The sequence below is a fragment of the Rhizobium sullae genome (assembly GCF_025200715.1).
In the GTDB taxonomy this organism is placed as follows: domain Bacteria; phylum Pseudomonadota; class Alphaproteobacteria; order Rhizobiales; family Rhizobiaceae; genus Rhizobium; species Rhizobium sullae.
This window is the reverse complement of the sequence record NZ_CP104143.1, coordinates 111,803-167,552: the sequence shown is the minus strand read 5'-3', so window position 1 is coordinate 167,552 and position 55,750 is coordinate 111,803. Positions and strand designations below refer to the sequence as shown.

57 protein-coding genes, 2 tRNA genes and 1 riboswitch (1 of these 60 only partly in view) are annotated in these 55,750 nt (G+C 60.3%); of the genes, 33 read left to right on the top strand and 26 right to left on the bottom strand.

The genetic code is table 11. The features are described from left to right. Positions 1–134 precede the first annotated feature (134 nt). The 3 genes from N2599_RS00835 to N2599_RS00825 are packed head-to-tail and all read left to right on the top strand — an operon-like array spanning position 135 to position 2,279. Positions 135–401 (top strand): DUF6460 domain-containing protein, encoded by a 267-nt coding sequence (locus N2599_RS00835; protein ID WP_027513304.1) that lies wholly within the window; start codon positions 135–137, stop codon positions 399–401. A 2-nt stretch (positions 402–403) separates the two neighbouring features. Then, a complete protein-coding gene (locus tag N2599_RS00830; protein ID WP_027513303.1) occupies positions 404–901 on the top strand; it encodes a CAP domain-containing protein in 498 nt (165 codons plus the stop codon). A 31-nt stretch (positions 902–932) separates the two neighbouring features. After that, positions 933–2,279, top strand: a complete 1,347-nt coding sequence (locus N2599_RS00825; protein ID WP_027513302.1) for an MATE family efflux transporter — start codon at positions 933–935, stop codon at positions 2,277–2,279. On the opposite strand, the gene N2599_RS00820 is transcribed toward N2599_RS00825, so the two are convergent. Beyond that, positions 2,255–3,343 (bottom strand): quinone-dependent dihydroorotate dehydrogenase, encoded by a 1,089-nt coding sequence (locus N2599_RS00820; RefSeq protein WP_027513301.1) that lies wholly within the window; start codon positions 3,341–3,343, stop codon positions 2,255–2,257. The two genes, N2599_RS00825 and N2599_RS00820, sit on opposite strands and share 25 nt — an antisense overlap. Further along, a complete protein-coding gene (locus tag N2599_RS00815) occupies positions 3,340–3,693 on the bottom strand; it encodes a DUF952 domain-containing protein (protein WP_027513300.1) in 354 nt (117 codons plus the stop codon). Before N2599_RS00815 ends, N2599_RS00820 begins: the two co-directional genes overlap by 4 nt. A gap of 119 nt (positions 3,694–3,812) precedes the next feature. Here N2599_RS00815 and N2599_RS00810 point away from each other — a divergent pair, with 119 nt between their 5' ends. The 5 genes from N2599_RS00810 (at position 3,813) to N2599_RS00790 (ending at position 6,953) form a co-directional block, all read left to right on the top strand. After that, the gene (locus N2599_RS00810; protein WP_027513299.1) at positions 3,813–4,214 is read left to right on the top strand and encodes a hypothetical protein; all 402 of its coding nucleotides are present in this window, start codon (positions 3,813–3,815) and stop codon (positions 4,212–4,214) included. Positions 4,215–4,304: 90 nt separating this feature from the next. Beyond that, positions 4,305–4,952: a response regulator gene (locus N2599_RS00805; RefSeq protein WP_027513298.1), complete on the top strand. Its 648-nt coding sequence runs from the start codon at positions 4,305–4,307 to the stop codon at positions 4,950–4,952. A gap of 104 nt (positions 4,953–5,056) precedes the next feature. Beyond that, positions 5,057–5,722, top strand: coding sequence for a LexA family transcriptional regulator (locus tag N2599_RS00800; RefSeq protein WP_027513297.1), 666 nt, complete (start codon positions 5,057–5,059; stop codon positions 5,720–5,722). An 11-nt stretch (positions 5,723–5,733) separates the two neighbouring features. Continuing rightward, complete coding sequence (locus N2599_RS00795; protein ID WP_027513296.1) at positions 5,734–6,474, top strand: thermonuclease family protein; 741 nt, start codon at positions 5,734–5,736, stop codon at positions 6,472–6,474. 62 nt (positions 6,475–6,536) lie between these two features. Further along, positions 6,537–6,953, top strand: a complete 417-nt coding sequence (locus tag N2599_RS00790) for a tellurite resistance TerB family protein (protein ID WP_027513295.1) — start codon at positions 6,537–6,539, stop codon at positions 6,951–6,953. Here N2599_RS00790 and N2599_RS00785 read toward each other — a convergent pair. After that, positions 6,947–7,819 (bottom strand): transporter substrate-binding domain-containing protein, encoded by an 873-nt coding sequence (locus tag N2599_RS00785; RefSeq protein WP_027513294.1) that lies wholly within the window; start codon positions 7,817–7,819, stop codon positions 6,947–6,949. The two genes, N2599_RS00790 and N2599_RS00785, sit on opposite strands and share 7 nt — an antisense overlap. A gap of 295 nt (positions 7,820–8,114) precedes the next feature. Between N2599_RS00785 and N2599_RS00780 the strand changes: the two genes are divergently transcribed. Then, positions 8,115–9,176 (top strand): IS110 family RNA-guided transposase, encoded by a 1,062-nt coding sequence (locus N2599_RS00780; RefSeq protein WP_260307606.1) that lies wholly within the window; start codon positions 8,115–8,117, stop codon positions 9,174–9,176. Positions 9,177–9,511: 335 nt separating this feature from the next. Further along, entirely contained in the window at positions 9,512–10,699 is a 1,188-nt protein-coding gene (locus N2599_RS00775) for an IS481 family transposase (protein WP_074060682.1), read from the top strand. Positions 10,700–10,744: 45 nt separating this feature from the next. Here the strand turns inward: N2599_RS00775 and N2599_RS00770 are convergent. Next, positions 10,745–10,818 (bottom strand) — tRNA-Gly (locus N2599_RS00770). Positions 10,819–10,863: 45 nt separating this feature from the next. Continuing rightward, complete coding sequence (locus tag N2599_RS00765) at positions 10,864–11,958, bottom strand: 2'-deoxycytidine 5'-triphosphate deaminase (protein WP_037142242.1); 1,095 nt, start codon at positions 11,956–11,958, stop codon at positions 10,864–10,866. Positions 11,959–12,031: 73 nt separating this feature from the next. Beyond that, positions 12,032–12,110, top strand: a riboswitch (SAM riboswitch). Positions 12,111–12,156: 46 nt separating this feature from the next. Here N2599_RS00765 and N2599_RS00760 point away from each other — a divergent pair. Further along, positions 12,157–13,341, top strand: a complete 1,185-nt coding sequence (locus N2599_RS00760) for an O-succinylhomoserine sulfhydrylase (RefSeq protein ID WP_027510699.1) — start codon at positions 12,157–12,159, stop codon at positions 13,339–13,341. Positions 13,342–13,563: 222 nt separating this feature from the next. After that, on the top strand, positions 13,564–13,956 hold the full coding sequence (gene apaG, locus N2599_RS00755) for a Co2+/Mg2+ efflux facilitator ApaG/CorD (protein WP_027510700.1): 393 nt from the start codon (positions 13,564–13,566) through the stop codon (positions 13,954–13,956). On the opposite strand, the gene N2599_RS00750 is transcribed toward apaG, so the two are convergent. The 3 genes from N2599_RS00750 to N2599_RS00740 all read right to left on the bottom strand — a co-directional run bounded on the left by N2599_RS00750 (position 13,957) and on the right by N2599_RS00740 (position 17,203). After that, on the bottom strand, positions 13,957–14,952 hold the full coding sequence (locus N2599_RS00750) for an Hsp33 family molecular chaperone (protein ID WP_027510701.1): 996 nt from the start codon (positions 14,950–14,952) through the stop codon (positions 13,957–13,959). Positions 14,953–15,045: 93 nt separating this feature from the next. Continuing rightward, positions 15,046–15,963, bottom strand: a complete 918-nt coding sequence (gene argF, locus N2599_RS00745) for an ornithine carbamoyltransferase (RefSeq protein WP_027510702.1) — start codon at positions 15,961–15,963, stop codon at positions 15,046–15,048. 40 nt (positions 15,964–16,003) lie between these two features. Next, positions 16,004–17,203, bottom strand: a complete 1,200-nt coding sequence (locus tag N2599_RS00740) for an aspartate aminotransferase family protein (RefSeq protein WP_027510703.1) — start codon at positions 17,201–17,203, stop codon at positions 16,004–16,006. A 420-nt stretch (positions 17,204–17,623) separates the two neighbouring features. Here N2599_RS00740 and N2599_RS00735 point away from each other — a divergent pair, with 420 nt between their 5' ends. After that, the gene (locus N2599_RS00735; protein WP_027510704.1) at positions 17,624–18,157 is read left to right on the top strand and encodes a GcrA family cell cycle regulator; all 534 of its coding nucleotides are present in this window, start codon (positions 17,624–17,626) and stop codon (positions 18,155–18,157) included. A gap of 70 nt (positions 18,158–18,227) precedes the next feature. Here N2599_RS00735 and phoB read toward each other — a convergent pair whose 3' ends face one another. The 7 genes from phoB to phoR form a co-directional block, all read right to left on the bottom strand. Beyond that, positions 18,228–18,911 (bottom strand): phosphate regulon transcriptional regulator PhoB, encoded by a 684-nt coding sequence (gene phoB, locus N2599_RS00730; RefSeq protein ID WP_027510705.1) that lies wholly within the window; start codon positions 18,909–18,911, stop codon positions 18,228–18,230. Positions 18,912–18,945: 34 nt separating this feature from the next. Beyond that, on the bottom strand, positions 18,946–19,659 hold the full coding sequence (gene phoU / locus N2599_RS00725) for a phosphate signaling complex protein PhoU (RefSeq protein ID WP_027510706.1): 714 nt from the start codon (positions 19,657–19,659) through the stop codon (positions 18,946–18,948). A gap of 34 nt (positions 19,660–19,693) precedes the next feature. Beyond that, entirely contained in the window at positions 19,694–20,509 is an 816-nt protein-coding gene (pstB, locus tag N2599_RS00720; protein WP_027510707.1) for a phosphate ABC transporter ATP-binding protein PstB, read from the bottom strand. A 15-nt stretch (positions 20,510–20,524) separates the two neighbouring features. After that, positions 20,525–21,844, bottom strand: a complete 1,320-nt coding sequence (gene pstA / locus N2599_RS00715) for a phosphate ABC transporter permease PstA (protein WP_027510708.1) — start codon at positions 21,842–21,844, stop codon at positions 20,525–20,527. After that, the gene (pstC, locus tag N2599_RS00710; RefSeq protein WP_027510709.1) at positions 21,841–23,322 is read right to left on the bottom strand and encodes a phosphate ABC transporter permease subunit PstC; all 1,482 of its coding nucleotides are present in this window, start codon (positions 23,320–23,322) and stop codon (positions 21,841–21,843) included. Before pstC ends, pstA begins: the two co-directional genes overlap by 4 nt. Positions 23,323–23,482: 160 nt before the next feature. After that, on the bottom strand, positions 23,483–24,517 hold the full coding sequence (locus N2599_RS00705) for a substrate-binding domain-containing protein (protein ID WP_027510710.1): 1,035 nt from the start codon (positions 24,515–24,517) through the stop codon (positions 23,483–23,485). A gap of 191 nt (positions 24,518–24,708) precedes the next feature. Then, a complete protein-coding gene (gene phoR / locus N2599_RS00700; RefSeq protein ID WP_027510711.1) occupies positions 24,709–25,929 on the bottom strand; it encodes a phosphate regulon sensor histidine kinase PhoR in 1,221 nt (406 codons plus the stop codon). Positions 25,930–26,168: 239 nt separating this feature from the next. Between phoR and ppk2 the strand changes: the two genes are divergently transcribed. Further along, entirely contained in the window at positions 26,169–27,050 is an 882-nt protein-coding gene (gene ppk2 / locus N2599_RS00695) for a polyphosphate kinase 2 (protein ID WP_027510712.1), read from the top strand. A 3-nt stretch (positions 27,051–27,053) separates the two neighbouring features. Here ppk2 and N2599_RS00690 read toward each other — a convergent pair whose 3' ends face one another. Next, on the bottom strand, positions 27,054–28,238 hold the full coding sequence (locus N2599_RS00690) for a hypothetical protein (protein ID WP_027510713.1): 1,185 nt from the start codon (positions 28,236–28,238) through the stop codon (positions 27,054–27,056). Between the two features lie 280 nt (positions 28,239–28,518). Between N2599_RS00690 and N2599_RS00685 the strand changes: the two genes are divergently transcribed. Both N2599_RS00685 and N2599_RS00680 read left to right on the top strand, forming a co-directional pair. Next, positions 28,519–29,478: an NAD(P)H-dependent flavin oxidoreductase gene (locus tag N2599_RS00685; protein ID WP_027510714.1), complete on the top strand. Its 960-nt coding sequence runs from the start codon at positions 28,519–28,521 to the stop codon at positions 29,476–29,478. 124 nt (positions 29,479–29,602) lie between these two features. Beyond that, positions 29,603–29,678, top strand: a tRNA-Thr gene (locus N2599_RS00680). Positions 29,679–29,740: 62 nt separating this feature from the next. On the opposite strand, the gene N2599_RS00675 is transcribed toward N2599_RS00680, so the two are convergent. The 6 genes from N2599_RS00675 to N2599_RS00650 all read right to left on the bottom strand — a co-directional run bounded on the left by N2599_RS00675 (position 29,741) and on the right by N2599_RS00650 (position 33,705). After that, positions 29,741–30,619 carry an SDR family NAD(P)-dependent oxidoreductase gene (locus N2599_RS00675; protein WP_027510715.1) on the bottom strand — a complete coding sequence of 293 codons (879 nt, stop codon included), beginning with the start codon at positions 30,617–30,619 and terminating at the stop codon, positions 29,741–29,743. Continuing rightward, entirely contained in the window at positions 30,616–31,404 is a 789-nt protein-coding gene (locus N2599_RS00670) for a hypothetical protein (RefSeq protein ID WP_027510716.1), read from the bottom strand. Before N2599_RS00670 ends, N2599_RS00675 begins: the two co-directional genes overlap by 4 nt. Before the next feature lie 10 nt (positions 31,405–31,414). Then, positions 31,415–32,002: a protein-S-isoprenylcysteine O-methyltransferase gene (locus N2599_RS00665; RefSeq protein WP_027510717.1), complete on the bottom strand. Its 588-nt coding sequence runs from the start codon at positions 32,000–32,002 to the stop codon at positions 31,415–31,417. 74 nt (positions 32,003–32,076) lie between these two features. After that, positions 32,077–32,658, bottom strand: coding sequence for a hypothetical protein (locus tag N2599_RS00660; RefSeq protein WP_027510718.1), 582 nt, complete (start codon positions 32,656–32,658; stop codon positions 32,077–32,079). Positions 32,659–32,810: 152 nt separating this feature from the next. After that, positions 32,811–32,948 (bottom strand): ABC transporter, encoded by a 138-nt coding sequence (locus N2599_RS00655; protein WP_084606495.1) that lies wholly within the window; start codon positions 32,946–32,948, stop codon positions 32,811–32,813. Positions 32,949–33,117: 169 nt separating this feature from the next. Continuing rightward, a complete protein-coding gene (locus N2599_RS00650; protein ID WP_027510719.1) occupies positions 33,118–33,705 on the bottom strand; it encodes a L,D-transpeptidase in 588 nt (195 codons plus the stop codon). Between the two features lie 254 nt (positions 33,706–33,959). Between N2599_RS00650 and N2599_RS00645 the strand changes: the two genes are divergently transcribed. Next, positions 33,960–34,718: an SDR family NAD(P)-dependent oxidoreductase gene (locus N2599_RS00645; RefSeq protein WP_027510720.1), complete on the top strand. Its 759-nt coding sequence runs from the start codon at positions 33,960–33,962 to the stop codon at positions 34,716–34,718. 21 nt (positions 34,719–34,739) lie between these two features. Here the strand turns inward: N2599_RS00645 and N2599_RS00640 are convergent, their stop codons facing one another. Continuing rightward, the gene (locus tag N2599_RS00640) at positions 34,740–35,645 is read right to left on the bottom strand and encodes a GntR family transcriptional regulator (RefSeq protein ID WP_027510721.1); all 906 of its coding nucleotides are present in this window, start codon (positions 35,643–35,645) and stop codon (positions 34,740–34,742) included. A 225-nt stretch (positions 35,646–35,870) separates the two neighbouring features. Here N2599_RS00640 and N2599_RS00635 point away from each other — a divergent pair, with 225 nt between their 5' ends. The 7 genes from N2599_RS00635 (at position 35,871) to N2599_RS00605 (ending at position 43,834) form a co-directional block, all read left to right on the top strand. After that, positions 35,871–37,373: a UxaA family hydrolase gene (locus N2599_RS00635; protein WP_027510722.1), complete on the top strand. Its 1,503-nt coding sequence runs from the start codon at positions 35,871–35,873 to the stop codon at positions 37,371–37,373. 29 nt (positions 37,374–37,402) lie between these two features. Next, entirely contained in the window at positions 37,403–38,422 is a 1,020-nt protein-coding gene (locus tag N2599_RS00630; RefSeq protein ID WP_027510723.1) for an aldo/keto reductase, read from the top strand. 10 nt (positions 38,423–38,432) lie between these two features. After that, positions 38,433–38,879 carry an RbsD/FucU family protein gene (locus N2599_RS00625; RefSeq protein ID WP_027510724.1) on the top strand — a complete coding sequence of 149 codons (447 nt, stop codon included), beginning with the start codon at positions 38,433–38,435 and terminating at the stop codon, positions 38,877–38,879. Positions 38,880–39,088: 209 nt separating this feature from the next. Then, complete coding sequence (locus N2599_RS00620; RefSeq protein ID WP_027510725.1) at positions 39,089–40,075, top strand: ABC transporter substrate-binding protein; 987 nt, start codon at positions 39,089–39,091, stop codon at positions 40,073–40,075. 121 nt (positions 40,076–40,196) lie between these two features. Beyond that, complete coding sequence (locus tag N2599_RS00615) at positions 40,197–41,747, top strand: sugar ABC transporter ATP-binding protein (RefSeq protein ID WP_027510726.1); 1,551 nt, start codon at positions 40,197–40,199, stop codon at positions 41,745–41,747. 28 nt (positions 41,748–41,775) lie between these two features. Beyond that, positions 41,776–42,750, top strand: coding sequence for an ABC transporter permease (locus N2599_RS00610; RefSeq protein WP_027510727.1), 975 nt, complete (start codon positions 41,776–41,778; stop codon positions 42,748–42,750). A gap of 64 nt (positions 42,751–42,814) precedes the next feature. Further along, positions 42,815–43,834 (top strand): zinc-binding alcohol dehydrogenase family protein, encoded by a 1,020-nt coding sequence (locus N2599_RS00605; protein WP_027510728.1) that lies wholly within the window; start codon positions 42,815–42,817, stop codon positions 43,832–43,834. Here N2599_RS00605 and N2599_RS00600 read toward each other — a convergent pair. Continuing rightward, a complete protein-coding gene (locus N2599_RS00600) occupies positions 43,831–44,553 on the bottom strand; it encodes a copper homeostasis protein CutC (RefSeq protein WP_027510729.1) in 723 nt (240 codons plus the stop codon). The two genes, N2599_RS00605 and N2599_RS00600, sit on opposite strands and share 4 nt — an antisense overlap. Positions 44,554–44,584: 31 nt before the next feature. After that, positions 44,585–45,796: a LysR family transcriptional regulator gene (locus N2599_RS00595; protein WP_027510730.1), complete on the bottom strand. Its 1,212-nt coding sequence runs from the start codon at positions 45,794–45,796 to the stop codon at positions 44,585–44,587. Between the two features lie 40 nt (positions 45,797–45,836). On the opposite strand from N2599_RS00595, the gene N2599_RS00590 reads away from it, so the two are divergent. The 7 genes from N2599_RS00590 (at position 45,837) to N2599_RS00560 (ending at position 52,934) form a co-directional block, all read left to right on the top strand. Further along, positions 45,837–46,031, top strand: a complete 195-nt coding sequence (locus tag N2599_RS00590) for a hypothetical protein (protein ID WP_037142249.1) — start codon at positions 45,837–45,839, stop codon at positions 46,029–46,031. A gap of 182 nt (positions 46,032–46,213) precedes the next feature. Further along, positions 46,214–47,122: a glycine betaine ABC transporter substrate-binding protein OsmF gene (osmF, locus tag N2599_RS00585; RefSeq protein WP_027510732.1), complete on the top strand. Its 909-nt coding sequence runs from the start codon at positions 46,214–46,216 to the stop codon at positions 47,120–47,122. A gap of 61 nt (positions 47,123–47,183) precedes the next feature. Then, entirely contained in the window at positions 47,184–48,350 is a 1,167-nt protein-coding gene (locus tag N2599_RS00580) for an ABC transporter permease (RefSeq protein WP_027510733.1), read from the top strand. Next, positions 48,347–49,291: an ABC transporter ATP-binding protein gene (locus N2599_RS00575; protein WP_027510734.1), complete on the top strand. Its 945-nt coding sequence runs from the start codon at positions 48,347–48,349 to the stop codon at positions 49,289–49,291. The genes N2599_RS00580 and N2599_RS00575 overlap by 4 nt, the downstream gene beginning before the upstream one ends. After that, positions 49,288–50,037, top strand: a complete 750-nt coding sequence (locus N2599_RS00570; RefSeq protein WP_027510735.1) for an ABC transporter permease — start codon at positions 49,288–49,290, stop codon at positions 50,035–50,037. The genes N2599_RS00575 and N2599_RS00570 overlap by 4 nt, the downstream gene beginning before the upstream one ends. Positions 50,038–50,084: 47 nt before the next feature. Continuing rightward, positions 50,085–50,480 carry a VOC family protein gene (locus N2599_RS00565; RefSeq protein WP_027510736.1) on the top strand — a complete coding sequence of 132 codons (396 nt, stop codon included), beginning with the start codon at positions 50,085–50,087 and terminating at the stop codon, positions 50,478–50,480. Between the two features lie 9 nt (positions 50,481–50,489). Beyond that, the gene (locus N2599_RS00560; protein WP_027510737.1) at positions 50,490–52,934 is read left to right on the top strand and encodes a glycoside hydrolase family 2 protein; all 2,445 of its coding nucleotides are present in this window, start codon (positions 50,490–50,492) and stop codon (positions 52,932–52,934) included. A gap of 59 nt (positions 52,935–52,993) precedes the next feature. On the opposite strand, the gene N2599_RS00555 is transcribed toward N2599_RS00560, so the two are convergent. Then, the gene (locus N2599_RS00555) at positions 52,994–53,386 is read right to left on the bottom strand and encodes a PRC-barrel domain-containing protein (RefSeq protein WP_027510738.1); all 393 of its coding nucleotides are present in this window, start codon (positions 53,384–53,386) and stop codon (positions 52,994–52,996) included. A 228-nt stretch (positions 53,387–53,614) separates the two neighbouring features. Between N2599_RS00555 and N2599_RS00550 the strand changes: the two genes are divergently transcribed. Together N2599_RS00550 and pgi are read left to right on the top strand one after the other, a co-directional pair. Further along, positions 53,615–55,315, top strand: coding sequence for a long-chain fatty acid--CoA ligase (locus tag N2599_RS00550; RefSeq protein WP_027510739.1), 1,701 nt, complete (start codon positions 53,615–53,617; stop codon positions 55,313–55,315). Between the two features lie 137 nt (positions 55,316–55,452). Then, positions 55,453–55,750 carry the 5' portion of a glucose-6-phosphate isomerase gene (pgi, locus tag N2599_RS00545; RefSeq protein ID WP_027510740.1) on the top strand. It continues 1,328 nt past the right edge of the window, so only the first 298 of its 1,626 coding nucleotides appear in the window; the start codon lies at positions 55,453–55,455; the stop codon falls past the right edge of the window.

Here is a 55,750-nt window from a genome sequence, read left to right as displayed (position 1 = left end):
CGTTGAACGCCTGCGCATTTGGCGGCGGCCACAAAAAAACTCAAGTCCTATTTCAGAGGCGGAACGGCCAGTTCCGGAAAAGGCTTGCGGGCGCCGCGCCGCAACCGTATTTCAGGGCAAACAGGAGATGGCGCATGTCCGATCAGGTAAACAAATTTCTAGGTGACTCGCTCGGCCGCACATTGGTGAAGCTCTTAGTCGTTTCGCTGATCGTCGGTTTCGTGATGACCGTTTTCGGATGGGCACCGCTGGACCTCGTCTACGGCGTCCGGGATTTCATCCGCGAGATCTGGTACCGGGGTTTTGCAGCGCTCGGCCGCGTCGGCGATTATCTGCTGCTTGGCGCAACGGTCGTCATCCCGATCTTCATTATCATCCGTCTTTTCAACTTTCGCCGGTAAACATGACATCCATCGATCTTTCCAGGCGCAATCTGCTGCGCTTTTCAGGCCTTGTCTTCCTGACGGGCGTCGCAGGCTGCACGACCGTGCCCAGAATGTCTTCCACGCCCTCGGACGGAGAGGACGAGACAACGGCGGCGCTGCCGCTCGTCAACCAGCTTCGCGCCAAGAATGGGCTGACGGCGCTTCACGTCGATCCGGCGGCAAGCGCTGCGGCGATCTACCAGGCCAAGCGAATGGCAAGCGCCGGCAAGATGACGCATCTGATGGGCATGGCCGACAGTTTCGGTGCACGCGTGAGGAAAAGCGGCGTGCAGCTTCCGGCCGCAGAGAACATCGCCGCCGGCCAGCAGAGCATCGATGCCGTCGTGACGGCCTGGATCAACTCGCGACATCATCTCGAGAACATGCTGGGACGCTATAACGGGCTCGGCGTCGCCGTTGCGCACAATACGTCTTCCCGGAGCGTGCCCTATTGGGCCATGGTTCTTTCCAGCTGAGGCGATTCTGCCTCTCAAGACCGAGGCAGAAATGGATCACTGCGGGCGCGAAAACCGGCTGGCATTCGATGTGACGCACCGGCTGGTGCTGTCGATCGCCATTCCGATGACGCTCGGCTTCACGACGACGCCGCTGCTCGGCCTCGTCGATACCGGCGTCGTGGGCCATATGGGCGAGCCCGATGCGCTTGCCGGCCTTGCGATCGGGGCGATGCTCTTCGACCTTCTCCTCGGCAGCTTCAACTTCCTGCGCGCTTCGACCACGGGGCTGACGGCACAGGCGCTCGGGCGGCACGATACGCATGAGCAGCAGGGCGTTTTCTGGCGAGCCATGGTTTCCGCGCTCGGTTGCGGCCTTGTTCTTCTCTGTCTCTCGCCGCTGCTGCTTCCGGCAGGGCTGGCACTGATGGGACCCGAAGCGGCCGTCGCACAGGCGACGAATGTCTATTTCTCCATTCGGATCCTTGCCGCCCCTGCGGCTCTCGCGAATTACGCGATCCTCGGTTTCGTGCTCGGGCGCGGGCAAGGCGGCACCGGCCTTTTCCTGCAGGTGCTGATCAATGGTATCAACATCGTGCTCGCGATCTATCTCGGCCTCTGGCTCAACTGGGGAGTCGCTGGCGTCGCCTGGGGCACGATGGTGGGCGAGACGGCCGGTGCGGTGGCCGGCCTCCTCCTCGTTCTCAGAAGCTTCGAAGCCTCCGAACGGCCAAGCCGTGCGGAAATCTTCTCGCGGCACCGGCTGGCGGAGCTCTTTGCGCTCAATCGCGACATCCTGATCCGCACCTTCGTGTTGATCGGCTCCTTTGCGATCATGACGCGGATCGGCGCGAGCTTCGGCGCCGTCACGCTCGCCGCCAATGCCGTGCTGATGAATTTCTTCCTGCTCTCCGGCTATTATCTCGACGGGCTTGCCAATGCCGCCGAGCAGATCACCGGACGGGCGATCGGCGCGGCCCACCGGCCGGCCTTCGACCGCGGGCTGAAACTCACTGCGATCTGGTCCTTCGGGCTGGCGGCGTCCGTTTCCGCCTTCTTCCTTGGCGCCGGTCCCTGGCTGATTTCCGCGCTGACGACCTCGCCGGAGGTGCGGGCAGCGGCAGAAACCTATCTGCCTTGGGCGGCGATCACCGGACTGACGGGCGCACTCGCCTTCCTGATGGACGGCGTCTTCATCGGCGCGACATGGTCTGTCGACATGCGCAACCGTATGCTGATGTCATTTGCCGGCTATCTTGCCGCGCTCGCGGTCTTCGTGCCGCTCTTCGGCAATCACGGGCTCTGGCTGTCGATGAACGCCTTCCTGCTGTTCCGCGGCTTCTTCCTGGCCATGCTGGTGAAGCCGCGGGCCGATCAGACGTTCCGGGCCGCCCAGTGATCGGCGCGGGTGTCGCGCAATTCGCGGATCGACGTGACCTTTTCACGGTCGAGGAGCCTTGAGAGGCCGCGGACGATCTCGCCCGGTAGGCCAGGACCCGCATAGACCATGCAGGAATAAAGCTGCACGAGATCGGCCCCTGCCCTGATCTTTTCGAGCGCGGTTTCCGCCGAAGAAACACCGCCGACACCGATGATCGGGAGTGCAGCGCCGACCCGCTTGCGCATTTTCGCAAGAATCGCGGTCGACTTCTCGAAGAGCGGCTTGCCCGAAAGGCCACCGGCTTCTTTCGCCTGCCGCTGATCCTTCAGACCGTCGCGGGCAAGCGTCGTGTTCGAGACGATCAGGCCGTCCAGCCCATGGGAGAGCACTTCGGCCGCGATATCGTCCATCCCTTCTTCCGTGAGATCGGGCGCAATCTTGAGGAAGACCGGGATTTTCCGGCCAGAGCGCGCGGCCTCCTCGTCGCGGGCGGCAAGCACGGCGGACAGGAGAGCGGCCAGGCTTTCGCGCGCCTGCAGGTCACGCAGGCCAGGCGTATTCGGCGAAGAGATGTTGGCCGTAAAATAGCGCGCAACGGAATAGAAGCGGCGAATGCCGGCCACATAGTCGCCGATGCGGTCTTCGCTGTCCTTGTTGGCGCCGATGTTAACGCCGATGATGCCTTCGCGGCGGATCGCCGACAGGCGCCGGAAGACCGCATCATGGCCCTCGTTGTTGAAGCCGAGGCGGTTGATGACCCCTTCGTCATCCACCAGACGGAAGATGCGCGGGCGCGGATTGCCCGACTGCGGCTTCGGCGTCACCGTGCCGATCTCAGTGAAGCCAAAGCCGAGCTTGAGGAGGGATTCCGGCACTTCGGCATTCTTGTCGTAACCGGCCGCCATACCGAGCGGGTTTTCGAAGGTGAGGCCGGCGACCGTCTGCACCAGCCGCGGATCTGGAGAAATACGGCAGGCGGGAACCAAGCCGGATTTCAGCGCAGCGATCGACATGCCATGCGCCGTTTCGGGATCGAACAGGAAGAGGCCCTTGCGGGCAGCGCTCTTGAACACACCAATCATGACAGGAGTTCCGGGAAGATATGCTGTCCGGCATCATCGAGCGGAAGCGGCTCTTCCCAGATGACGGCCGAAAGGGGCAGTTCGGCATAAAGATGCGGGAAGAGATCGCCGTTTCGGGAGGGTTCGAAGATCAGCTTGTCGCCGAGCTTGCCGCTATCGATGGCGATGAGCAGCAGGCCCGGCTGGCCTGCGAAAAACAGCGCCGCCGTCTGCCGCACCTGTTTTTCCGTCGAGAGATGAATGAAACCGTCTTGCAGGTCGATGCCTGCGCCGCGAAAAACGCCGCTTTGCCTGGCTTCCTGCCAGAGCGCCTCGGTCACGATCTTGTAAACGACGGGTGTCACGCTCATGATGGCCTCATGCAATGGCTGATGCTGTTGGTGAGCGCTTTGCCGGAAAGGAACGGCGATGTCCACGACTCCCCGCCAAAAAACAGGATAGCCGCAACAGAAATCCGGAGGATCATAGCATGAAGACGATAACAATCGGGATTGCCGCAGTTCTTCTTCTGCCGCTGCCGGCGCTCGCGGCCGAGCCGGACCCGGCGCGCTTCCAGCTCGAGCGGAGCGGCGACCATTTCGTCCGTCTCGACAAGCACACGGGTGCGATGTCGCTTTGCGAAGAAAAGGACGGTTCGTTGGTCTGCCGTATGGCGGCCGACGAACGCGCTGCGTATGACGACGAGCTTGACCGGCTTTCCGACCGCGTGACGGCGCTCGAAAACAAGAGCATCGTTAACAAGGCGCTGCCCACCGATGCCGAGATCGACCGCTCGATCAGCATCATGGAGCGGATGATGAAAAGCTTCATGGGCATGGTGAAGCAATTCCAGGAGGACGAAAAGACCGCGCCTCTTCCGCAGAAGACCTGATTTGATGTAGTAATATGAAGAGGACGGCATGTGCGGCGGGTATCCCGCGCACGAGGAGGATGAAATCGGGCTCTTGGGAGGGGGTTTTCGATGCAGGAACAGACGATCATCATTGCGGACGACCACCCGCTTTTCCGGGATGCGCTGCGCCAGGCCGTGACCGGCATGGAGGGGCAGCACACGATCGTCGAAGCCGGCGATTTCACGGCCGCGCGCGCTGCCGCTACCACTCATCCGGATGCGGATATCCTGCTGCTCGATCTTGCCATGCCCGGCGTCAGCGGCTTTTCCGGGCTGATGGCGCTACGCTCCGAATTCGCCAGCCTGCCGATCGTCATCATTTCCGCGACCGATGACGCGACGACGATCCGCCGCGCCCTGGAGCTCGGCGCTTCCGGCTTCATTTCCAAATCGTCCGGCATCGAAGATATCCGCAGCAGCATCCAGGCAGTGCTTGCCGGCGATATCGCAACGCCGGAGAATTATCGCGACGGTGAGGAACAAGACCCGGACGTGGCCGACCTCATTCACCGCCTGCACACGCTGACGCCGCAGCAGAGCCGCGTGCTCACCATGCTCGGCGAAGGCCTGCTCAACAAACAGATCGCCTACGAACTCGGCGTTTCCGAAGCAACGATCAAGGCGCATGTCTCGGCCATCCTCCTGAAGCTCAACGTCGACAGCCGCACGCAGGCCGTCATCCAGCTCGGCAAGATCAACATGGCGATGGTTGCCTGACGCCAATACAGGATTTTATTCCTCATTTCTCTTTACTATGAGAAAGCCTGGCGTTAATCTTCCTGCCGATTGGAGAGCGGCGCCGGGGCGCAGGACCAAGCAAGATGCTGTCACACGAGCAGATTTGGGGAGCGATCGATAGGCTTGCCGAACGGCATGACCTGACACCGTCTGGTCTTGCGCGCCGTGCCGGCCTCGACCCTACCTCCCTCAACAAATCTAAGCGGTTGTCTGCCGATGGCCGGTTGCGCTGGCCTTCGACGGAATCGATCGCCAAGGTGCTCGATGCGACAGGCGCCACCATGGAGCAGTTCATGGGCTTCATGCGGTCCGCAAACAGCTTCTCCGGTCTGCCGGATGGCGCATCCCCCCCGCAGGGAGGCTCCATTCCCCTGCTCGGCTTCGCACAGGCCGGCGCAGGCGGCTTTTTCGATGATGGCGGTTTCCCGGCTGGCCAAGGGTGGGATGTAGTGGAATTTCCCGCCGCACCCTCGCAGAAAGCGGGCGTCTATGCCCTCGAAGTGCAGGGAGACAGCATGATGCCGCTTTATCGCGACGGCGACGTCCTGATCGTGGAGCCGGGCGCACAGGTGCGCCGCAACGACCGCGTCGTCGTCAAGACGCGCGAGGGCGAGGTGATGGCCAAGGTGCTGCTACGCCAGAGCCCACGCTCCATCGAACTGATGTCCCTCAATTCCGAACATCCGAACCGGACGATCGAGTTTTCCGATGTGGATTGGATCGCGCGCATCATCTGGGCCAGCCAATAGGAAAATCTTCCATGCGGCCTGCAGCACTTCTGACAGCTGTTGCGGGAATAACAATCGTCGCCGTGATGCTGGCGGCAGGCAGGGAGCGGTTTGCCGGGCCGGATGTGGCGACGACCGCGATCGAAGATCCCAACACAGCTGCCAAATCCGAGGAGGTACCAAAGCCGCCAATTGCCCTTCCCGATCCAAAGATCAGCATGAACGCGCGGCCGGTCGACCAAGCAAGCCAGTTCTATCCGGCTGAGGCGGAGGGCAAGCCGCTGGAACGGGTAGCCGTGCCCGAACCGGAAACGCCAAAGCCGGAGCCGCAGAAAGCCGCAACATTGCCGAGGCCGGTCGCCGAGAGTGCTGGCATTCTCGCCTTCGGCGACAGGAAACTGCAGCTTGCCGGCATTGTTCCGACACAGGCCGACAAGATTTGCAAAGAGCTGGATGGGAACGAATGGCCTTGCGGAATGCTCGCCAAGACGAATTTCCGGCTCTTTCTGCGGCTGCGCTCAGTCACCTGCGATCTGGAGGACGCCAACTGGACCGGCATCACGACGGCCTCCTGCAAGATCGGCGCGCAAGACCTTTCCGAATGGCTTGTCGAGAACGGCTGGGCGGATGCAGTCGCCGGATCGCCGCTTACCGGAGCGGGCGAAAAGGCGAAGGCGGAGAAGAAAGGCGTCTATGGCGAGGATCCGCGCAAGGGCGCGCCGCTGACCCTGCCGCCCGGACCGCCGCCGGATAATCCTCTCGATCCGATCTAGCGATCCCTTGTAATGGCGGACGGCAGTTCCTAAACTCCTGCCGAAGCAGAGGGAATGACCGAATGAACAAGCCGCTTTCCGCCCACGATGCCCTGATTTACGTGATGGTGATGGCATCCGCCGTCGACAGCACGATGAACGACCGGGAGATGGAGCGCATCGGCCAGCTGATCGGCTTTCTGCCAGTGTTCAAGGATTTCGACGACGACAAGCTGATTTCGATTGCCCGCGACTGCGCAGCACTGCTGGCCGGGCCGGAAGGTCTCGATGTCGTTTTGGAAACGGTGAAGGACACGCTGCCGGCGCGGCTCTACGACACCGCCTATGCCCTTGCCGTCGAAGTCGCTTCCGCCGACCTTTCCGTCAAGGCCGAGGAGCTTCGGCTGCTCAGCATGCTCCGCGACCGGTTGGGTCTCGACAAGCTCACCTGCGCGGCCATCGAACGCAGCGCGATCGCCCGCTTCCGCAACGGTCAATAGAGCCCATAAGGGAAATAACGCAGGTAGATTTCCTGCAGGCGGCCGTTTCTGGAAAGTGCTGCAAGGGCGTGGTCCAACGCTGCCGTCAATACGCTGTCGTTCTGGCGAAGCATGATCGTCATGCCCTCTCCCAGAAACTGCTCCGACAAATAGGGGCCGTCGAAGAGCGCGCAGCATTTGGCGGATGCCTGAGAGGAAACCCAGAAGGACAATTGCAGGGCGTCGGCGAAGGCAGCGTCCACCTTGCCATCCCTCAGGGCCGTCAGCAGTGCCTCCCTATTCTCGAAAAGCACGGCTTTTATTGCCGGAAAGTAGGCGTTAAGCATGGCCTCATGTACGGTCGCCTTGATGACGCCGACCGATCGGCCAGACAGCGCTGCGGCGGTATCCCCTTTTATCTCCGCTTTCGCATTGCGCACGAAACGGGCCGGCAGCATGAGGTAGGGACGGCTGAAGGTAAACTGCTTGCGTAAGTCTGAAGTTACGGCCAACCCCGCGATGACGGCATCGCCCTGGGAGGCAGCAAGCGTCTCCTTCAAATCGGCAAAGGGCAGCGCCTGGATCTCGCATTTTGAAGCCACTTCCAGTTCATTACATATCTCGCGCGCCAAATCGATATTGAAGCCCGACAGCTTGCCATTCTGGTCGGTAAAGTTGAAAGGTGGGAAATCGACAGCAGTCAGGAAGCGCAGGCGGACGAGCGAAGAGAGGTCCGGCTTGGCAAGCCTTTCACGGGCGTCAAAAAGCAAAGGCAGCGACGATGGCGCCTGCTGCGCAGACGTCGTCCCTGCAGAAAATACAACCAAGGACAGCCAAAAAGTTAAAAATCCCTTAAAACTTAGGGACGCAGGGAAAGATTGTCTCACTATCATCCGGCTCGGGTTAGGGTCGGGGCATCGCCGCTTGGCGATGGTGTATCAGAGTCATCCGTATTGGGAAATATGCGCCGGGCCGCACCACCGGCCATAAAAGTGCGCCAGAAGTCGGTCATGCGCCTTCATCAGCGGGAGCAGATCGTAGACGAAAGCACCTGCTTTCGCGATGTGATTGCCGTTCTTCTGAAGCGGGGCATGTGCCCGACCTGTTGGGGTGGACGGCCCCCGAGCGGCATCGAAATGTGCCAGAGTGAGCCGTTAACGATCTCAAACGAAGGAGCCGTCCGTGGATCAGATTATCCGTATTGGCATGGATACGTCAAAGCACGTCTTTCAATTGCATGGTGTAAACGCCGCCGAGCAACCGATCTTGCGCAAGAAGATGCGCCGCAAGGAGATGGTGGATTTCTTTGCGAATTGCCCACCGACCGTGATTGCGATCGAAGCCTGCGGCGCTTCGCATCACTGGGCCCGGTTGCTGACGGGGCTCGGACATGAGGTCAAGCTGATCGCGCCACAACTGGCGAAGCCCTACGTCAAGCGCGGCAAGAATGATGCGGCCGATGCCGAAGCGCTATGCGAGGCGATGAGCCGTCCGACGATGCGGTTCGTTCCGGTGAAGAGTGCGGATCAGCAAGCCGCGCTGATGCTGGTGGGCATGCGCGAGCGCGCTGTCGCCGCACAGACGCAGCTTGCCAATACAATTCGTGGCTATGCAGCTGAGTTCGGGCTGACGGCGGCCAAAGGCATGTCTCATATTCCGCTCCTTCTGGAACGCATCATGATTGATGAAAGCGTTCCGGCTGTGGCGCGTGAGCTGTTTACGTCTCTCGCTGAGGAATTTGCGCAGTTGGGGGATCGCCTGAAAGAGGTGGAGGCAAAACTGATGGCCTGGTATCGCAACAATGAATGTTGTCGCCGTCTTGCAAAGATCCCTGGTGTCGGACCGATCGGCGCGGTCTTGCTGGCGATGAAAGCTCCGGCCCCGGAACAGTTTACATCCGGAAGGCAGTTTGCCGCCTGGATGGGCCTAACGCCCAGAGACCATTCGACTGCGGGCAAAGTCAGGCTCGGTGTCATTACGAGGGCCGGCGATGAGACCTTGCGCAAGACATTGGTCGTGGGTGCGACCTCGCGGCTTCAACAGGTAAGAGCGGGACGTGGAAAGAGCACTTCGCCTTGGCTCATCGAGTTGCTCAAGCGCAAGCCACCCAAGCTCGTGGCTGTCGCGCTGGCCAACAAGATCGCCCGGATCGCCTGGAAGATAATGGTGACCGGCGAGGACTACAAAGGTAATGCTCGCGACCGGCTCTGGCCTGCGCAGCATAGAGAGATCAGTCAGGTCTAGGTTAGCAGGTTACAGATGCTGCCGTGCCGATCTGATGCGTGAACTTGCAAGGAACGAGCAGATGGTGTGATCGATCGATCCGAGACGTGGGACACTCCGTATCTCTCAGTGGCCGTTGAAGGTCGCCGACCTGTTTGGAACTCACGTCGCGGAACCCATCTTGGCCAGCGTTCATGTGCGAGCGCAACAACAGGCCGGACATATGAACGCAAGCGATCTCGATCAAATCATCATAGGAGTTCTTGCAGGGAGGGGGCCGTCCACATATGAGAGATAGGTGACGTTTTGTACCGGAGACATGGGTGACACTTTTCGCTTTTTGGCGGGAGGTGTTGATGCCGTGGAAAGAGACTTCGGTGATGGAGGAACGTCTACGATTTGTCGCCCGGCTATTAGAGGGCGAAGGCATGAGCGATGTGTGCCGTGCATTCGGCATCTCGCGCAAGACCGGCTACAAAATCTTCAATCGCTATAAGGACGACGGCCTGGAGGCACTGACGGATCGGTCTCGACGGCCGGTGCGTTATGCCAACCAGCTGCCTGAGCCGGTCGAGGCGATGATCGTCTCGTGCAAGAAGAGCAAGCCGCATTGGGGTGCCAGGAAGATCAGGGAGCTTTTGGTGAAGCGCCTGGCCGGCGATGTGCGCGTGCCGTCGAAGAGTACGGTGCATGCCGTTCTCGATCGACATGGTCTGGTCGCCCATGCCCGCAAGCGGCAACGACATCGAGCCGAAGGGACAGCCTTGTCACAGGCATTACTGCCGAACGATCTGTGGTGTGCCGACTTCAAGGGCGAGTTCAAGCTCGGCGATGGCCGATACTGTTACCCGCTGACGGTCACCGACCAGGCGTCACGTTATCTTCTCGCCTGCGAAGCCTTTGAATCGACACGAGAACGGGCTGTCTTCGACGCGTTCCGGCGGCTGTTTACCGAATGCGGCCTGCCGACGGCGATCCGCAGCGACAACGGCTTGCCGTTCGCCAGCCCCAACGGGCTCTACAATCTGTCGAAGCTGTCGGTGTGGTGGCTGAGGCTCGGGATCACGCTGGAGCGCATCAGGCCGGGCCGTCCCCAAGAAAACGGCCGGCATGAGCGCATGCACCTGACGCTGAAGAAAGAGGCGACCAGACCACCGGGCAAAAACATCCTCCAGCAGCAGGCCCGCTTCGACGCTTTCGTCAGCGAATTCAATCAGGAGCGGCCGCACGAGGCGCTCAACATGAAGGTGCCGGCAGATCTCTACGTCGCTTCGTCACGCCCCTATCAGGGCCTGCCGGAGATCGACTACCCCTTCCACGATCGCGATGCGCTGGTGACCAATTGCGGCCGCATCTGCATCTACCGCAAGAAGGTCAACATCTCGACCGTGCTGGCAGGACAGAAACTGGGACTCAAGGAAGTCGACGACGGTATTTGGCTCGTCAGCTTCATGCAGTATGATCTGGGATATATCGACCTGGAGCAGAGGACCTTGCAAACCATCGACAACCCGTTCGGCACGAGGTTGTCACCCATGTCTTAGGTACGATCTGTTACCGATGTCTCCGGGTCGGACACATCGGCTAGCTGGAGCGGGTGAAGGGAATCGAACCCTCGTATTCAGCTTGGGAAGCTGCTGCTCTACCATTGAGCTACACCCGCAATGACGGAAGCCTTCCAACAGATGGATGGCGGTGTCAAGGCATCTCAGATGCGGAAATGTTTGGAGAGCTTCAGGCCCTGAGCCTGATAATTCGATCCAAGGCCGGTGCCATAGAGGCTTTCGGGCTTTTCCAGCATGTGCTCGTAAACCAGGCGGCCGACGATCTGGCCGTCCTCGAGGATGAAGGGCACTTCGTGGCTGCGGACCTCGAGGACGGCGCGGCTGCCCATACCGCCGGCGGGCGCGTGACCGAAGCCCGGATCGAAGAAGCCGGCGTAATGCACGCGAAACTCGCCGACGAGCGGATCGAAGGGCGTCATTTCGGCGGCATAGTGCGGCGGAACGTGCACGGCCTCGCGCGAAACGAGGATATAGAACTCATCCGGGTCGAGGATCAGCTCGTTGCTGCCGCGACTGTAAAGCGGCTCCCAGAAATCGAAGATATCGTGCTCGGCCTTCTTGTCGACATCCACGACGGCCGTGTGATGCTTGCCGCGATAGCCGATCAAGCCCTCCTTGTCGCCAGCCAGGTCGATCGAGAGCGCAATGCCGCCGCCGGAAACGTTGGGCTTGGCGCTTGCGACCAGCGTTTCCGCATCATGCAGCGCCTGCAGTTCCGGCTCGCCGAGAATGGAATGCCCGACACGGAAGCGTATCTGCGAAAGGCGCGAGCCGCGGCGTACGACGACGGGGAACGTGCGCGGGCTGATTTCCAGATAGAGCGGGCCGGAATAACCGGCAGGAATCTTGTCGAATTCCTGCGCGTAGTCGGTAATGACGCGGGTGAAGATGTCGAGGCGGCCGGTCGAGCTTTTCGGATTGGCCGAGGCAGACATTTCAGCCGGAAGATCGAGCCGCTCCATCAGAGGCACGATATAGACGCAACCCGTTTCGAGCACGGCACCTTCGGAGAGGTCGATGACATGCAGGCTCAGCCGGTCGAGCTTATCGGCAACGAGATGCGATGGACCCGGCATGAAACTTGCCCTAACGCGGAACGCCTTGGCGCCCAGGCGCAGGTCCAGGCTGGCCGGCTGGATCTGATCGCGGTCCAGTTCCCGCTCCGTCGTGAGGCGGCCGGTTTCAAACAACGCGGCTATTGCGCGATCGGCCAAGATTCCAGTTTCGCGAGCCATCATGCTCCATCCATAATTCGCTTCCGACAAAACCAAACTCAAGGAATTGACGCAAGAAGCTAACAGCAGTATTGCAGCTTTATCCCGTGGTGATTTGGCCGGTCGGCTTGCAGCCACGTTAAAGAAGTGGCTAAAAAGACCGGGTATGAAACCGGTCTGCTTTTGCGGCCGGTTTTTTTGTTGTTTGAAGGTGGTGATGGCATGAGCAAGACTTGGCGCCCGGCAACTCAACTCGTTCACGGCGGAACTCTGCGCTCGCAATATGGCGAGACTTCGGAAGCGATCTTCCTGACGCAGGGTTTCGTCTATGATACGTCGGAAGCGGCTGAAGCCCGCTTCAAGGGCGAGACGGACGGCTTTATCTATGCCCGCTACGGAAGCCCGACCAACGACATGTTCGAAAAGCGGATGTGTGCGCTCGAAGGCGCCGAAGACGCCCGCGCCACCGCTTCTGGCATGGCTGCCGTCACCGCGGCGATCCTCTGCCAATTGAAGGCCGGCGACCATATTGTTGCCGCCCGTGCGCTCTTCGGCTCCTGCCGGTGGGTTGTCGAAACGCTGGCGCCGAAATACGGTATCGAATGCACGCTCATCGACGGCCGCTACCTCGAAAACTGGGAAAAGGCGATCCGTCCGGCGACGAAGGTCTTCTTCCTTGAAAGCCCGACGAACCCGACGCTGGAAGTGATCGATATCGCAGGTGTTGCCAAGCTCGCGAATCAGGTCGGCGCCAAGGTGGTCGTCGACAACGTCTTTGCGACGCCGCTCTTCCAGAAGCCTCTGGAACTCGGCGCCCATATCGTCGTCTATTCCGCGACCAAGCATATCGACGGCCAGGGCCGCTGCCTCGGCGGCGTCGTGCTTTCCGACAAGGAATGGATCGACGAAAACCTGCACGACTACTTCCGCCATACAGGTCCGGCGATGTCGCCATTCAATGCCTGGACGCTTCTGAAGGGGATCGAAACGCTACCACTGCGCGTCAAGCAGCAGACGGCAAGTGCGGCCAGGATCGCCGACTTCCTCGCCGAGCAGAGGCAGGTGGCAAACGTGATCTATCCGGGGCGCAAGGACCATCCCCAGGCCGACATCATCGCCAAGCAGATGTCCGGCGGCTCCACGCTCGTCGCATTCGAGTTGAAGGGCGGGAAGGAAGCCGCCTTCGCGTTGCAAAATGCGCTCGATATCATCAAAATCTCAAACAATCTCGGCGATTCCAAGAGCCTGATCACCCATCCGGCAACCACGACGCACAAGAACCTGACCGACGAAGCGCGCGCGGAACTCGGCATTTCCGCCGGCACGGTTCGCCTTTCGCTCGGCATCGAGGATGCAGAAGACCTGATCGAAGATTTCGCTCAGGCTCTTTCAAAGGTTAGGTCCTGAACTTGCAATAGCGACGGCCGGACCTTGCCGGCCCGGCCGGATGCTCCACCTAATAAATAGCGCAAGAGTCTTGCTTCAATGCGGAAATGAACTTTGATAATTAGGATTAATGTTCGAAACGACGTGTAATCACGCTGTTTGAAGGATGATGCATGTGCCGTTTCTTGACGGATCGAGCGCTGCATAAGATACGGGTAACATATCTTGGCTATGGTGTAAGGCATGTACCGCGCCCTCACACGAGATATCGAAGTCGTCGTCGAGCCCTTTTATCTGGAGGAGCAATCCGATCCGGACGACGATCGCTATGTCTGGGGCTACCGGATCGTTATCAGCAATAAATCGGACCTGACCGTGCGGCTCATCAATCGCTACTGGAACATCACCGATCAGAGCGGCATCGTGGACGAAGTGAGTGGCCCGGGCGTCGTGGGCGAGCAGCCCCGGCTGGAACCCGGCGATACCTACGAATACTCATCCGGCTGTCCGCTCGATACGCCCTCCGGCCTCATGTTCGGCCATTACCAGATGGAAACGGATGACGGCGAGCTTTTCGATGTCGAAATACCCGCCTTCTCGCTGGACTCCCCCGGGCTGCTCAGAGTGCTGAACTGATCACTCGGCAGCCGATGCGACTTCCACGACTTCAAAACGATAGGTCGTGGAGCAGAACTCGCAAGTGACGGCAATCTCGCCGTTCTCCTGACTGGCATCGATCTCTTCCTCAGAAAAGCCCTTCAGCACGTTCTTGATCTTGTCGCGCGAGCAACTGCAGCGATCAATGACTTCCCGGGTACCGAAAACACGCACTCCGCGCTCGTGAAAGAGGCGGAAGAGCAGGCGTTCGATGCCGACCTGCGGATCCGTCAGTTCGTCCGCATCGATGGTGTCGACCAGCGCGCGCGCTTCGGTCCAGGTGTCGTCTTCCTTGTGTGCCAGAGCGGCGTTATCGCCGTCGCCGCCGTGGAGGTCGGGCTGACGCATACGCTCCGGCGCTTCCGGCAAGAATTGGGCAATGAGCCCGCCCGCCCGCCAGCGGTGGCGCGGCTGGCCCGCCTGGTCGCGATCGAACAGTTCGGCAGCCGCTAGGCGGACGCGCGTCGGGATTTGCTCCGACTGCCGGAAATAGGTGCCGGCGATATCTTCGAGCGAGGTGCCGTCAAGCGCCACGATGCCCTGATAGGGCTGGCTGAACTTGCCCTGGTCGATCGTGAAAGCCAGCACGCCCTTGCCGAGAAGCTGTTCCGGCTCGGTTTCGCCGGCAGCGACCGCCTTGTCGAGCAAGGCCTGATCGAAGCGTGCATAGGCGCGCACATTCTGCGGCGTCGAGAAATCGGCAACGAGAAGATCGACAGGGCCGTCGCCTTTTGTCTGCACCGTAAATTTGCCTTCGAACTTGAGGGACGTCCCGAGAAGTACCGTCAGCACGATAACTTCAGCAAGCAGCCGGGCGACGGGTGCAGGATAATGATGGCGCGCGAGGATCGCATCCAGCATAGGCCCGAGTTGGACGGCGCGGCCACGCACATCGAGGCCTTCTACCTGAAATGGGACTACGTGATCATCGCCAGCGAAATCGAACTCGCCGAGAGCACTTGCAATTTCTGCCATGGTCTTACTCCTAGTAGTCCAGGCGGCAGACCAGAGGTCTTTTCGCCCGTGCCGCCACGAGGCCATCAGGCCAGACGTGGCGCCCAGTATGGTTCAGATCGCGCCCAGGCACCATGCAAGAATCGACTTTTGCGCATGAAGACGGTTCTCCGCCTCATCGAAGACCACGGATTGCGGGCCATCGATCACATCATCCGTCACTTCCTCGCCGCGATGGGCGGGCAGGCAATGCATGAACAATGCATCCTTGCCGGCCTTCGCCATCAAAGCCGAATTGACCTGATAGGGCTGGAAGACGTTGTGACCGCGGGCCCGATGTTCCTGATTCATGGAGACCCAGGTATCGGTTACCACACAATCGGCGCCTTCGACCGCACGGTCGGCGTCATGGCCAAGCATGATTTCGGCGCCCTCATTGCGGGCCCAGTTGAGATAGTGATCCTTGGGCTCGGAACCAAGAGGCACAGCCATATTCATGCGATAGCCAAAACGGGCCGCACCTTCGACCAGCGAGTGCAGTACGTTGTTGCCATCGCCGGTCCAGGCAATCGTCTTGCCCCTGATCGGACCGCGATGCTCCTCGAAGGTCATGATATCTGCCATGATCTGGCAGGGATGCGTGTCGTCCGTCAGCGCGTTGATGACCGGCACCGTCGCATGTTCGGCGAGCTCCAGCATGCGGTGGTGCTCCGTCGTGCGGACCATGATCGCATCGACATAGCGCGAGAGCACCTTGGCCGTATCGCCGATCGTCTCGGCGCGGCCAAGCTGCATCTCCGTGCCGGAGAGGAAAAGCGTTTCGCCACCGAGTTGACGCATGCCGACATCGAAGGAAACGCGTGTGCGCGTAGAGGGTTTCTCGAAGATCATCGCCAGCATCTTACCCGCGAGCGGCTTATCGCCTTTGCCCGCCTTGAAGGCCTGCTTGCGGACGATCGCATCATCCATGATGGCTCTGAGATCGGATGCAGTTACCGCCGAGAGATCGAGAAAGTGTTTGGGGGAAGCCATGTCGTTCTTACCTGTATGCGCCTTGAGGGGCGTTATCCGTTCAAGCCGTCTTCCTGGTTTTTGCCGCGCGAATGCTTTCGGCAGCGCGCTCGACGCGGGCAAGGCCCTCGCGGGCTTCCTCCGCCGTGACGACTAGAGGCGGAAGGAGACGGATGACATTATCGCCCGCCGGAATGCCTAGAAGATGAGCAGCACGAATGGCCTGCAACAGTTCGGAAGACGGGACGGCAGCCTTGATGCCGAGCATCAGGCCTTCGCCGCGCACATCTTCGATGATATCCGGATAGCGATCCTTCAGCGAGGCAAGGCCCTGGCGGAAGACGAGTGCCACATCGCGGACATGCTGCAGAAAGCCGTCGGCGAGGATGACGTCGAGCACCGCGCTGCCGACCGCCATGGCAAGCGGATTGCCGCCATAGGTGGAGCCATGCGTGCCGGCCTTCATGCCGGAGGCGGCATCCGCGGTCGCCAGGCAGGCGCCGAGCGGGAAGCCGCCGCCGATACCCTTCGCTACCGCCATGATATCCGGCGTGACACCCGACCATTCGTGAGCAAAGAGTTTGCCGGTACGGCCAACGCCAGTCTGGACCTCATCGAGGATCAGCAGCAGACCCTTCTCATCGCAGATCTGGCGGAGCGCCTTCATGAACTCATTCGTCGCCGGACGGACCCCGCCCTCGCCCTGCACCGGCTCTACGAGGATGCCGGCGGTCGCATCGGTGATCGCTGCGCGGACCGCCTCGATATCGCCGAAGGGAACCTGATCGAAGCCCGGCGCCTTCGGGCCGAAGCCCTCGAGATACTTCTCCTGGCCGCCGGCGGCGATTGTCGCCAGCGTGCGGCCATGAAAGGCGCCTTCGAAGGTGATGATGTGGAAGCGCTCGGGATGACCGTTGGAATACTGATAGCGGCGCGCGGTCTTGATCGCGCATTCCAGCGCCTCGGCGCCGGAATTGGTGAAGAACACCTTGTCGGCGAAGGTGACGTCGGTCAGCCGCTTGGCAAGCGCTTCCTGGCCGGGAATTTCATAGATATTCGACAGGTGCCAAACCTTGTCGGCCTGCGCCTTCAGGGCTTCGACGACATGCGGATTGCCGTGGCCGACGGAAGTCACTGCAACGCCTGCGCCAAAATCCAGATATCGTTCGCCGCCTTCAGTGATCAGCCAAACGCCCTCACCTCGCTCGAACCGCAAAGGGGCGCGAGAATAGGTGTCATATAGCGGCGCGGCTTGAGCCATGGCGCGATCTCCTGTCATCGTTAGGGCAACCAGACTCCGGCTAAAAACCGGGTCCGAAAAATTAAAAATGCCGCCTTTCGGCGGCGAGTGCCACTATTGACGTTTCGCACCGCGATGTCAACAAAACTGCGGGCTTCGTGCGCCATGGGACCACCTCCCCGAACGAGGTCATTTATCAACAGCTAATGTTGCAGAAATGACTCGCTCGGGAAGCAAGTTGGGGAAAACTTGAAATTCGATTCATCCGGATTCCCGCGACTCTTGTCACGGAGTCAGCCTCACACTAGGTTAAAACTCAATTACTAGACTGCATGCGGCGGAACTAGTCACCACAATTGGTCAGGCGTTTCCTGCTTCGGATGTATCCGGAGCAAGGGTGGGGGATTCTGCCTTCACAACGCTAAACGGCGGAGACAGGGCATGAACTGGACAGACGAGCGAGTCGAAAAACTCAAGAAGCTTTGGTCCGAAGGACTGAGCGCGAGCCAGATCGCTGCGCAGCTCGGCGGAGTGAGCAGGAACGCGGTGATCGGCAAGGTCCACAGGCTTAGCCTTCCGGGCCGCGCCAAGGCCGGTGGCACCGCGGCGGCCGCACGAGCGCCGAAGCGCAATACCTCGGCTCCGCGCGCACCGAACTATGCATCGCGGATCGCGACCCGCACCGTCACGCGCCAGCAGGGCGCAACGATGCTCAAGGAAGAGATCGAAATCGATCTCATGGAGGAGGTAAGCTATCGTCCGGCCGCAAACGTGGTTGTGCCGATCTCCCGCCGCCTCGGACTGACGGAACTTACGGAACGCACCTGCAAGTGGCCGGTCGGCGATCCGCTGAAGGATGATTTCCACTTCTGCGGTTGCGACAGCCCGGACTCTTCACCCTACTGCAGCTATCATGCGCGCCTTGCCTATCAGCCGGTCAACGAGCGCCGCAGGACAGCAGCCCGCGCAAACTGAGCCGGATAAATGACAAACGGAAACGGGCCTCGCAGGCCCGTTTTTTTATGCCCGGCAATGGAAGCGGCAATCAGGATTCCATGGAATATCCGGCACCGCGGACGGTGCGGATGACATCCTGCATGTTGGAGAAGTTCAGCGCCTTGCGCAGCCGGCCGACATGGACGTCGACGGTGCGCTCGTCGACATAAATGTCGTGGCCCCAGACACCGTCCAGAAGCTGCGAACGCGAGAAAACGCGGCCGGGCGACGACATCAGGAATTCCAGGAGGCGGAATTCGGTGGGGCCGAGGCGAACTTCGCGGCTTTTGCGGTGAACACGATGCGTTTCGCGGTCGAGTTCGATGTCGCCGCATTTCAGCACCGTCGAGAGCACCTCAGGCTTGGCGCGGCGCAGCATCGCCCTGACGCGGGCAACGAGCTCCGGCGTCGAAAACGGCTTGACGACATAGTCGTCGGCGCCGGTCGAAAGGCCGCGCACACGCTCGCTTTCCTCGCCGCGCGCCGTCAGCATGATGATCGGCAGGCGCTCGGTCTCCGGACGCATGCGCAGGCGGCGGCAAAGCTCTATGCCCGATACGCCCGGCAGCATCCAATCGAGGATCAAAAGGTCCGGCGTGCGCTCCTGAAGCCGGATTTCGGCCTCGTCGCCACGCAGGATGGTATCGACCTCGAAACCTTCGGCCTCAAGGTTATAGCGAAGAAGCACACTCAGTGCCTCTTCGTCTTCAACGACTGCAACTCTCGGGATCATTCGCTTCTGTCTCCTGAGGGCGGGTTCAGAATTGTCATTCCGTCACCGCGCCGACGGTGTTGGCAGTATCGTCCTTCGGACGTTCGCCTTCCGGCTGGGCGCCGGTCGCCATGTAATAGATCGTTTCGGCAATGTTGGTGGCATGGTCGCCGATGCGCTCGATGTTCTTGGCGCAGAAGAGAAGATGCGTGCAGCTGGTGATGTTGCGCGGATCTTCCATCATGTAGGTCAGAAGCTCGCGAAACAGCGAAGTGTACATCGCGTCGATTTCCTCGTCGCGCTCGCGGATCGACTTCGCCCTGTCGGCGGCACGGGTCGTATAGACGTCGAGCACTTCCTTGAGCTGGACGAGGGCGAGCTCGGAAAGATGCTCGAGGCCGCGGGCGAGCTTACGCGGAACGCCGGTGCTTTGTACCGCGATGACGCGCTTGGCCGTGTTCTTGCCGAGATCGCCGACGCGCTCAAGGTCGGCTGCGATACGGATCGAGCCCATGATCTCGCGAAGATCGGAGGCCATCGGCTGGCGGCGGGCAATGGTGACGACCGCCTTGTCGCCGATCTCGCGTTCGGCATGATCGAGGATCACGTCGTCGGAGATGACCTTCTGGGCCAGAGCCGTATCGCCGTTGACCAGCGCGCGGACAGCGTCGGACACCATCTGCTCGGCAAGCCCACCCATTTCCGAGATGCGGCGGGTCAGGAACTTCAAATCGTCGTCATAGGCAGAAAAGATATGGGTCGATGCCATGGGAATTGTCCTTGAATAGCCTGAACGCCGCAACTCAGCCGAAGCGGCCCATGATGTAATCCTGGGTGCGGGGGTCGTCCGGGTTGGTGAACATCTTGTCGGTGTCGTTCTCCTCGACGAGATTGCCGAGGTGGAACATAGCGGTCCGCTGCGAAACGCGGGCCGCCTGCTGCATCGAGTGCGTCACGATGACGATGGTGAAGTTCTCGCGCAGCTCATGGATCAGCTCTTCGACCTTGGCAGTCGCAATCGGATCGAGCGCCGAGCACGGTTCGTCCATCAGGATGACTTCCGGGCTCACGGCAACGGCACGCGCGATGCACAGACGCTGCTGCTGGCCGCCGGACAGGCCGGTGCCGGATTCATGCAGGCGATCCTTGACTTCGTTCCAAAGGCCGGCGCGCTGCAGCGACTGCTCGACGATCTGGTCCAAGTCCGCCTTCGACTTTGCCAGGCCATGGATACGTGGCCCGTAGCTGACGTTCTCGTAGATCGTCTTCGGGAACGGGTTCGGTTTCTGGAAGACCATGCCGACGCGGGCGCGGAGCTCCACGACGTCGATATCCGGATCGTAGATATCCTCGCCATCAAGCGTGATCTTGCCTGTCACGCGGCAGTTGTCGATCGTATCGTTCATGCGGTTGAGGCTGCGCAGGAAGGTAGACTTGCCGCAGCCGGAGGGGCCGATGAGCGCGGTAACCGTGTTCTCGCGGATGTTTAGCTTCACGTCGAAAAGCGCACGCTTATCGCCGTAGTAGACCGACACGTCCTGGCCGATCATCTTGTACGGGATCGTATTCATTTTCTGGTCCAGAGCCTTCTCAACTGCTGCTTCAGTCAACATGTTCATGACTATGTACTCCGTTTACCAGCGACGCTCAAAGCGCCGGCGCAAGAGGATGGCTCCGAGGTTCATGACGATCAGGAACAGGAGCAGGACGATAATGGCGCCAGACGTGCGCTCGACGAATGCGCGTTCGGCTTCGTTGGCCCACATGTAGACCTGTACCGGCAGCGCCGTGGACGGGTCGAGCGGGGTGCTCGGCGCGCTGGCGACGAAGGCGACCATGCCGATCAGGAGAAGCGGTGCGGTTTCTCCGAGCGCGTGTGCCAAACCGATGATGGTGCCGGTCAGAATACCGGGCATCGCAAGCGGCAGGACGTGGTGGAACACCATCTGCATCTTCGAGGCGCCGAGGCCGAGCGCCGCCGCGCGGATCGACGGCGGGACAGCGCGCAGTGCTGCGCGGGTGGCGATGATGATCGTCGGCAGCGTCATAAGCGTCAGCACCAAACCGCCGACCAGTGGGGCCGAGCGTGGCAGGCCGGCGAAGTTGATGAAAACAGAAAGACCGAGCAGACCGTAGACGATCGAGGGAACGGCAGCGAGGTTGTTGATGTTCACCTCAATCAGGTCCGTCACCTTGTTCTTGGTCGCGAATTCCTCAAGGTAGATCGAGGTGCCAACGCCGATCGGCAGCGACAGAACGAGAACGATCAGCATCAGGTAGAGCGAGCCGACAAGAGCGACGCCGAGGCCGGCGGCTTCAGGACGGCTGGAGTTGCCATGGGTGAAAAGTCCGGTGTTGAACTCCTTGAAAAGCGCTCCGTTCGCCTTCAGCTCGTTCATCCAGCCGAGCTGCTTGTCGTTCACCTTACGGTTCTTCTCATCGACGGCAAGGTCGATCTGGCCCTTGTTGGCGCTGTCGACATTGGCGTCGGCCAAAACGGTCACATTGACGGTCTTGCCGATGATCGACGGGTCGGCGACAACCATGTCACGCAACTGGATCGGCGCGCTCTTGGAGAGCATCGCCGTCGCCCCACGGACATCCGGGCGGCTGGAGGCGTTGATGTTCAACTCCTTGACAAGCGCATCACGCAGCAGCGCGCCGTAATTGGCTGCAATCAGCACCGACGGATCGGTGGCCCGCTTGTTATCCGGGTCGATGGTCTTTTCAGTAAATTCGACCGGAAGCGAGATCACCGTCTGCTGGAAGGCAGTGTAGCCGTTGCGGATGACCGTCGACAGCAGGAACGCCAGGAAAATCAGGCCGAAGGAGATAGCGGCAATGCCATAGGCCCTGAAACGGCGCTCCGCAGCATAACGGCGCTTGATGCCGATATCGCGGCGCTCTGGCGCCTTGGAAATGGTGCCTGCAATGGGGGAAACAATATTCGTCATTCGTACTGCTCCCGGTATTTGCGCACGATGTAAAGCGCGTAGATGTTAAGGCAAAGCGTGATGAAGAAGAGCGTGATGCCAAGCGCGAAGGCGACCAGCGTCTGCGGCGAGGTGAATTCAAGGTCGCCGGTCAGCTGGTTGACGATCTTGACGGTCACCGTGGTCATCGGCTCGAAGGGATTGATCTGCATACGCGCAGCGACACCGGCGGCCAGCACGACGATCATGGTTTCGCCGATGGCGCGCGAGGCCGTCATCAGGAGTGCGCCGACGATGCCCGGCAGAGCTGCCGGAAGCACCACCCTCTTGATCGTTTCCGAGCGCGTGGCGCCGAGGCCTAGCGAACCATCACGCAGCGCGTGCGGCACTGCGGTGATGATGTCGTCCGACAGCGAGGAAACGTAGGGGATCAGCATGATGCCCATCACGATACCGGCCGTCAGAACGCTCTGCGCCTGAATGAAGTTGCCGTAATTGCCGGTGAGAAGGCCGTTCACTTGCGCAGACAGATCGCGCAGGAACGGGCCGACGGTAACAAGGGCAAAGAAGCCGTAGACGATGGTCGGGATACCGGCCAGAACTTCAAGAAGAGGCTTGGCGAGCGATCGAACCTTCGGGGAAGCATATTCAGCCATATAGATGGCGGCGAAAAGGCCAACCGGCACTGCGACCAGCATGGCAACAAAGCCGATATAAAGCGTGCCGAGCAGCAGCGGGATGAGGCCGAACTGACCGAAAGACGAGCCGCCTGCGCCGGCAAAACGCGGATCCCAGACCGTGCCGAAGAAGAAGTCGGTTGCCGGAACCGCTGCGAAGAAGCGGATGGCTTCGGACAGCATCGAAAAAACGATGCCGACCGTGGTCAGGATCGCAATGGATGATGCAACGAGAAGTGCCCAGAGCATAACACGCTCGACACGGTTGCGAGCCCGGAAGCGCGGCGCAATACCACGAAGCGCATAGAATGCGCCGCCGAGAGCGAGCACGAAGACAACCGCGGTCATGATCATGCGGCTGCCTGCGGCTTTGGCATTCAGTGTCTTCGCTGCATCGATCATGAAAGGCTGCGGCTCACCGGCGAGCGGAACACCCTTCCCGTTGAGTTTTGCCTGAATGGCTGCGGTATCGGAACCGAGCGCACTGATCTCATCTGACGTTAACAGGTTCATGCCGCGGGCGATGGTCGCGACCATGCTGTAGCTCAGATCCTGTTCTGCGGCGGTCTTCGCCTTCACGTCGTCGGGGAAAGCGTCGCGGACAGCGGATTCGACGATCCCCGGGCTTGCGGCGAGCCAGATGCAGAGAATGATAAGCGCAGGGAGAGTCGACCAGATGGCTGCGTAGGCACCGTAGTAGCCCGGCCGCGAATGAAGCGCGGACGGCTTGCCGCCGGCAAGCGCCATGGCACGGCTGCGAGCGGCCACATAGGCCAGCGCGCCAAGCACCACGAGACACAAGAGTATGATGGATGTGCTCATTCGTTACGTCCCCAGGCTCACGACCCAAAAGCACCCGCAGACCATCCTGCGCGGCTTCCCAATCATGGAGAAACTTGAAACCCTGCCGCCACTAGGCAAGGGGCAGAAGCAGTCGAATAAAATGCCGGCGCGGCCTCAGGCACCGCGCCGGCACAATCCATTACATGGTCTTTTCGGCTTCGACGTTCTTGCGGATCTCTTCGCGCTCTGCATCCGGAGCAGCGACGAGGCCGTATTCGACGAGCGGGCCCTCAGGACCGATCATCTGGTCGGAGACGAAGAAGTTCACGTATTCCTTCAGGCCGGGAACGGCGCCGAGATGTGCCTTCTTGACGTAGAAGAACAGCGGGCGGGAAACCGGATAGGTGCCGTTGGAGATTGTTTCGGTCGACGGAACGACGCCGTTGACAGTTGCAACCTTCAGCTTGTCGGCATTGTTTTCATAGAAGGAGAGGCCGAATACGCCGACGCCGGTCTTGTTGGCGGCGATGCGAGACAGGGTTTCCGTGTAGTCGCCATCGATGTCAACGGCGGCGCCGTCCTTGCGAACTGCGACGCAAGCCTTACCCTGGGCAGCCTTGTCGGAGATTTCCTTGGCGATAACGTCGGTGGCGCCGGAAGCCTTGCAACCTGCGGCAAGAACCTTTTCTTCGAAGACTTCGCGCGTGCCGTGCTTTTCGCCCGGAATGTAGGCGGCGATTTCAACGTCGGGAAGCTTCGGGTTTACTTCCGACCACTTCTTGTAGGGGTTGGCGACGAGCTTGCCGTCGACGACGACCTGAGCGGCGAGCGCCTTGTAGATGTCTGCCGGAACGTAGGCGACGTCCGAGTTGGCGGTGTCAGTTGCGAAGACGATGCCGTCATAACCGATCTTGACTTCCTGGATATCCGTTACGCCGGCTTTCTTGCATGCTTCGATTTCACTATCCTTGATTGACCGCGAAGAGTTCGCGATGTCGATCGTGTCTTCACCGACACCCTTGCAGAATTCCTTGAGGCCTGCGCCCGAGCCGCCGGATTCGACGATCGGCGTCTTAAAGTTCGAGAACGTTTCGCCGAAGGATTCGGCAACGATCTTCGCATAAGGCAGGACGGTGGACGAGCCGGCGACCTGAATCTGGTCACGGGCGGCGGCGGCGCCTGCGAAGGCGACGGTGGCAGCGAGTGCTGCAACGGTTAGCTTAAGAGTGTTCATCAAAATCTCCCGGCATGGGCTTGTGTGAGCAGGGCCCCAGGCCCTCGCATTGCCTTTTTCATCGGCAGCATCTCTTTACTGCCTGATGCCAAGAGCTTTTATGTCATTTTGATGAAACATTTATGACAGTTTAGGCAATTGATTTTAAAAGGGAAAACTGCATCCACCGACCGACGCTCTTCAGTTTTATGTCAAAAACGCACGGTGAAGTCCGTTCCCCTGCCGATTTCGGACTTGACGATCAGCCGTGCGCGATGGCGCGTCAGGATATGCTTGACGATCGCAAGCCCAAGACCGGTGCCTTTTTTGGAGCGGCTGTCCTCAATACTGACGCGATAAAAGCGCTCCGTGAGGCGTGGCACATGCTCCGCGGAAATGCCCGGCCCTTTGTCCGCAACGCTGACTTCGATCGCTTCGCCAGGCGCACTCCTGACCCGGACATCGACGACCTTGCCTTCCTGGCCGTACTTGCAGGCGTTCTCCATAAGATTTTCGAAAACCTGGACCAGTTCGTCGCGGTCTCCGAGAACCTCTGCCTTACCTTCCGGCAAATGCAGGTTGATCTCGACACCGACATCCTTGGCGAGCGGTGCAAGCGAGTCCCTGACATGGCCAAGCAGCGGCACGAGATCGACCTTTTCGTCGGGTGCGATATGCGACTTGAGCTCGAGGCGGGAAAGCGAGAGGAGGTCATCGACGAGGCGGCTCATGCGCGTCGTCTGGTCAAACATGATGCCGAGGAAGCGCTCCTGCGCCTTCGGATCATTCTTTGCCGGACCCTGGATCGTCTCGATGAAACCGCGGAGCGACGCAAGCGGGGTTCGCAGTTCATGGCTGGCGTTGGCAACGAAATCCGACCGCATGCGGTCGATGCGCCGCACTTCGGAAATGTCGCGGAAGGAGAGCAGAAAGAGGCGCTCGCCGCTCCCGGCGCCACCGAAATCGATCGGCGCACTGCGCACGATATAGACGCGCTCCGACGGCAGGCGCTCGGAATGCTCGATCTGGTTGGGCGTATTGGTGGCGATCGTCTCTCCCACCATGTCCAGAATGCCTGGCGAGCGTAAGCGGGCGGAAATATGCGCGCCGATCACCACTTCGCCGAAGGCTTTTTCCGCGGCGCGATTCTGGAAGAGAACCGAGGCGTCGCCTGAAAGGAGCATCACGGGAATGTCGAGGCCGGCCAGCGTCGCGGAGACGGCGGGCACCAGGCTTGCAGGTGCCTCGGGTTCGATTTCCGGCGCCTCCGCAAGCTTGGCCTGCACTGCTGGCATGCTGTTTAGCAGCACAATTCCGATCATGAAGACAACGAGCGCCAGCACCGCCCATTTGTTCATGCCGGCCGCAAGCGTAATGAGGCCAATGACGATCGCCGCAAGCAAGACCGTTCGCTGCTGCCGGATGCGGGCCATGAGCCCCGTTGTCCATGGCGTTTCGTCTTCCAAGTGTGCCTCGTGCGCCGCAAATCGAGTCGTTCTTATGGTTTCGAACTTTGCCTGATAGCCGGGATTCATGACAGAAGTTTTCAGTTACTGCCACTAATCGCAAAAGCTGCAACCGAAACGCACAGAAATTTCCCTCTCGCGATGGATTTGATTTTCAACGGAAAATGTGATCGCCTGCGAGGAAAGCCGCAGCCCGAGGAGGAAATATGGCCGAAGCTGTAGAAAGCCGCGCGGTTGAACTGGACATCAGGGGCAAGAAGCGCGTCTTCGATGTCGACGATCCGGCGCTTCCGGATTGGATCGATGAGTGGGCGCTGGAATCCGGGGAGTTCCCTTACAAGAAAAAGCTGAAAGAGGAAGAGTACCTCGAAGAGCTGGAAAGGTTGCAGATCGAACTGGTCAAAGTGCAGTTCTGGCTGCAGGCAACCGGCAAACGGGTGATGGCGCTCTTCGAAGGCCGCGATGCGGCTGGTAAGGGCGGCGCGATATCGGCCTCCTCCGCCCACATGAACCCGCGCCTTGCCCGCGTCGTCGCACTCGCCAAGCCAAATGACCGCGAACTCGGCCAATGGTATTTTCAGCGCTACATCGCGCAGTTTCCGACGGCCGGCGAGTTCGTTCTCTTCGACCGTTCCTGGTACAACCGCGCGGGCGTCGAGCCGGTCATGGGGTTTTGCACACCGAAGCAATATGAGGATTTTCTCAAGCAGGCGCCGCAGCTGGAAAAGATCATTGCCCACGAAGGTATTCACTTCTTCAAGTTCTATCTGGATATCGGCCGCGAAATGCAGCTGAAGCGCTTCCACGACCGCAGACACGACCCGCTGAAGATGTGGAAGCTTTCCTCGATGGATATCGCGGCGCTCACCAAATGGGGCGACTACAGCGAGAAACGCGACCGGATGCTTAAGGAAACGCACACGGAATTTGCGCCGTGGACGGTCATCCGAGCCAACGACAAACGGCGGGCGCGGCTCAACCTCATCCGTCACATGCTGAAGAAAATGGATTACGACGGCAAGGACGAAAAGGCGGTCGGCGATCTCGACGACAAGATCATCGGCGCAGGGTCCGGCTTTCTGAAATAAGGGTCACTGCCCCGGCAAAATGCGCACGGCGTAAAGGTTGATGCCCCGCGCCTTGCCGTCGACATCGCTGTTGATCATCAGCCTGCCGTCGGCATTCGGCGCCAGCGACCGGTCGAAGGTAACCTGAAGCAGTGCGTCGGATTTTTCACGCGTGACGCTGAAGCGATGGCGGGCGCAATTGCCGAGCGTCTGGAAATTGCACTCGACCGTGACCTGTGTCGGCTCGTCGCTCGTCGACTGCAGCGTGATCGCAATCGTCGAAGACTTGCCGGCGAGTTGCTGAAGCACGTCTCTCGGAACGCTGATGCCGATATTGCCATCGGCGCCGTTGCTTTCCGAGATCAACCGAATGGCCGGACCGTCGTTTTCGGCGATGTTTTCCGTCCGTGCCCGCGGGCCGCTTTCGATCCCGGCGGCGTCCGAAGGCTTGAATATCTCGATCCATTCCGCAGAAAAGCTGTTCTGCGGATCGATCGTCACCGGCTGATCGACATGCGGCGCCGTGTTCGAAGCATTTTCGTCCGCACCATCGAAATCTTCCGGCTCGGTACTGGCAGGCGGGTTGGCGACGCTAGTGTCGCGCTCGGCCGCCGTCAGGAAGAGGCCGGACTTATAGGCCCACCAGGCCCCCATGCCGATGAAGGCGATCAGCACGCACCAGACGAGCAGCCGAGAGAAGAATTTCCGCGGTTTGCGGCGCTTCGCAGCCCCCTCCGGCCGGAAATCCATATGGGCAGCGGTCCGGCTTTCGGCTGCGAAACGTTCGCTGGCCTGAGGTGCGGCACCGAGATGATCGGTCGCGGCAGCGTGGACGTCATCAAGCCTCGACTCGTCATAGACGGGCCTTGCCGAATAGCCTCGTGTTTCACCGCCGACCTGAGGCGCGTCATCTTCAAAGCGCTCGTCGCGCCGGACCGGCGGCGGGATCTCGGCAACGGGTGGAACGGGCACTTCCGGCGGCCCCTGGCGCGGATGCAGACGCTCGCGTTCTTCGGCCTCGATCATGTGAATGGTCGTTTCGAGCCGATGGCGATGATGCGCAATCGCTTCCCGGTCGGTGATATCCTGCTTGCGAAGGCCGGCCTCCAGCGCCTGGCGGGCCGATTGATAAATCCTTGCGCGGACTTCCGGATTATCGCGATCGGAGTTGTTAAGCGCCGTTCTGATTGCCGTTTCTAATCCGCTCACATCCGATCCTTCATGCTGGCATCAGGCATCACCCTGAAATCTTTACAAATGCCTAACAAAACTCGGTAGCGTCAATGGCTGAAAACCGCAAGTCTTGCGGCTGGCAGCATGCCGCATCGCAGGGAATAAATATGGCCTTTAGGCCGCGCTTGCCCACTCACCCGGATAGCCGATCTTCCAGGAATCGACAGATCGGCACTCAAGCACGCTCTTTTCCTCGTTCATCAAGTCTGCTATCAAATTGACGTTTTCGTAAACGTCAATTTTAATGGTGAACGCTGTGGCTCTTCCTAAAATCCTCACGGAAAATCTGAGACTGCCGGTCCTTGCTTCGCCGCTCTTTATCATCTCCCACCCGGCTCTGACATTAGCGCAATGCAAGGCAGGCGTGATCGGCGCCTTCCCAGCGCTGAATGCCCGCCCCGAAAGCCAGCTCGACGAATGGCTGGCAATGATCACCGAAGACATCGCAACCTATAACGCCGCCAACCCAGACAGGCCCGCAGCACCCTTTGCCGTCAACCAGATCGTCCATATGTCGAACAAGCGGCTGGAGCACGACCTGCGTCTCTGCGTCAAATACAAGGTGCCGATCGTGATCTCTTCGCTGGGCGCAGTCCCCGAGGTGAACGCAGCGGTGCACTCCTACGGCGGTATCGTGCTCCACGACGTCATCAACAACCGCCACGCCAATTCGGCGATCCGGAAAGGTGCGGACGGGCTGATCGCTGTTGCGGCAGGCGCCGGCGGGCATGCCGGCACGCTGTCGCCCTTCGCTCTGGTGCAGGAAATCCGTGAATGGTTCGACGGGCCGCTGCTCTTGGCAGGCGCGATCGCCACCGGGGGCGCGATCCTTGCGGCGCAGGCAATGGGCGCGGATATGGCCTATATCGGAACGCCGTTCATCGCGACTGGGGAAGCGCGCGCCACCGACGCCTACAAGCAGGCAATCGTTGCGGGTGCAGCAAGCGATATCGTCTATTCCAACTATTTTACCGGCGTGCACGGCAACTACCTGAAGCCATCGATCCAGGCCGTTGGCCTCGACCCGGACAACCTGCCGATGGCAGACCCGTCGAAGATGGATTTCGAACAGGCCGTAGGCGGCGCGAAGGCCTGGAAAGACATCTGGGGTAGCGGCCAGGGCATCGGCGCGATCAAGGCCGTCGAGCCGGTTGCCAAGCTTGTTGACAGACTGGAGGTCGAATACCGCGAGGCGCGCGCCCGCCTCGCGCTCTGAGCCGCGCCACCTTCCGCAGAGGGCGTCTTTTTTGCTGAAGGCACGACAGAGCGCTTGAAATCTTCAAACAATGCCTGTATCAGCGCCATGCAAATCGCGGGCCGCACAATTCGGCCGCTAGGTTGCCGCTTTAGCTCAGTCGGTAGAGCACATCATTCGTAATGATGGGGTCACGTGTTCGAGTCACGTAAGCGGCACCAGTCTTTCCAAGATCAGCTTCTTTTGACGAAAAGCAGGGGCCTGTTGGCGCTACCGCCTGCAATCAACCGCTTCCGGCGTCAATGCCCCGACGGCGGATGCGGCAGCATTCGTTGAAGGTCTTTCCGGAGCCACAGGGGCATGGATCGCCGCTGCGGCGCTGCAGGCGGCCGATCAGGGGGAGCGTGGCTGCGGAGGGCAGCAAGGCCGCGGCAAGGGCGACAAGCTTGGCCGAGATGCCGGGGACGACGAGGCGGCGGCCGGATTTGAAGCCGCGCCAGGCGCGTTCGGCCACGTAATCCGAGTTGAGTTTGGGCAATATCTTGAACAGTTGTGCCCGGCCTGCGCCGGATTTTTCGAGGAACTCGGTCGATACCGGCCCCGGCGCGACGCATGTGACCGTCACGCCCGTGCGGCGCAATTCCTGATGGAGCGCTTCCGAAAAGAAGCGCACGAAAGCCTTGCTTGCGTAATACAGGGCCATATTGGGCCCGGGCGTGAACCCGGCTATGGAGCCGAGATTGAGCACGCCGCCGCGCCCGCGCGCCGCCATTCCCGGCAGGAAGCGAAGGGTCAAGTCGCTGAGGGCGCGTATGTTGAGATCGATGATGCCAAGCTGATCATCCACGGGAAGTAGCGTCGCTGAACCGCGCAATCCGTATCCGGCGCTATTGACCAGAACATCGCAGAACAACCCCTTCGCAGACAGGAAGTCCTGCAGATGCGCCGAGGCATCGGCCGCAAGCAGATCCAATTCAAGCGTGAATGCTTCGCCGCCTTCCGCCCGCACCTCCACCGCGGTAGCAGCCAAGGCTTCCGGCGAGCGCGCAACAAGCACGATGGTGGCGCGCTCGCGGGCGACGACTTTGGCGATCGACCTGCCGATGCCACGCGACGCACCGACCACGACGACAGCCGGCCGAAACTCACTTTGCATAATCATGCCGCCGCCCCTGAAGACGACGTATCGGGAGCGCGGGCACCTTGCGAGGCGATATTCCTTACCTCGCTGGCGACTTCACCGTTCAATATCTTTTCGAATCGCTCCAGCGCCCGAGCGACATTGGCGCCGTCCATGACCCTGTGGTCGTAGTGGATGCGGACGGTGACCGATCCATCCGCCGAGATCGGGCCGTAGTTGAAGATCGTGGTCAAAGGCGAAAGCGGATTGAGGGATTCCGCCCCGAGACCGGAATAGACCGACAGCTGGAATGTGCCGAACCGGCGGGCGCGCTGCCGCCCGATATTCAGTCCGAGCCACATCAGCAGCCACCTTAAAGGCGCCGGCGCACGGGCAAACTTCAATGCGCGCCGGAACTCCTTGATCTCCAGCACCGGGCGCGAGCGCACCGCTTGGATCAGGGCCTCAATTTCGGCGATCGGCCGCCGCTCTGGGGCCTTGATAGAGTTCAGCAAGACGATTCGCTCGCCGTCATATTCGCGCTCATGGGCAATCGAGGCCACGCTTTCCGGGTATTCATAGAGCTGTGGCCTCGGAAACTTGACGTAAGCGCGCCTAAGATCCGGCGTCTCCTGAGAGAGAAGCGCGTACCCCTTCAAGAAGAGTACGGTCCAGGAGGGCTTGCTCGGCTGCGTGATTCTGGCTTCCTGGAGCGGGGCAAGGTTCATCTGCCGCTGCACGGTGACCCGCGGCACACTGATCGAGAACCGCATCAGATCCCCGACAAGGCGGCGCGCCGCCGAAAGCTTGATGGTCCGGCCTCTCATCATGCCTCCTCTAATAGAGATAGGGAATAATTCGCCTGGTCCGGTCCATGTAGGCGCGGTACTGCGGGCCGAAAATTTCGAGCATCATACGCTCTTCCTTGTCCACCCGTAGGAAGAAAAGGATTGCGAAGCCAGTCAAGCCTGCGAGCCCTACCACCCAATTGGACAGCAGAAAGGCCTGGCCAAGGGCCATGAGCAGGAAAGACGTGTACATGGGATGACGGACGAAAGCATATGGACCGCTACAAATCAGCTGATGCTGGTCGCGAATCTCCAGCGTGATCGACCAGTTGCGGCCGAGTTCCTTATGGGTCCTGCGAAAGACCCACATGGCGGTGGCAAAGAGTACCGCTCCGACGGCCACGGCCCAGGCGCGGGCCGGATAATCGGCTGCTTCCGGCATGCCGGTGGCGACATAGAATCCCGGCGCGATCGCAAGGCCTAGTAGCGCCGACGCAAGCCCGATCTTCTCTGTAGGCGAGCGGCGGTGGCTGACGACACGCACGCGTTTGGCGCGGCGCTCGAAGGGATATCGGATAACATACCAGGCAACGACGCCGAGCACCCATAGAATCTTGCCGACAACAGCTATGCTCAATTCAAGTCACCGGAGCCCTTCTGCGTCCTGCAATCGACTGGATGAAAGCGGTATAACAGCTTGCCGCCTCGCATTTAGGTATTCATTTCCCGAAGCTGCGTCACGAATTGTTGCGGACGGAGCCAGATGCTGGGTGCCTTATAGCCCATCGAGCGAGCGATTTCTGCTACGAAAGCGTTGCAATTGTAAACCGTAGCCTGCCAAAACTTGGACTTGGCTTTCAGCTTGCGTATGAAGGCAACGGTCTCGTTGTATTCGGATGGAGTCAGCAGGACTCGCCAGCTTGCCGACCTGTAGGCCTCCTCCAGATCACCGTCACTGGCCCCGGTTTCCGCCGGCACAGGCAGGAAGTGGCCGAGAACATAGGGACCCGCATCATTGGTCGCAGGAGCAAGCCCCGCGACTTCCGGATTGACCATCCCGCCGGCTTTGTTCAATCGCCCAAAAACCACGTAGGTGTGGCCGTAGCTCAGCGCATAACGCGAGCGGAATTCGACGAAGTATTGGCCTTCTCTTTTTTGCGATGATTCGCCAACCAACGCTCCGCGCGCGTCCGAGACGAATCGCGGCTGCGGAGGCTCGTCTTCTGTCTGGCATGATGTGAGCGCGAGAGCAAATAGTATTACAAGTGACAGATGGCCCTTAGCAAGCGTCATCGCTACACTTTATCTCCCGGATCGAGCGAGCAAAAACACTGCTCTGCTTACCGGCCAATCTTTGCACTGCAAGCTTTGAGGCAGGTCCAGCCCGGACTGCACGATGTGGGAAGGGCCACGAATGCCCCCTCCCATTCAGCAACAGTTAGTTGCTACTTATACACTGGTGCCGGCGCTGCTTCTGCTGCGGGCGGCGGGGCCTTCCCCTTGCCTTTACCGACCGCTCCGCAAGCGGTCAGGCTTGCGACGGAAAACAATGCAACCAGGCACATGATCAGAATTCTGCTCATCAGTAGTCCTCTCCTTAGCACGGAATAGGTTATCGAAGGCAACGCTTCTACTAATAGCGGCAAAATAGGCCTAAGCCAAGTGCAGAAAGGACACAACTTGCCTTCCGTGCGGCCCGGGCGCCTCATAATGCCTAACAGATCATGGCATTATCGACGCAAAATGTAAGCATCATATGACCAATACCGGCGTTCCCACCGGAACTCGGTTGTAGAGATCGACAATGTCTTCATTGGTCAAGCGAATGCATCCATTGGACACCGCCTGCCCTATCAACCACGGCTCGTTCGTTCCATGCAGCCGAAACAGAGTGTCCTGTCCGCCGCGGTAGAGATAAAGGGCGGCGGCGCCAAGCGGATTGTGCGGCCCACCCGAAACACCGCCGGCATACTGCGCCAGATGCGGCTTGCGCCGAATCATGCTGGCGGTGGGCATCCATGAGGGCCATTCCGCCTTGCGTCCGATGGCCGCTCTTCCCTTGAGCGTGAGCCCCTCCTCGCCAACGGCGACGCCATAACGCAGTGCGCTGCCGCCGCCTTCGACCAGATACAGGTAACGCTCGTAGGTGTTGACGACGATCGTTCCCGGCTGCTCGTTTCCGTTATACTGGACCTGCCGCCGCCGGTAGCGGGAACTGGGACGCGGTGTTGACGAAAACATCGACCCCACCTGCCATCCCGTCGTTGAAGCACATCCAGATACCATCAAGGCCAGACTGCCCAGCAAGAGCCCCCGGCGCGCAATGCGTTTTTTGTCCATCTCTACCTGCTAAGCAATCGATCGGCCCTTATCATCCGTCTTTAGCATCCCGCTGCCGACCGGCCAAGCCTCGCGTTAAAGATGAAAGGTACAAAAGCTTTTGTTCGCCTTGAGCACGCTCTGCCGGACCGGGCGCTGCCAACCGGGAGTGGAGGGCGAAGGACTGGCAAGACAAAGAGACCGCGGCTATGAAAGCTCTTGCATCAATAGCATGCCTCTGCTCGACTAGCAGCGGCGCAATGAGGAGGGACATGATGACGACGCCTGACTTTACGGGGAAAGTCGCGCTCGTAACCGGCGGAGGCTCCGGTATAGGTGCAGCCATTTGCCGGCAGCTCGCTGACGAAGGAGCGGAGGTTATTGTTGCCGATCTCGATGCTGACGCCGCACGCGACCTTGCCGCGGAGATCTGTTCGCAAGGTGGTCGGGCGCGGGACTTTGCGGTCGATGTCACGGACGCCGGGGCTGTGGAAAAGCTGATCGGCTACGCTGTCGAGACATGCGGCGGCCTGCATCTGGCGGTTAACAACGCGGGCGTAGACGGGCCGAGGAAGGCGACGGCAGACTACCCGCTCGACAACTGGCACAAGCTGATGGACGTCAACCTGAACGGCGTTTTCTACTGCATGAAGTATGAGATTGCCTCCATGCTGCAACGCGGCGGAGGGGCCATCGTCAACATGTCTTCAGCCCTCGGTTCCGTTGGATTGCCATTTACGGCAGCCTATACGGCCGCCAAGCACGGAGTTGTCGGCCTGACCAAGGTCGCCGCAATCGAATATGCAAGACTAGGCATCCGCATCAATGCCGTCGGCCCCGGCTGGATCGAAACACCACTTCTGACCGAGCATCTGGCGATAGCGGGAAGCCGGCGTATGGAAGCGCTTCAGCCGATGGGCAGGCGCGGCCGGCCAGAGGAAGTCGCAGCGCTCGTTTGCTTCCTCCTGTCTGAGAAGGCAAGCTTCATCACCGGAAGCTACCATCTCGTGGACGGGGCTTACACCGCCCATTAGCTGCGTCTGTGAGCCGGTTGCCTAACTTGCCGCCACTTCGGCAAGATTCTGCGGCAGCGACTGAAGGAGGGTCTGGCGTGCAGAACGCAGATGCAGGCGGCAAGAAAAGTCGATTGCCGCCTGATCGCGCGATTCCAGCGCCGCGATATAATCGAGATGCTCGTGGATGGCACGTTCGTTGCGCTGGCGGGCAAACGCCTTGTTCCACTGGTAGTGATAGTGGAAGATGATCGCGATCGCATCGTAGAAGTCCGCGATGAAACGGTTCTTCGCGGCGGCATGGATCAAGAGATGGAAGCGCTCGTCAAGGGCTGAGAATTCCTTGAAGCGCGCAGAAAAATCGTTGAGCATCGCATGATGCTCGGCCTTGATATCGGCCAGCGCCGTCCAGGCTTCGCTTTCGATAGGCAGTCTACCAAACTCGGCGGCCGAATGCAGCTCGAACATTTCGCGGACATCCGCGAGTTCCAGTGCGAATTCGCGAGTGAAGCCCTTGAGGATCCAGTGGCTGTTGGGGCGCTTTTCAATAAGGCCGAAGCGCGAGAAACGGATAAGGAATTCGCGGACGCTGGTCGTGCCGGTGCCGATCTCTCGGGCCAGTTCCAGCTCGTTGATCTGCATGCCGGGCGCGGCATCATCCGACAGAATGCGCTGCATGAAGCTGCGCTCGATGATGTCGTGCAGCGAATCCGTCTCCTCGGAGGGAAAGAGATCTTTCTCGGTCGGAACACGCAGAACGATTTTCTGGCGCTTGTTCCACTGGATGATGCCTTCGTCGTTCAGGCGGGCCAAAATGGCCCGGGCCGTGCTGCGGCTGATACCGAGCTGCGCAGCGATTTCGGGTTCGGACGGCAAGGCTGCATCCTGGCGCAGAGCAGCGGCGTACCTGTTGTAAGCTTCCTTGAAGACCGTATTCTGTCTTGCCATGCCACCCCGCTCTTTCCCTGCATGACCTTTCGAACTTTGCAAAACCGCAAAGCCTGAGGCGCCAGGAACCAATCGATTGCGGCCTTTTCCGGCCGCCTGCGGCGTTTGCCTCCCTTGCCGACAGGAGTAATATTGCCGTTGACTTGAAAATGTTTATTGTAGATAAAAAACAAAATCAACGCGTTTTTCGCCGATGCAGCGGGCGCTTCCTCAGGGAGAAGACAATTGGACAAAATGCCTTGGCTCATCCTGTCTGCCGGAGACAACGTCGCCGTCGCAACGGCCGCGATCGAAGCCGGCGCAACCATTGCAGGTATCCTGACCCGGCAGAAAATCGAGCCCGGCCACAAGGTTGCGATTGCCGACATCCCGCTCGGCACAGCGGTGGTAAAATATGGCCAGGCGATCGGCCGCACCACGGCCGACGTGAAGGCCGGCGACCATATCCACAGCCATAACCTGCATTTCGAGAACGACCGTCTGGCGGCAACGGCAAATTCCGCGCCGGAAGCGGCGACGGCGGAAGACCGTGCGCGAACCTTCATGGGCTACCGCCGTGCCGACGGCCGCGCCGCGACCCGCAACTATATCGGCATTATCGCCAGCGTGAACTGTTCCACCACCGTCTGCCGCGCGATCGCAGACGAGGCCAATCGCACCATCCTGCCGTATTACGAGGGCATCGACGGCTTCGTGCCGATTGTGCATGACCAGGGTTGCGGCATGAGCTCCACAGGCGACGGAATGTCGGTCCTGCACCGCACGCTTGCGGGCTACACGCGCCATGTCAATTTCGGCGGCGTGCTGATGATCGGTCTCGGTTGCGAGGTGAACCAGTTGACGCTCTATGGCCAGAGCGGCGCGGGCAATTCCAAGCGGCATTTCAACATTCAGGATGCCGGTGGCTCGCGGCGCGCCGTCGAACGCGCCATGGGCATGCTCCGGGAGATCGCCGCCGATGTCGGCAAAGAGCGGCGCACACCGATTCCCATCAACGAGATCATCATCGGCCTTCAATGCGGCGGGTCGGATGGTTTTTCGGGTATTACGGCCAATCCGGCGCTCGGCGTCGCGGCCGATCTTCTGGCCGCTGCGGGTGGTACCGCGATCCTGTCTGAAACCTCTGAAATCTACGGCGCTGAGCATCTGCTGCGCAGCCGCGCGATCAATGAGGATGTGGCAAGGAAGCTCGATGACAAGATCGCCTGGTGGGAGAAGTATGTCGCGCTGCATGGCGCATCTCTCGACAACAACCCCTCGCCCGGCAACAAGCGTGGCGGATTGACGACCATTCTCGAAAAGTCTCTCGGCGCAGTCGCCAAGGGTGGACGATCGCCGCTGACGGCCGTCTACGGCTATGCCGAGCGTGTTACGGCACCGGGCCTCGTTTTCATGGATACCCCCGGATACGATCCGGTTTCCGCGACGGGGCAGGTCGCAGGTGGTGCAAACTTGATCGCCTTCACGACCGGCCGGGGCAGCTGCTTCGGCTGTCGTCCGGCGCCTTCGATCAAGCTCTCCAGCAATTCGGCGCTCTATTTGTCGATGGAGGAGGATATGGATATCGATTGCGGCACGATCGCCACTGGCGATGCCACGATCAGCGGCAAGGGGCGCGAAATTTTCGACCTCATCATCGATACGGCTTCCGGCAAGAAGACGAAGAGCGAGGAGTTCGGCTACGGCGACAACGAATTCGTGCCGTGGCATTTGGGAGCAACGCTCTAAGATAGAGTTCGGCTCTTCACGGAGGGAAGATGAAGACGAGGAAGATCGGCAAGACGGAACTCAAGGTCACCGAAATCAGTTTTGGTGCGGCGGCTCTTGGCGGCCTGTACCGCGCCTGCCCGCGCGAACAGGCTATGGAGACGTTGGAGGCTGCCTGGGCGAGCAACATCCGCTATTTCGACGTGGCGCCCTGGTATGGGCTTGGCCTTGCCGAACGCCATGTCGGCGATTTCCTGAGGGCGAAGCCCGAGAACGAATACGTGCTCTCCACCAAAGTCGGCCGGCTTTTGCGGCCCGTGCCAACGGGCACCGTGCCGGATTACGGCTATGTCGACCCCCTCTCCTTTGATGCCGATTACGACTATTCTTATGACGGCATCATGCGATCCGTCGACTTCAGCTATGCACGCCTCGGTCTCAACCGGATCGATATCCTTTATGTGCACGACATCGGTGTTTACACGCATGGTGCCGCGAGGAATGCCATCCACCTGAAAAATTTTCTCGAGTCCGGCATCAAGGCGCTTGAGCAGCTGAAGTCGTCGGGCGCGATCAAGGCTTTCGGCCTAGGCGTCAACGAGGTCCCTGTCTGCCTCGACGTCATGCGCAACGCCGACATCGACGTGATCCTGATGGCCGGGCGCTACACGCTGCTCGATCGCTCCGCTGTGGCCGACCTCCTGCCGCTCTGCCGTCAGAAAGGCACGTCTCTGGTCGTTGGCGGTGTTTTCAACTCCGGCATCCTTGCAACCGGTCCGGTGCCGGGCTCGCATTTTGATTATATGCCCGCCACACCGGACGTGCTTGCCAAGGTGGGTGCGATGGAAGACATCGCCAAACGCCACGGCGTTCCGCTTGCAGCCCCTGCGCTGCAATTCCCGCTCCGCGATGCAGCCGTTTCTTCCGTGCTGATCGGCACGGCGAAAGCGTCCAGCCTCGAACGCAACATGGAACTCTTCGAGCCCGCACTACCCGATACAATCTTCCCTGAATTCGACCCCCTGACACTCGTCGCGCCGCCGCTCGGCGAAGACGCCGTGCGCGTTTAAGGACCAGACGATGCTCAAAGGAATTCACCCTGTTCTCAGCCCGGATCTTCTGCGCGCCATAGCGCGTATGGGGCATGGCGATGACATTGTCATTGCGGACGCCAACTTTCCCTCCAGCACTATGGGCCCGGATGTGATTCGTGCCGACGGCGTAACGGCGACGGAAATGGCCGAAGCCATCTTGACGCATATGCCGCTGGACACGTTCGTTCCGGAAACGGCGTGGCGCATGGAGGTCGTCGGCGATCCCGGGGCCATGCCGGAGGTTTGCATCGAGTTCCAGGAGATCGTGAACAAGCGGGCTGGCGATTTCAGGATCGCATCGCTTGAACGCTTCGCATTCTACGAACGAGCCAGGAAGGCCGCGTATATCGTCGCGACAACCGAATTCCGGCTGTATGGAAATCTTATTCTGAAGAAAGGCGTCGTGCATCCGCATGAAGTCTATCGCGGCTGAGCTTTATTTTAGAATGCAGTTTAATTTATTTAAAAACAGGAGCTTGAGAGTATAGTCGAAACACTCGCAGCCGGCCTCCAGCCACTTGCAATTTGAAAGGGTCTCGGCTAGCTTCCTTCTGTAACTGTTTTTTATCGATAAAAAATCGTCCGCCTGCGTTCAGCGGTCTGGTTTCTTGGAGGAGAACGCACCTTGAGAGGAGAACCCACATGCGCATGAAATCCATTCTGTCCCGTCGAGCCTTTACGGCTCTCGCGGGCGCCGCCGCCATCGCAACTGCAATGCCGTTGCCGTCCTTCGCAGCCGACGTGACGATCCCGATCATCGTCAAGGATACGACGTCCTTCTACTGGCAGATCGTGCTCGCCGGCGCCCGCAAGGCCGGCAAGGATCTCGGCGTCAACGTGCCGGAACTGGGCGCGCAGGCCGAATCCGACATCAACGGGCAGATCAGCATTCTTGAAAACGCCGTCGCCGGCAAACCAGCCGCCGTCGTCATTTCGCCGACCGAATTCAAGGCGCTCGGCAAGCCGATTGACGAAGCCGCCAAATCGGTTCCGATCATCGGCATCGACTCTGCCGCCGATTCCAAGGCATTCAAGTCGTTCCTGACGACGGACAACGTTCAGGGCGGTCGTATCGCAGCTGACGGTCTGGCTGCTGCCATCAAGGAAATGACGGGCAAGGAAGAGGGCGAAGTGGTGATCCTCACCAATCTTCCGGGCGTCGGCTCGCTCGAGCAGCGCCGCGAAGGCTTCCTGGATCAGGTGAAGACCAAGTATCCCGGCCTGAAAGTCATTGTCGACAAATACGGTGACGGCCAGGCAACGACCGGCCTGAACATGATGACCGACCTGATCACGGCCAACCCGAACCTCGTGGGCGTCTTTGCCTCCAACCTGATCATGGCGCAGGGCGTTGGCCAGGCGATCGCTGAAAACAAGCTCGGCGACAAGATCAAGGTTGTCGGCTTCGACAGCGACGACAAGACGGTCGGCTTCCTCAAGGAAGGTTCGCTTGCCGCCCTCGTCGTTCAGGACCCGTATCGCATGGGCTATGACGGCGTGAAGACGGCGCTTGCCGTGTCCAAGGGCGAGAAGGTCGAAGAAAACGTCGACACCGGCGCTAACCTCGTCACGAAGGCAAACATGAGCGACCCGAAGATCGACGCTCTGCTCAACCCGAAGGTCAAGTAAGTACGAGCCCAGGCTGCGCGCGAGAAATCCCGCGCAGCCTTTTCTTCACCTGTGTTATCGTTTTGCCTGAGGGGCGCGGATCGCTGGTGAAGAGACAGCAATTCGTGAGGAGGAGACGTCCATGAGCCTGGAAGAGGTCAGTCATCGCCACGACGACAGCGCGACGCTCAAAGAAGCAGACCGCATTCCTGCGGGCTCACCGATCCTCGAGCTCAGGGCATTGCAGAAGAATTATGGCTACGTCCAGGCGCTAAAGCCCGCGACGATGACGTTTCTGGCCGGCGAAATTCACGCGATTGTTGGCGAAAACGGTGCGGGCAAATCAACTCTTATCAAGTTGCTGACCGGTGTAATCAGCCGAACCGCCGGTGAAATTTTCTGGTGCGGACATCCGGTTGCACTTGCGACGCCGAACGAGGCGATTGCGCGGGGTATCAACGCCGTCCATCAGGAAGTGGTGCTTTGCCCGCACCTGACGGTCGCGGCCAATCTTTTTCTCGGCGACGAAGTCAATCAATACGGCCTCATGCGAAAGAAGCAGATGGTCAGGATGGCGCAGGCCGTCCTCGACGATCTCGGCTTCGGCCTGCCGGCAAATGTCCTGCTGAGTTCACTCACCATCGGCCAGCAGCAGCTCGTTGCAACGGCACGCGCAGCCATGCGCGGCACCCAGTTCCTCATCTTCGACGAGCCGACGGCTTATCTTACCCGACAGGAATCCGCCCAGCTCTTCAAGCTCATCCGTCGCCTGCAGGGCGAGGGTGTGACGATCGTCTACATCAGCCACCGGATGGAGGAAGTCTTCGAGCTTGCCGACCGTGTCTCGGTGCTGCGCGACGGCACCCACGTCGGCACGCGCGCGATCGGCGAGACGAACGATGCGGAGCTGATCGCGCTGATGATCAACCGTTCGATCGAGCAGATCTATCACAAGGAAGATATTCCGATCGGCGAAACGATCCTGGATGTGCGCGGGCTTTCGGGACCGGGTTTCGAGGATGTGTCATTGACCGTGAAGGCCGGCCAGATCGTCGGGCTTTACGGCCTGATCGGAGCAGGACGCAGCGAATTCGCACTCGGCCTCTACGGCCGCGAAAAGAAGACGGCCGGCGAAATCCGCTGGATGGGTCAGCAGGTCGACATCAAGAACGAACGCACGGCGATGGAGCTCGGGATCGCGCTTGCGCCCGAGAGCCGCCGCGACCAGGGGCTCTGCCTCAACCTGTCTATCAGTCTCAACATCAACCTGCCGGTCTTCAAGAAGCTGAGCAAAGGCCCCGTCATCAGCCACAGCGAGGAAGCGCAGAATGCCGACCGGCAGATCCGCAATCTTTCGATCAAGACCCCGAGCCGCCGCGTGCTCGCGTCCAGCATGTCCGGCGGCAACCAGCAAAAGGTCGTCATCGGCAAATGGCTCAGCCACGGCGCGCGGCTGTTCATCTTCGACGAACCGACGGTCGGCGTCGACGTCGGCACCAAGGCCGAAATCTACCGGTTGTTTGCCAAGCTTCTAAAGGACGGCGCAGGCATTATCTTGATCTCGTCCTACCTGCCGGAAGTCTACGAGCTTGCCGACCGGCTGCATGTATTCCGCCGCGGCCAGTTGGTCGCAAGCCACGACTTCCACGCGGCGACACATGAAGAAGTGCTCGGCGAAGCGATCGGCGGCTGAGTAAAAGAATAAGAGGGAGAGAGAACCAATGACTGTAACCCCGTCGGAAATCGTCGCGCCGCCGCCGCGCCGAAAAGTGAACATCCTGTTTAGCTTGACCCTGATCGGGTTGCTTCTCTTCCTCTGGATCCTCCTCGGCATCGTCACCGTCAGCTTCTGGACGCCGCTCAATATATCGAACTTGCTACGGCAGGGCGCGATGACGGCAATCCTGGCGCTAGGCCAGACCTTCGTCATCATCACGGCGGGCATCGACCTATCCGTCGGCGCCATCGTCGGCTTTGCCGGGGTCATCCTCGCATGGCTTCTGCAGGCGGGGGTTCCGGTCTGGGCGTCCATCATCATCACGCTGCTGATCGGCGTCGGGATCGGAGCCTTTCACGGCTTCGGCATCGTCAAGATGGGTCTGCCGCCGTTCATCATCACCTTGGCGACGCTGACCTCGTTGCGCGGTATCGGGCTGCTCATTACCAACGGATCGACAATCAATATCGTCAACGAGCCTTTCACGAACTTCGCCCGCGCGAACTTCCTCGGCGTGCCGAGCCTCTTCTGGATGGTCATACTCGTCGCGGTTCCGTCCTTCATCTTCCTGCATCTGAGCCGCTGGGGCCGCTATCTCTTCGCGGTCGGCTCCAACCGCGAGGCGGCGCGCCTTTCGGGCGTGCGCGTCGACGGCATGATCTACCTCGCCTATATTCTCTCGGCGACCTTCGCCGCCTTTGTCGGCGTGCTGCTTGCCTCGCGCATCGCGATCGGCAACGCGACCCAGGCCGATGGCTGGGAGCTGCAGGCGATCGCCTCTTCCGTGATCGGCGGGACAAGTCTCTTCGGTGCGATCGGTTCCGTGCACGGCCCGCTGATCGGCGCCTTCATCCTGGCCACGATCAACAACGGCGCGAACCTGTTGAACGTCAACTCGTTCTGGCAGCGTATCATCACCGGCCTGCTGATCATCGTGATCGTCTATTTCGATCAGTTGCGCCGCCGCCGGAGCCAGTGAACGCGAAACATCGTGAAGCCAGTCCCGCGACCGGCTTCTTCATGTTCTGAATGCGAGATTCCTCATGAAAGCAGTGCTTTGCCAAAAGCCCGGCGTGCTCGAAGTGGTCGAGCGCCCCTCCCCCGGAACGCCTGAGCCCGGTTGGGTCCGGCTTGCCGTCAGACATGTCGGCATTTGTGGCACGGACTATCACATCTTCGAAGGCAAGCACCCCTTTCTCGAATATCCGCGCATCATGGGCCACGAAATCTCGGCAACCGTGCTCGAGGCGGGTGACGGCGTCGCCCTGGCTGCCGGAACGCCGGTGATCGTCAACCCCTATCTTTCCTGTGGCAACTGCGTTGCCTGCCGGCAAGGCAAACCGAACTGCTGCACGAATATCAAGGTGCTCGGCGTCCACACCGATGGAGCGTTCTGCGAAGAGATCACCGTTCCGGCCGGGAATCTCTATGCCGCGAAGGGCCTGAGCGTAGAGGCCGCCGCAACCGTGGAGTTCCTGGCCATCGGCGCACATGCCGTGCGTCGTTCCATGGCGCCTGCCGGTTCCCGGTCGCTTATCATCGGCGCGGGTCCGATCGGGCTTGGCGCGGCGATCTTCTCACGGATTGCCGGACACGACGTGACGCTGCTCGACACCAGTTCCGAACGGTTGCAGATGGCTTCGGAGCGATTCGGCTTCACGTCCGGCATTGTTGCAAATGACGGGACGGCGGAAGCGGTGAAAGCCAAGACGGACGGCGAAAGCTTCGATGCCGTTTTCGACGCCACAGGCTATGGTCCTTCGATGGAGAAGGCTTTCCGCTTCGTGGCGCATGGCGGCGCGCTGGTGCTGGTCAGTGTCGTGAAGGACGATATCCGCTTTTCCGACCCGGAATTCCACAAGCGCGAAATGATGGTGATCGGCAGCCGCAATGCGACGCGTGCGGATTTCGAGCATGTGGCGGATTCGATCGTCAAAGGTCTTGTGCCGGTCGACAAGCTGATCACCCACCGCACGACACTTGCGGACGCGCCGCGCGACCTCGCCCGCTGGGCACATGAAAAGACCGGCCTGATCAAGGCAGTCATCAAGGTCGGTGCTTAGGCTACATCGATCGCCTGGCGCATCTGCCGGACAACTGCAGTATCCGTCCGGTAGGAACCCGGCACCTCGAAACCGAAGGAGATGGCACGCGGATCCATGGTTGCAGCAGGCGAACTGCAGGAGCCATGGATCTCGCGGGCGCCCGTTGCGCGCAGAATTTCCGCAACATTGCCAGGGCGCACGCCGCTGCCCGGCATGATCGAAATCCGGCCGGCGGCCTTCGCGGAGAGACATCTCAGTGTTTCGAGGCCATCCATCGCTCTCGGCGTGCAGCCGGAGGTGAGGATGCGCTCGCAGCCGAGCTCGACGGCCTGCTCCAGTGCAACATCAGCATCCGGCACGAGGTCGAAGGCCCGATGCAGCGTCGAACCCAGACCGGCAGCATTAGCCTTCAAGCGGCGGATAAGCGGCATGTCCAGCGTGCCATCGGGACGGTTGGCACCGAGGACAACGCCGGCGAGGCCGAAAGCGCGCACGGCATCGATATCCGCCATCATTGCATCCTCGTCCACTGCGTCGAAGATGAAGGGGCCGGCATGCGGCCGGATCATAGCGTAAACCGGGATCGGCGCTGAGGTGGCGGCCTTCATGAGACCCGCGGCCGGTGTCAGGCCGCCCAGTTCAAGAGCCGAGCAAAGCTCGATGCGGCCCGCGCCGCCTTCGATTGCAGCAGCAAGGCCTTTCGGGCTATCCACGCACACTTCCAGCAAAACCGGCATCTTTTAATCTCCTTCATCCGCCGACACTCTCTTAGGCGACAGCAGCGGTTTTCGCGACAGGCTCCGAGATGATCTTGTGCACAGCTGCAGCAATCATGGCGCAGGCATCCGCCGATGCTTTCCGGTGATTGCAGGCGACATGATAGGAAATCGGGATATGTTCCGCGAGCTCGACGATACGCACGCGGTCGGCGATCGGCAGTGCGCTGACGCGTCCAAGGAACGAGACATAACCATGGCTTGCGACAAGATCGACGATGACCGGCAGTGAATCCGCCGCCATGATATCCTGGTTGCGAAAACGGCGGCTTACGGCGCGCTCGCGGCTCAACGCCGTTGCGGCATCGCCCAGGCCTGTCCGCTCGCTCGGCGTGCAGATGGGATGCCCGGCGACAAGATCAGCGACGGTCGATGCCGTACTTCCAGGCGGCGCGATTGCGACCAGATCGGTGCGAAGCAGCTCGCGATGCTCGAAGCCCTCCAACCCAAACACCGAATCCAGGATCGCCACGTCAATACGTCCGGATCTCAGGGCCTCCCGCAGATCGTCGGCGGTCATCGAGATCAGCGAGATGGCATTCTTGCTGCGCCCCGCATTCCAGTCGGCCACCAGAGCGCTCAGGCAGCGCGCAACCCAGCTTTCGGCACCGGTCGGAATGATCGACCCGATGCGTAGTGAGCGCGCCACCCGTCGATAGCGCTCATCGGCTGCCGATTTTAGATCATTCCAGGCCTGGCTCACCGCCGAAAAGATGCTGTAGGCCGACCTTCCCTTCCGGGTCAGCGCCGAGCCCTGCGCCTGACGTTCGAGAAGCTGATGCCCGATGAACTTCTCAAGATTGGCAATCTGCAATGAAAGTTGCGGCTGGCCAAGCCGAAGACGCCGGGCGGCGCGATTGATGCTGCCCTGATCCGCCACTTCCAGAAAGCGCTCGATCGTTACCGTCTTGATTGGAATGCGCGACGCCCAGCTTTCGAAGGCTACAGCAGGTTCGCCGGCGAGTTCATGGAGTTGCGCTATCGCGAGCATGATAGGCTGCAACCCGTCGAGCACCTTGCCGCTTGCGATTAGTTTGACGAGTTCTCCGGAACTGCGCTCGGTCAGCTTGATCGCAAGTTCGCTCTCAAGGTTGCTGACCGCCACCGATACCGTGGAAGCCGCGAGCGAGAAGCGCCGCGCGGTCTCGCGCACCGAACCCGAGGCGAGGACGTGGCTGGCGACAAAAAGAGCACCGAGATGCAAGGCATTCTCCGGAAGTGACTGAAAAATCGGACGATATGATGTGTTCGCTAAAAAAGATATCCCTGCTTCGGAATTGGCGGGCTATCGTCTTTTCAAGAACAAATCCGGACGCGGCAGCAGAGCCGATAAAGAGCGCCGGAAGACTGCGGAAACACGCAAGGGAACAAAAACAAATCGCCGCGGCCTTGCAAAAGGAAATGCAATTTCGCGCGCGGTGATGCCTTCATGGCGATAATCGTGCGGCGACGGCAGATACTGGAGAGGGGTTGCATCGATTTTTCGAGAGCGCACACTATTTCCATGATGCTCGTATCTCCGGCGTGATCGCGGCTTTTCTGCTTTCGCCGGCGGATTTCATGCGCGAAGGTTCCCGCCGGAACCTCGCGAGTCAAACGGTGTTAACCAAGGGGACACTCCATGCTCAAGAAACTCGCGCTTGCCGTCTCACTTTCCGCCTTTGCGGCGGGTGCGGCCCATGCTGCCGACGTCGTCGTCTCGTCGAAGATCGATACGGAAGGCACGCTGCTTGGCAACGTCATCGCGCTGGCTCTGGACGCCAACGGCATCAAGACGCAGGACCGTATCGCACTCGGCGCGACGCCGGTCGTGCGCAAGGCGATCACGGCCGGCGAAATCGACATCTATCCGGAATATACCGGCAATGCCGGCTTCTTCTTCAACAAGGCCGACGATGCCGCCTGGAAGAACCTCGACCAAGGCTACGAAATGGCGAAGAAGCTCGACTACGACGCCAACAAGATCGTCTGGCTGGCGCCCTCGCCTGCCAACAACACCTGGGCGCTCGGCATCCGCAATGATGTCGCCGGTCCGAACAACCTCAAGACCATGTCCGATTTCGGCAAGTGGGTGGCCGACGGCGGCGATGCGAAACTTGCAGCTTCCGCCGAGTTCGTGAACTCCGCCGGTGCGCTTCCCGCCTTCCAGACGACCTACGGCTTTCAGCTGAAGCCGGACCAGATGGTTGTTCTTTCCGGCGGAGACACGGCGGCGACAATCAAGGCTGCTGCCGACCAGACGAACGGCGTCAACACCGCCATGGTTTACGGCACGGACGGTGCGATCGAGGCTGCCGAACTTACCGTTCTCGCAGACGACAAGAGCGTGCAGCAGGTCTATGCGCCGACCCCGATCATCCGCGAGGCGGTGCTGAAGGCGAACCCGAAGATCGAGGAAATCCTCGCTCCGATCTTCAAGAGCCTAACGGCGGATGAACTGCGCAAGCTGAACGCCAAAATCCAGGTCGAAGGAGAGCCGGCGAAGTCCGTTGCCGAAGCCTATCTGAAGGAAAAGGGCTTTCTGAAGTAATTTTCTGGTGCTCCGCCCTCATCGCCGGGCGGAGCACTTCTTTCCGGACAGGGATGGATCGATGGAAGAAACCTTAGCGGTCCGCAAACTGGATCGGCTCGGCGTGGTTCTCGTGGCTGCCGGCGCCATTGCCACGGCACTTTTGCCCTTCATCTATGTGAAGGCAAACCGCATCGCCTCCGGCAAACCGATGCTGCTTACGCAGCTTGTCGACCAGCCTTCCGTCATCATTCTCACGCTTCTACTCGCCGCCACTGCATTTGCAGCGCTCTGTGTGCAAAGCGCCGCACTGCGGCTCGCGATCGCGACGCTTGCGCTGGCAGCGCTGATCGCGGCACTTGGCCTCGTCGCCACGGGCTTCACGCCACCCAACAGCAATGCAGCGCGCATGACGCCGGGAGGCGGTTTTTGGGTGCTCTTTGCCGTCGTCGGTCTCGTCACCTCGGATGCCCTCGTCAAAATCCGGCTGACACCGTGGATGCGGGTCGCAGCACTGGTCATTTATACGGCGCTATTGGCCGCCTACCTCTCTTCCGGCCTGCTCGACAGTCTGTCGATCATGAAAGAGTTTGCGACGCGATCGGCGCAGTTCCGATCGGAGGCCATTTCCCATCTGCTGCTTGCCCTCGGTTCCGTTGCGATAGCCATCGTCCTCGGTCTGCCGCTCGGCGTCCTCTGCTTTTGGGTGCCCAGGTTGCGTGCCGCCGTACTGCAAGGGCTCAGCCTGATTCAGACTATTCCAAGCCTTGCGCTCTTCGGTATCCTGATGCTGCCGCTCGGCTACATCGCGACGCATGTGCCGCTTGCGGCGGACCTCGGCATCCGCGGCATCGGCACGGCGCCGGCGCTGATCGCCCTCGTGCTCTATTCCCTGCTGCCGATCGTCGCCAATACCGTCGTCGGGCTTGAGGGCGTCGATCCCTCCGTGCGGGATGCAGCCGCCGGTATGGGGCTGACGCGACGGCAGATCCTGACCGGCATCGATATGCCGCTTGCCTTTCCAGTCATTCTCACCGGCATCCGCATCGTGCTGGTGCAGGCGATCGGCCTCGTGACGATCGCAGCGCTCATCGGCGGCGGCGGCTTCGGTATTTTCATTTTCCAGGGCCTAGGCCAGACCGCCATGGACCTTGTGATGCTCGGCGCCGTACCGACCGTTTTCTTCGCCTTCTCATCGGCCGTCATCCTCGATGCGGTCATCGACAGCATTCGGGGATCCGCCGCATGACCATGATCGAGATCAGGAACGTCACCAAGCGCTATGGCGCCGCAACCGTCGTCGACGATGTCTCGATGAGCGTCGAGAAAGGCTCGATCACCGTCATCGTCGGCACCTCCGGCTCCGGCAAATCGACGCTGATGCGGATGATCAACAGGCTGGTGCCGATCACCGAAGGGCAGATCTTCGTCGCCGGGCAGAATGTCATGGATGTGCCGGCGACCGAGCTGCGCCGCAAGATCGGCTATGCGATCCAGGGCCATGGGCTCTTTCCGCACCGGACCGTGGCGCAGAATATCGCAACCGTACCGGAATTGCTGGGCTGGGACGCAGCGCGCACCGCCGGGCGCGTCAACGAGCTGCTCGGCCTCTTCAATCTCGATCCGGCGACTTTCGCCTCCAAATATCCGCATCAGCTTTCCGGGGGTCAGCAGCAGCGCGTCGGCGTTGCCCGAGCGCTCGCAGCGGAGCCGGATCTGCTGCTGATGGATGAGCCCTTCGGCGCGCTCGATCCGGTCATCCGTGGGAAGGCGCAGGACGATCTTCTGGCGATCCAGAAGCAATTCGGCACGACCGTCGTTCTCGTGACCCACGATATGGACGAGGCCTTCCACCTCGGCAACCAGATCGCCGTCATGAGCGAGGGCAGGCTGCTACAATGCTCGACGCCGGAAAAGATACTGACGGAACCGGCAGACCCCTTCGTGCAGCAACTGACTGGCACGTCCGATAGAGCCTTGAAACTGATGTCGCTGCTGCCGCTCAAGGCAAGCATGGCGCCTGCTAAGACCGGACTGCCTTATGCGCTGCCGCAGTCGATCAGCCTTCGGGACGCATTGGCGGAAATGATCTGGCAAGGGGTGGATGAGGCAGCGGTGCAGGATGCCGACAGGGCCCCCGTCGGCTCGATCTCCATGACGCGGCTTCTCGAACTGGGCCGCAAGGCATGAAGCTTGTGGTCGCCAACCTCTTTCGTGTCGTAGCGCTGGCGGTGCTCCTGATTCTGCTTTTCAGGACGGAGTGGCTTTCCTTCATACTGGTGGCGCTGACCAACAACAACGCGCCGCCGGTCTACACGCAAAACAGCCTGCCGTCGCTTGCCCTTGGCCACCTCGAATTGGTCGTCGTCTCGATTGTCGGCAGTGCCATCCTGGCGGTTCTGGCCGGCATATTCGTAACGCGGAAAAGCGGCGAGGATTTCCTGCCGCTGTCACGCGCAATCGCCAATGCCGGGCAGACCTTCCCGCCGGTGGCCGTGCTGGCGCTTGCCGTTCCTGCCACAGGCTTCGGCGCCGCGCCGACTTTGATCGCGCTCTTTCTCTACGGCTTGCTGCCGATCTTCGAAAATACCGTCTCCGGCCTGCGGCAGGTCTCGCCGTCCGTTCTCGATGCCGCCGACGGCATGGGCATGGATGCGACACAGCGGCTTTTCCGCGTCGAGCTGCCGCTTGCGCTGCCACTCATCCTCGAGGGCCTCAAGGTCGCGACCGTCATCAATATCGGCACGGCGACAATCGGCTCGACGGTTGCGGCAAAGGGTCTCGGCGAAGTCATCATCGCCGGCCTGATCTCCGACAATACGGCATTCATCCTGCAGGGCGGCCTTATCGTCGGCCTGATGGCCGTTCTGATCTACGACGGTATGGGGCTCGTCGAAAACGCGATCACGCGAAGAATAGGCTTGCGCCCGGCATGACAGGGCAGCTACCAAGGCTGCCATAGTGTCGGCAACGGGAGGCCGCCTTGGCAAAGATGATCCACTCCATGATCCGCGTTCTCGACGAGGCGCGCTCGGTCGATTTCTACAGCAAGGTCTTCGGGCTGACAGTTGCCGACCGGGTCGATTTCGACACCTTCACGCTGATCTATATGAGCAATGCCGAGACCGGCTTCGAGCTAGAGCTGACAGTCAACAAGGGCCGTACCGCATCCTACGATCCCGGTGATGGCTATGGTCACCTCGCCTTTTCGGTCGATGAGGTCGCCGTCGAACATGAGCGATTGACGAGGGCCGGGCTCAATCCCGGCAAGCTTGTCGAGCTCAACCGCGATGGCAAGCTCTTCGGCCTGTTCTTCTTTATTACCGATCCCGACGGCTACAAAATCGAAGTGCTGCAACGCCACGGCCGTTTCCAATAAGAGCTTTCGATGATCGAAAAAACTGAACTCCGTAGCGGCTGGACGCTTTCCTGCAACGATACAGGACGCCCCGGATTACCCGAATCTATTCCCGCGACCGTGCCCGGCTGCGTGCATCTCGACCTCTTGGCAAACCGGCTGATCCCCGATCCCTATCCCGACGTCAACGAGATCACCAACGACTGGATCGGCAAATCGGAGTGGGTCTATCGCTGCAGCTTCGAAGCAGCTTGCGACGAGGGCAAGGCTCATGAGTTGGTTTTCGACGGGCTGGATACGATCACGACGATCCGACTGAACGGCGACGAGGTGGCTCAAACCTTCAATCAGCATCGCACCTACCGCTTTGACGTTTCAGCTTTACTGAAGAGCGGCATCAACGAACTCAGCGTCACCTTCCACTCCGCCTATGCCTATGGCGCGGAAATGGAGAAGCATTACGGCTACCGCCCCAACAATTATCCCGGGCCTGGAAACCTGATCCGCAAGATGGCGTGCAATTTCGGCTGGGACTGGGGACCGACCCTGGTGACGGCGGGAATTTGGAAGCCGGTGCGGCTGGAAAGCTGGGATCGGGCACGACTGGCCGAGATGCGGGTATCGGCGACGCTTGCGGGTGGCGATGGCCTGGTGAAGGTCCATGCCAAGCTGGCGCAGCATGGCGCGCCGTGCGCCTGCAGGATCGTCACCGCGATTGCGGGCGTATCTCATACGGCCGAGATTGCGGAGGGTGCCGGAGATGTTAGCTTCGACATCTGCGTTCCATCGCCAGAGCTTTGGTGGCCGCATCATCTTGGCGCACAGCCGCTCTATGCGCTAACGATCGAGTTGCGCGATAGCGTAAGCGATGACCTACTCGATAATTATTCAAAGGAAATCGGTTTCCGCTCGGTGCGGCTGGATACAGCACCGGATGAACATGGTTCAGCCTTCACTTTCGTAGTCAACGACGTGCCGCTTTTCATCTGCGGCGCCAACTGGATTCCGGACGACTGCTTTCCGTCCCGCGTGACCGCCGAGCGCTACATTTCGCGCATCGACGAGGCGAAGGCAGCGAACATCAATATGCTGCGCGTCTGGGGCGGCGGCATCTTCGAGCGCGATGAATTCTACGAGGCCTGCGACCGCGCCGGCATGCTGATCTGGCAAGACTTCCTCTTTGCCTGTGCCGCCTACCCAGAGGAAGAGCCGCTCCGCAGTGAAGTGGAAGCCGAAGTGCGTGACAATGTCGTCAGGCTGATGCCGCATGCCTCGCTGATCGTCTGGAACGGCAACAACGAGAATATCTGGGGCTTCGACGAATGGGGCTGGCGGCCGGTCATCCAGGAAGGCGTCACCTGGGGTCTCGGCTATTATCTCGACCTTCTGCCTAAGCTGTGTGCCGAACTCGATCCCGACCGGTCCTATTATCCCGGCAGTCCCTATTCCGGCACGATGGATATTGCGCCGAATGCCGACGAACATGGCTGCAAGCATATCTGGGATGTGTGGAACGACGTCGGCTACGAGGTCTATCGCAACTACATCCCGCGCTTCTGCTCCGAATTCGGCTGGCAGGCGCCGCCGAATTGGGCGACGCTCGAAGAAAGCGTGCATGACAATCCGCTGACACCACAATCCCATGGCGTCTTCCACCATCAAAAGGCGACGCAGGGCAATGAGCGGCTGATCCGCGGCCTTGCCGGCCACTTGCCGGTACCGAAGTCGATGGACGACTGGCATTTCGCCACGCAGTTGAACCAGGCGCGCGCGATCCGCTTTGCCGTCGAACACATGCGCTCGCACCGCGGCATCTGCAAAGGCGCGGTCGTCTGGCAGTTCAACGATTGCTGGCCGGTAACCTCATGGGCAGCACTCGATTCCGCGGGGCGGCGCAAGCCGCTCTGGTACGCGCTGCAGCAGGCCTTCGATCCGCGTCTGCTGACGATCCAGCCGAGGGGAGACAAACTCGCCGCCGTTGCCGTCAACGAGCGGACACTTTTCTGGCGATCGAAAATCAGCGGCAAGCGCATGAAACTCGATGGGACGGTGCTAGCGGAATTCGAGTTCTGGCGGCTGCTCTGCGACAGGTTCGAGGCGAAGGAATTCATCCTGGCAGACGACATCGCCACTCCGGATGCGGCGGATGACGAGGTCGTCGTCGTGCAGATGCTCGACAAACGCGCCTTCCACTATTTCGTCGAGGATGTCGACTTGAAGCTGCCGAAGGCGCAGTTCGATGTCGCAGTCACGCGTGTTGCCGACGGCTGCGAGGTGAAGGTCACAGCCAGAAGCTTTCTGAAGGATCTTTGCCTGGTGGTGGACCGGCTCGATCCGGCTGCGGTGGTGGATTCGATGCTCGTTACCCTCCTGCCGGGTGAAACCCATGTTTTCACACTGAAGACGCAGATGGTATTCGCTGCGGAAGACATCGTTCCCGGAAGGGCTCTCCGCTCGGCCAACGATCTTGTCTAAAGACGCCAAAAGGCCCCGCCAGCCGCGGGGCCCTTTCCGGCTCGTCCGCGCGGACGACGTTACATCCAGTAAGGCGGCACACCGTAGTAGTCATAGATCCGGCGGCCATTATCGTTGTACCAGCTGTCGTCATCGTCCGCGTAGCTCGGTGCGCTCTCGATCTGTTCCTTCGTCAGATCGATGCGATAGCCGTCAAGCTCCGTGTCGTAGTTCAGCTTTTCCCAAGGCAGCGGGTAATAGTCATTTCCGATGCCCAGGAAGCCGCCGAAGCTCAGCACGGCATATGCCACGCGGCCATCCTGCTTTCCGATGATCAAGCGCTCGATCGAGCCGATGTGCTTGCCATCGGCGCCATAGACACGGGTACCTTCAACGCGGTCGCTTGCAATCAGCGACGGGGTATCCTTCACGTTGGGATCGTGGCGGCTGACATCAGTGTCCTCATTGAGCATTTCTGCTTCTCCTTGCTTGTCAGTCATGAAAATAAAACGCGTCGTCGGATTCAAAAGTTCCGGACTATCGTGTGTGGACGCCCCGTTGACGTTTACGTCAAAGTTAGTGTAACTCTAATCCCGCTTGAACCGTTCAGGCAATGGCATAAGCTGCCCTTCGGAGGATGGAGGATCATCCGACCGGCAGCCGCAGACCGGCATCCGTGGCCGGGTAGGGAGAGAGACACGATGAGCAGCATTTCCGTCCACCCGGGTGGCGCAGAGCGGGAAAAGCCCTGGCTTGCCACATATCCAGCGGTCGTTCCGGCCGAACTGCCGCCGCCGGAACACGAATCGCTGGCGGAGCTGCTGCAAAAATCCTGCGAGAATTATGCGAATCGCGTTGCATTTTCGAGCATGGGCAAGGCGCTCACGTATCGAGAGCTCGGAGAGCAGACGCGCAAAGTTGCCGCCTGGCTGCAAGGCACCGGTCTTCAGAAAGGCGATCGGGTGGCCGTGATGATGCCGAACGTGCTGCAGAACCCTATCGCGGTTTACGGCATCCTGCGCGCAGGCCTGGTCGTCGTGAATGTCAATCCGCTCTATACGCCGCGTGAACTGGAACACCAGCTGGGCGATTCAGGCGCGAAGGCGATCTTCGTATTGGAGAACTTCGCCCGCACGGTGGAACAGGTACTGGCAAAGACCGATGTGCGCCATGTGGTGGTGACTTCGCTTGGGGAAATGCTGGGCCCAAAGGGATTGATCGTCAATCTCGTCGTCCGCAAGGTGAAAAAGCTGGTTCCTTCCTGGTCGATCCCGCAGCACAAGACATTCAAGCAGATACTAAGCGAAGGCGCACGCAGGCCGCTACAACCGCCGGCCATCAAGGGCAGCGATATCGCCTTTCTTCAATATACCGGCGGCACCACGGGCGTAGCCAAGGGAGCGGTGCTGACGCACCAGAACCTTCTTGCCAACAAGCGGCAGCTGCAGCTCTGGCTGAAATCCGCCTTCGAGCTCAAGAAGCAGCCGGACGTGCTGAATTTCATGTGCGCGCTGCCGCTTTATCACATCTTCGCGCTGACGGTGAATTCGCTTATGGGCATGTCGCTCGGCGCGCACAACATCCTGATCGCCAATCCGCGTGACATTCCGGGCTTCGTCAAGGAATTCGGCAAGTCGAACGTCCATATCTTCCCCGGCCTCAATACGCTTTTCAACGCGCTGATGAACAATGCCGATTTTGCCAAGCTCGATTTCTCCTCGCTCATCATGTCGCTTGGCGGCGGCATGGCGGTGCAGCGGCCGGTCGCCGAGCGCTGGCTGAAGATGACGGGCTCGCATATCACCGAGGGCTACGGCCTTTCCGAGACCTCGCCGGTCGCAACTGCCAACCGCTTCGATTCGCCGGAATTCACCGGTTCGATCGGCTTGCCTCTCCCCTCTACCGAGATCGACATCCGCGACGAAAACGGCAATTCCCTGCCGCTGGGCGAGATCGGCGAAATCTGCATCCGGGGGCCGCAGGTGATGGCCGGCTACTGGCAGAAGCCGGAGGAGACCGCGAAGGTGATGACGGCGGACGGCTTTTTCCGTAGCGGCGACATGGGCTTCATGGACGAGCGCGGCTACACCAAGATCGTCGACCGCAAGAAGGACATGATCCTGGTTTCCGGCTTCAACGTCTATCCGAACGAGGTCGAGGAAGTCGCCGCCATGCACCCGGGCATCGTCGAGGCCGCCGCAATCGGCGTGCCGGACGGCCATTCCGGCGAAGCGGTGAAACTCTTCGTAGTGCGGAGAGACCCGGCGCTGACTGAGGCCGATGTGAGAGCCCATTGCGCCGCCAACCTTACCAACTACAAGCGTCCCCGCCATATCGAATTCCGCACCGAACTGCCGAAATCGCCGGTCGGCAAAATTCTGCGCAAGGATCTGCGCGGCTGATTTGACACCTGCATGAAATTTAGAGCCATCCCGCCTGGTGCGGGTGGCTTTTTTGCATTCCGGCGGTGGCTGAACTTGATTTGCGCCCTACAAAGCGAATAGTTTCCGCAACCCTTTCCGCCTTCAAGGAGCCTCCCATGAACGCCATCGTCGAACAGCTGAAGAACACTGCGGCCGCCACGAAGGCAACCGATATCCGCGCTGCCTTCGCGGCCGATCCTCAGCGCTTCACGCGCTTCACCGCCTCGCTTGACGACCTTTTGATGGACTATTCGAAGACTGCCATGAACGGCGAAATCCTGGCGCTTCTCGTCAAGCTCGCTGAAGAAGGCGGTGTAGAGAAGAAGCGCGAGGAAATGTTTTCCGGCAAGGCGATCAACTTCACGGAAGACCGCGCCGTTCTGCACACAGCGCTTCGCAACCGCTCCAACACGC

Coding starts and splice junctions, on each gene's coding strand:
- N2599_RS00835 (WP_027513304.1), top strand. CDS start 135: ATGTCCGATCAGGTAAACAAATTTCTAGGTGACTCGCTCGGCCGCACA.
- N2599_RS00830 (WP_027513303.1), top strand. CDS start 404: ATGACATCCATCGATCTTTCCAGGCGCAATCTGCTGCGCTTTTCAGGC.
- N2599_RS00825 (WP_027513302.1), top strand. CDS start 933: ATGGATCACTGCGGGCGCGAAAACCGGCTGGCATTCGATGTGACGCAC.
- N2599_RS00820 (WP_027513301.1), bottom strand. CDS start 3,343: ATGATTGGTGTGTTCAAGAGCGCTGCCCGCAAGGGCCTCTTCCTGTTC.
- N2599_RS00815 (WP_027513300.1), bottom strand. CDS start 3,693: ATGAGCGTGACACCCGTCGTTTACAAGATCGTGACCGAGGCGCTCTGG.
- N2599_RS00810 (WP_027513299.1), top strand. CDS start 3,813: ATGAAGACGATAACAATCGGGATTGCCGCAGTTCTTCTTCTGCCGCTG.
- N2599_RS00805 (WP_027513298.1), top strand. CDS start 4,305: ATGCAGGAACAGACGATCATCATTGCGGACGACCACCCGCTTTTCCGG.
- N2599_RS00800 (WP_027513297.1), top strand. CDS start 5,057: ATGCTGTCACACGAGCAGATTTGGGGAGCGATCGATAGGCTTGCCGAA.
- N2599_RS00795 (WP_027513296.1), top strand. CDS start 5,734: ATGCGGCCTGCAGCACTTCTGACAGCTGTTGCGGGAATAACAATCGTC.
- N2599_RS00790 (WP_027513295.1), top strand. CDS start 6,537: ATGAACAAGCCGCTTTCCGCCCACGATGCCCTGATTTACGTGATGGTG.
- N2599_RS00775 (WP_074060682.1), top strand. CDS start 9,512: ATGCCGTGGAAAGAGACTTCGGTGATGGAGGAACGTCTACGATTTGTC.
- N2599_RS00765 (WP_037142242.1), bottom strand. CDS start 11,958: ATGATGGCTCGCGAAACTGGAATCTTGGCCGATCGCGCAATAGCCGCG.
- N2599_RS00760 (WP_027510699.1), top strand. CDS start 12,157: ATGAGCAAGACTTGGCGCCCGGCAACTCAACTCGTTCACGGCGGAACT.
- apaG (WP_027510700.1), top strand. CDS start 13,564: ATGTACCGCGCCCTCACACGAGATATCGAAGTCGTCGTCGAGCCCTTT.
- N2599_RS00750 (WP_027510701.1), bottom strand. CDS start 14,952: ATGGCAGAAATTGCAAGTGCTCTCGGCGAGTTCGATTTCGCTGGCGAT.
- argF (WP_027510702.1), bottom strand. CDS start 15,963: ATGGCTTCCCCCAAACACTTTCTCGATCTCTCGGCGGTAACTGCATCC.
- N2599_RS00740 (WP_027510703.1), bottom strand. CDS start 17,203: ATGGCTCAAGCCGCGCCGCTATATGACACCTATTCTCGCGCCCCTTTG.
- N2599_RS00735 (WP_027510704.1), top strand. CDS start 17,624: ATGAACTGGACAGACGAGCGAGTCGAAAAACTCAAGAAGCTTTGGTCC.
- phoB (WP_027510705.1), bottom strand. CDS start 18,911: ATGATCCCGAGAGTTGCAGTCGTTGAAGACGAAGAGGCACTGAGTGTG.
- phoU (WP_027510706.1), bottom strand. CDS start 19,659: ATGGCATCGACCCATATCTTTTCTGCCTATGACGACGATTTGAAGTTC.
- pstB (WP_027510707.1), bottom strand. CDS start 20,509: ATGAACATGTTGACTGAAGCAGCAGTTGAGAAGGCTCTGGACCAGAAA.
- pstA (WP_027510708.1), bottom strand. CDS start 21,844: ATGACGAATATTGTTTCCCCCATTGCAGGCACCATTTCCAAGGCGCCA.
- pstC (WP_027510709.1), bottom strand. CDS start 23,322: ATGAGCACATCCATCATACTCTTGTGTCTCGTGGTGCTTGGCGCGCTG.
- N2599_RS00705 (WP_027510710.1), bottom strand. CDS start 24,517: ATGAACACTCTTAAGCTAACCGTTGCAGCACTCGCTGCCACCGTCGCC.
- phoR (WP_027510711.1), bottom strand. CDS start 25,929: ATGGCCCGCATCCGGCAGCAGCGAACGGTCTTGCTTGCGGCGATCGTC.
- ppk2 (WP_027510712.1), top strand. CDS start 26,169: ATGGCCGAAGCTGTAGAAAGCCGCGCGGTTGAACTGGACATCAGGGGC.
- N2599_RS00675 (WP_027510715.1), bottom strand. CDS start 30,619: ATGATTATGCAAAGTGAGTTTCGGCCGGCTGTCGTCGTGGTCGGTGCG.
- N2599_RS00670 (WP_027510716.1), bottom strand. CDS start 31,404: ATGAGAGGCCGGACCATCAAGCTTTCGGCGGCGCGCCGCCTTGTCGGG.
- N2599_RS00660 (WP_027510718.1), bottom strand. CDS start 32,658: ATGACGCTTGCTAAGGGCCATCTGTCACTTGTAATACTATTTGCTCTC.
- N2599_RS00655 (WP_084606495.1), bottom strand. CDS start 32,948: ATGAGCAGAATTCTGATCATGTGCCTGGTTGCATTGTTTTCCGTCGCA.
- N2599_RS00650 (WP_027510719.1), bottom strand. CDS start 33,705: ATGGACAAAAAACGCATTGCGCGCCGGGGGCTCTTGCTGGGCAGTCTG.
- N2599_RS00645 (WP_027510720.1), top strand. CDS start 33,960: ATGACGACGCCTGACTTTACGGGGAAAGTCGCGCTCGTAACCGGCGGA.
- N2599_RS00640 (WP_027510721.1), bottom strand. CDS start 35,645: ATGGCAAGACAGAATACGGTCTTCAAGGAAGCTTACAACAGGTACGCC.
- N2599_RS00630 (WP_027510723.1), top strand. CDS start 37,403: ATGAAGACGAGGAAGATCGGCAAGACGGAACTCAAGGTCACCGAAATC.
- N2599_RS00625 (WP_027510724.1), top strand. CDS start 38,433: ATGCTCAAAGGAATTCACCCTGTTCTCAGCCCGGATCTTCTGCGCGCC.
- N2599_RS00620 (WP_027510725.1), top strand. CDS start 39,089: ATGCGCATGAAATCCATTCTGTCCCGTCGAGCCTTTACGGCTCTCGCG.
- N2599_RS00615 (WP_027510726.1), top strand. CDS start 40,197: ATGAGCCTGGAAGAGGTCAGTCATCGCCACGACGACAGCGCGACGCTC.
- N2599_RS00610 (WP_027510727.1), top strand. CDS start 41,776: ATGACTGTAACCCCGTCGGAAATCGTCGCGCCGCCGCCGCGCCGAAAA.
- N2599_RS00605 (WP_027510728.1), top strand. CDS start 42,815: ATGAAAGCAGTGCTTTGCCAAAAGCCCGGCGTGCTCGAAGTGGTCGAG.
- N2599_RS00600 (WP_027510729.1), bottom strand. CDS start 44,553: ATGCCGGTTTTGCTGGAAGTGTGCGTGGATAGCCCGAAAGGCCTTGCT.
- osmF (WP_027510732.1), top strand. CDS start 46,214: ATGCTCAAGAAACTCGCGCTTGCCGTCTCACTTTCCGCCTTTGCGGCG.
- N2599_RS00580 (WP_027510733.1), top strand. CDS start 47,184: ATGGAAGAAACCTTAGCGGTCCGCAAACTGGATCGGCTCGGCGTGGTT.
- N2599_RS00575 (WP_027510734.1), top strand. CDS start 48,347: ATGACCATGATCGAGATCAGGAACGTCACCAAGCGCTATGGCGCCGCA.
- N2599_RS00570 (WP_027510735.1), top strand. CDS start 49,288: ATGAAGCTTGTGGTCGCCAACCTCTTTCGTGTCGTAGCGCTGGCGGTG.
- N2599_RS00560 (WP_027510737.1), top strand. CDS start 50,490: ATGATCGAAAAAACTGAACTCCGTAGCGGCTGGACGCTTTCCTGCAAC.
- N2599_RS00555 (WP_027510738.1), bottom strand. CDS start 53,386: ATGCTCAATGAGGACACTGATGTCAGCCGCCACGATCCCAACGTGAAG.
- N2599_RS00550 (WP_027510739.1), top strand. CDS start 53,615: ATGAGCAGCATTTCCGTCCACCCGGGTGGCGCAGAGCGGGAAAAGCCC.